Source organism: Bacillus sp. MUM 13, assembly GCF_001866725.1.
Lineage (GTDB): Bacteria > Bacillota > Bacilli > Bacillales > DSM-1321 > Peribacillus.
In genome coordinates, this window is the sequence record NZ_MLYQ01000038.1 from 57,672 (window position 1) to 115,342 (window position 57,671).

The 57,671-nt window shown below is 41.1% G+C and carries 57 protein-coding genes (1 of these 57 only partly in view); 20 read left to right on the forward strand and 37 right to left on the reverse strand.

Annotation, left to right across the window (positions count from 1 at the left end; all coding sequences use genetic code 11):
- Positions 1-300: 300 nt before the first annotated feature.
- Together BIV59_RS11335 and BIV59_RS11340 are read right to left on the reverse strand one after the other, a co-directional pair.
- Positions 301-648, reverse strand: a complete 348-nt coding sequence (locus BIV59_RS11335; protein WP_071351677.1) for a VOC family protein — start codon at positions 646-648, stop codon at positions 301-303.
- A 245-nt stretch (positions 649-893) separates the two neighbouring features.
- Positions 894-1,601 carry a DNA alkylation repair protein gene (locus tag BIV59_RS11340; RefSeq protein WP_071351595.1) on the reverse strand — a complete coding sequence of 236 codons (708 nt, stop codon included), beginning with the start codon at positions 1,599-1,601 and terminating at the stop codon, positions 894-896.
- Positions 1,602-1,949: 348 nt separating this feature from the next.
- On the opposite strand from BIV59_RS11340, the gene BIV59_RS11345 reads away from it, so the two are divergent.
- Complete coding sequence (locus BIV59_RS11345) at positions 1,950-2,150, forward strand: cold-shock protein (RefSeq protein ID WP_026694422.1); 201 nt, start codon at positions 1,950-1,952, stop codon at positions 2,148-2,150.
- A gap of 224 nt (positions 2,151-2,374) precedes the next feature.
- Here the strand turns inward: BIV59_RS11345 and BIV59_RS11350 are convergent, their stop codons facing one another.
- Both BIV59_RS11350 and BIV59_RS11355 read right to left on the reverse strand, forming a co-directional pair.
- Positions 2,375-3,907, reverse strand: a complete 1,533-nt coding sequence (locus tag BIV59_RS11350; RefSeq protein WP_071351596.1) for an MDR family MFS transporter — start codon at positions 3,905-3,907, stop codon at positions 2,375-2,377.
- Between the two features lie 381 nt (positions 3,908-4,288).
- Positions 4,289-4,855 carry a DUF4256 domain-containing protein gene (locus BIV59_RS11355; RefSeq protein WP_071351597.1) on the reverse strand — a complete coding sequence of 189 codons (567 nt, stop codon included), beginning with the start codon at positions 4,853-4,855 and terminating at the stop codon, positions 4,289-4,291.
- 542 nt (positions 4,856-5,397) lie between these two features.
- Between BIV59_RS11355 and BIV59_RS11360 the strand changes: the two genes are divergently transcribed.
- The gene (locus BIV59_RS11360) at positions 5,398-6,006 is read left to right on the forward strand and encodes a hypothetical protein (RefSeq protein ID WP_071351598.1); all 609 of its coding nucleotides are present in this window, start codon (positions 5,398-5,400) and stop codon (positions 6,004-6,006) included.
- A 496-nt stretch (positions 6,007-6,502) separates the two neighbouring features.
- Here the strand turns inward: BIV59_RS11360 and BIV59_RS11370 are convergent, their stop codons facing one another.
- From BIV59_RS11370 to nagA, 15 genes are all read right to left on the reverse strand, one after another.
- Positions 6,503-7,969, reverse strand: coding sequence for a protein adenylyltransferase SelO (locus BIV59_RS11370; protein WP_071351600.1), 1,467 nt, complete (start codon positions 7,967-7,969; stop codon positions 6,503-6,505).
- Positions 7,970-8,264: 295 nt separating this feature from the next.
- Positions 8,265-8,792, reverse strand: coding sequence for a YehS family protein (locus BIV59_RS11375; RefSeq protein WP_071351601.1), 528 nt, complete (start codon positions 8,790-8,792; stop codon positions 8,265-8,267).
- Positions 8,793-9,129: 337 nt separating this feature from the next.
- The gene (locus BIV59_RS23645; protein ID WP_071351602.1) at positions 9,130-9,402 is read right to left on the reverse strand and encodes a hypothetical protein; all 273 of its coding nucleotides are present in this window, start codon (positions 9,400-9,402) and stop codon (positions 9,130-9,132) included.
- 16 nt (positions 9,403-9,418) lie between these two features.
- Positions 9,419-10,240, reverse strand: coding sequence for a Cof-type HAD-IIB family hydrolase (locus BIV59_RS11385; RefSeq protein WP_071351603.1), 822 nt, complete (start codon positions 10,238-10,240; stop codon positions 9,419-9,421).
- 325 nt (positions 10,241-10,565) lie between these two features.
- On the reverse strand, positions 10,566-11,531 hold the full coding sequence (locus BIV59_RS11390) for a tRNA dihydrouridine synthase (RefSeq protein WP_071351678.1): 966 nt from the start codon (positions 11,529-11,531) through the stop codon (positions 10,566-10,568).
- A gap of 706 nt (positions 11,532-12,237) precedes the next feature.
- Complete coding sequence (locus BIV59_RS11395; RefSeq protein ID WP_071351604.1) at positions 12,238-12,726, reverse strand: GyrI-like domain-containing protein; 489 nt, start codon at positions 12,724-12,726, stop codon at positions 12,238-12,240.
- 357 nt (positions 12,727-13,083) lie between these two features.
- Positions 13,084-14,466, reverse strand: coding sequence for a 23S rRNA (uracil(1939)-C(5))-methyltransferase RlmD (gene rlmD, locus BIV59_RS11400; RefSeq protein WP_071351605.1), 1,383 nt, complete (start codon positions 14,464-14,466; stop codon positions 13,084-13,086).
- A complete protein-coding gene (locus BIV59_RS11405) occupies positions 14,463-15,347 on the reverse strand; it encodes a DNA-3-methyladenine glycosylase family protein (RefSeq protein WP_071351606.1) in 885 nt (294 codons plus the stop codon). The genes rlmD and BIV59_RS11405 overlap by 4 nt, the downstream gene beginning before the upstream one ends.
- A 138-nt stretch (positions 15,348-15,485) precedes the next feature.
- A complete protein-coding gene (gene pdaA, locus BIV59_RS11410; protein ID WP_071351607.1) occupies positions 15,486-16,274 on the reverse strand; it encodes a delta-lactam-biosynthetic de-N-acetylase in 789 nt (262 codons plus the stop codon).
- 106 nt (positions 16,275-16,380) lie between these two features.
- The gene (locus BIV59_RS11415; RefSeq protein WP_071351608.1) at positions 16,381-16,581 is read right to left on the reverse strand and encodes a hypothetical protein; all 201 of its coding nucleotides are present in this window, start codon (positions 16,579-16,581) and stop codon (positions 16,381-16,383) included.
- 282 nt (positions 16,582-16,863) lie between these two features.
- Positions 16,864-18,429 (reverse strand): fumarate hydratase, encoded by a 1,566-nt coding sequence (locus BIV59_RS11420; protein WP_071351609.1) that lies wholly within the window; start codon positions 18,427-18,429, stop codon positions 16,864-16,866.
- A gap of 559 nt (positions 18,430-18,988) precedes the next feature.
- Positions 18,989-19,186 carry a hypothetical protein gene (locus BIV59_RS11425; RefSeq protein WP_139194357.1) on the reverse strand — a complete coding sequence of 66 codons (198 nt, stop codon included), beginning with the start codon at positions 19,184-19,186 and terminating at the stop codon, positions 18,989-18,991.
- 118 nt (positions 19,187-19,304) lie between these two features.
- Complete coding sequence (locus BIV59_RS11430) at positions 19,305-20,027, reverse strand: GntR family transcriptional regulator (protein ID WP_071351611.1); 723 nt, start codon at positions 20,025-20,027, stop codon at positions 19,305-19,307.
- A gap of 24 nt (positions 20,028-20,051) precedes the next feature.
- The gene (nagB, locus tag BIV59_RS11435; protein WP_071351612.1) at positions 20,052-20,792 is read right to left on the reverse strand and encodes a glucosamine-6-phosphate deaminase; all 741 of its coding nucleotides are present in this window, start codon (positions 20,790-20,792) and stop codon (positions 20,052-20,054) included.
- On the reverse strand, positions 20,773-21,987 hold the full coding sequence (gene nagA / locus BIV59_RS11440; protein WP_071351613.1) for an N-acetylglucosamine-6-phosphate deacetylase: 1,215 nt from the start codon (positions 21,985-21,987) through the stop codon (positions 20,773-20,775). Before nagA ends, nagB begins: the two co-directional genes overlap by 20 nt.
- A gap of 310 nt (positions 21,988-22,297) precedes the next feature.
- On the opposite strand from nagA, the gene nagE reads away from it, so the two are divergent.
- Positions 22,298-24,190: an N-acetylglucosamine-specific PTS transporter subunit IIBC gene (gene nagE / locus BIV59_RS11445; RefSeq protein ID WP_071351614.1), complete on the forward strand. Its 1,893-nt coding sequence runs from the start codon at positions 22,298-22,300 to the stop codon at positions 24,188-24,190.
- 456 nt (positions 24,191-24,646) lie between these two features.
- On the opposite strand, the gene BIV59_RS11450 is transcribed toward nagE, so the two are convergent.
- Positions 24,647-24,832, reverse strand: a complete 186-nt coding sequence (locus BIV59_RS11450; RefSeq protein WP_071351615.1) for an SE1561 family protein — start codon at positions 24,830-24,832, stop codon at positions 24,647-24,649.
- A 203-nt stretch (positions 24,833-25,035) separates the two neighbouring features.
- Between BIV59_RS11450 and yfkAB the strand changes: the two genes are divergently transcribed.
- Positions 25,036-26,163: a radical SAM/CxCxxxxC motif protein YfkAB gene (yfkAB, locus tag BIV59_RS11455; RefSeq protein WP_071351616.1), complete on the forward strand. Its 1,128-nt coding sequence runs from the start codon at positions 25,036-25,038 to the stop codon at positions 26,161-26,163.
- Positions 26,164-26,224: 61 nt separating this feature from the next.
- Here the strand turns inward: yfkAB and BIV59_RS11460 are convergent, their stop codons facing one another.
- On the reverse strand, positions 26,225-27,040 hold the full coding sequence (locus BIV59_RS11460) for a YfkD famly protein (protein WP_071351617.1): 816 nt from the start codon (positions 27,038-27,040) through the stop codon (positions 26,225-26,227).
- A gap of 522 nt (positions 27,041-27,562) precedes the next feature.
- A complete protein-coding gene (gene cax / locus BIV59_RS11465) occupies positions 27,563-28,627 on the reverse strand; it encodes a calcium/proton exchanger (protein ID WP_071351618.1) in 1,065 nt (354 codons plus the stop codon).
- Positions 28,628-28,892: 265 nt separating this feature from the next.
- Here cax and BIV59_RS11470 point away from each other — a divergent pair, with 265 nt between their 5' ends.
- Together BIV59_RS11470 and BIV59_RS11475 are read left to right on the forward strand one after the other, a co-directional pair.
- Complete coding sequence (locus tag BIV59_RS11470) at positions 28,893-30,080, forward strand: MFS transporter (protein WP_071351619.1); 1,188 nt, start codon at positions 28,893-28,895, stop codon at positions 30,078-30,080.
- 318 nt (positions 30,081-30,398) lie between these two features.
- Positions 30,399-32,339 carry a heavy metal translocating P-type ATPase gene (locus BIV59_RS11475; RefSeq protein WP_071351620.1) on the forward strand — a complete coding sequence of 647 codons (1,941 nt, stop codon included), beginning with the start codon at positions 30,399-30,401 and terminating at the stop codon, positions 32,337-32,339.
- 227 nt (positions 32,340-32,566) lie between these two features.
- Here the strand turns inward: BIV59_RS11475 and BIV59_RS11480 are convergent, their stop codons facing one another.
- Positions 32,567-33,406, reverse strand: coding sequence for a YihY/virulence factor BrkB family protein (locus tag BIV59_RS11480; protein ID WP_240501890.1), 840 nt, complete (start codon positions 33,404-33,406; stop codon positions 32,567-32,569).
- A gap of 41 nt (positions 33,407-33,447) precedes the next feature.
- On the reverse strand, positions 33,448-33,852 hold the full coding sequence (locus BIV59_RS11485) for a hypothetical protein (RefSeq protein WP_071351621.1): 405 nt from the start codon (positions 33,850-33,852) through the stop codon (positions 33,448-33,450).
- 297 nt (positions 33,853-34,149) lie between these two features.
- On the opposite strand from BIV59_RS11485, the gene BIV59_RS11490 reads away from it, so the two are divergent.
- The 4 genes from BIV59_RS11490 to BIV59_RS11505 all read left to right on the forward strand — a co-directional run bounded on the left by BIV59_RS11490 (position 34,150) and on the right by BIV59_RS11505 (position 36,737).
- A complete protein-coding gene (locus BIV59_RS11490; protein WP_071351680.1) occupies positions 34,150-34,374 on the forward strand; it encodes a DUF1128 domain-containing protein in 225 nt (74 codons plus the stop codon).
- A 182-nt stretch (positions 34,375-34,556) separates the two neighbouring features.
- Entirely contained in the window at positions 34,557-35,822 is a 1,266-nt protein-coding gene (locus tag BIV59_RS11495; protein WP_071351622.1) for a molybdopterin molybdotransferase MoeA, read from the forward strand.
- Positions 35,816-36,346 carry a molybdopterin-guanine dinucleotide biosynthesis protein B gene (mobB, locus tag BIV59_RS11500; RefSeq protein WP_071351623.1) on the forward strand — a complete coding sequence of 177 codons (531 nt, stop codon included), beginning with the start codon at positions 35,816-35,818 and terminating at the stop codon, positions 36,344-36,346. The genes BIV59_RS11495 and mobB overlap by 7 nt, the downstream gene beginning before the upstream one ends.
- A gap of 148 nt (positions 36,347-36,494) precedes the next feature.
- Positions 36,495-36,737 carry a DUF2164 domain-containing protein gene (locus tag BIV59_RS11505; RefSeq protein WP_071351624.1) on the forward strand — a complete coding sequence of 81 codons (243 nt, stop codon included), beginning with the start codon at positions 36,495-36,497 and terminating at the stop codon, positions 36,735-36,737.
- A gap of 98 nt (positions 36,738-36,835) precedes the next feature.
- Here the strand turns inward: BIV59_RS11505 and map are convergent, their stop codons facing one another.
- From map to BIV59_RS11545, 8 genes are all read right to left on the reverse strand, one after another.
- Positions 36,836-37,585, reverse strand: a complete 750-nt coding sequence (gene map / locus BIV59_RS11510; RefSeq protein WP_071351625.1) for a type I methionyl aminopeptidase — start codon at positions 37,583-37,585, stop codon at positions 36,836-36,838.
- Between the two features lie 165 nt (positions 37,586-37,750).
- Positions 37,751-38,266 carry a type 1 glutamine amidotransferase domain-containing protein gene (locus tag BIV59_RS11515; protein ID WP_071351626.1) on the reverse strand — a complete coding sequence of 172 codons (516 nt, stop codon included), beginning with the start codon at positions 38,264-38,266 and terminating at the stop codon, positions 37,751-37,753.
- A gap of 126 nt (positions 38,267-38,392) precedes the next feature.
- On the reverse strand, positions 38,393-39,394 hold the full coding sequence (locus BIV59_RS11520; RefSeq protein WP_071351627.1) for a class I SAM-dependent methyltransferase: 1,002 nt from the start codon (positions 39,392-39,394) through the stop codon (positions 38,393-38,395).
- Positions 39,391-40,734 (reverse strand): FAD-dependent monooxygenase, encoded by a 1,344-nt coding sequence (locus tag BIV59_RS11525; protein ID WP_071351628.1) that lies wholly within the window; start codon positions 40,732-40,734, stop codon positions 39,391-39,393. Before BIV59_RS11525 ends, BIV59_RS11520 begins: the two co-directional genes overlap by 4 nt.
- A gap of 518 nt (positions 40,735-41,252) precedes the next feature.
- On the reverse strand, positions 41,253-41,555 hold the full coding sequence (locus BIV59_RS11530) for a late competence development ComFB family protein (protein WP_071351629.1): 303 nt from the start codon (positions 41,553-41,555) through the stop codon (positions 41,253-41,255).
- 96 nt (positions 41,556-41,651) lie between these two features.
- Complete coding sequence (motB, locus tag BIV59_RS11535; protein WP_071351630.1) at positions 41,652-42,431, reverse strand: flagellar motor protein MotB; 780 nt, start codon at positions 42,429-42,431, stop codon at positions 41,652-41,654.
- The gene (gene motA, locus BIV59_RS11540) at positions 42,424-43,215 is read right to left on the reverse strand and encodes a flagellar motor stator protein MotA (protein WP_071351631.1); all 792 of its coding nucleotides are present in this window, start codon (positions 43,213-43,215) and stop codon (positions 42,424-42,426) included. Before motA ends, motB begins: the two co-directional genes overlap by 8 nt.
- A gap of 187 nt (positions 43,216-43,402) precedes the next feature.
- Positions 43,403-43,777 (reverse strand): DnaJ family domain-containing protein, encoded by a 375-nt coding sequence (locus tag BIV59_RS11545; protein ID WP_071351632.1) that lies wholly within the window; start codon positions 43,775-43,777, stop codon positions 43,403-43,405.
- Between the two features lie 270 nt (positions 43,778-44,047).
- Between BIV59_RS11545 and BIV59_RS11550 the strand changes: the two genes are divergently transcribed.
- On the forward strand, positions 44,048-44,503 hold the full coding sequence (locus BIV59_RS11550; RefSeq protein ID WP_071351633.1) for a C40 family peptidase: 456 nt from the start codon (positions 44,048-44,050) through the stop codon (positions 44,501-44,503).
- Positions 44,504-44,787: 284 nt separating this feature from the next.
- Complete coding sequence (locus tag BIV59_RS11555) at positions 44,788-44,970, forward strand: hypothetical protein (RefSeq protein WP_071351634.1); 183 nt, start codon at positions 44,788-44,790, stop codon at positions 44,968-44,970.
- Positions 44,971-45,038: 68 nt separating this feature from the next.
- On the opposite strand, the gene BIV59_RS11560 is transcribed toward BIV59_RS11555, so the two are convergent.
- The 4 genes from BIV59_RS11560 to BIV59_RS11575 all read right to left on the reverse strand — a co-directional run bounded on the left by BIV59_RS11560 (position 45,039) and on the right by BIV59_RS11575 (position 48,990).
- Positions 45,039-45,524 carry a GNAT family N-acetyltransferase gene (locus BIV59_RS11560; RefSeq protein ID WP_170846138.1) on the reverse strand — a complete coding sequence of 162 codons (486 nt, stop codon included), beginning with the start codon at positions 45,522-45,524 and terminating at the stop codon, positions 45,039-45,041.
- A gap of 143 nt (positions 45,525-45,667) precedes the next feature.
- A complete protein-coding gene (locus BIV59_RS11565; protein ID WP_071351635.1) occupies positions 45,668-47,338 on the reverse strand; it encodes a M20/M25/M40 family metallo-hydrolase in 1,671 nt (556 codons plus the stop codon).
- 168 nt (positions 47,339-47,506) lie between these two features.
- Positions 47,507-48,604 (reverse strand): AbrB family transcriptional regulator, encoded by a 1,098-nt coding sequence (locus BIV59_RS11570; protein WP_071351636.1) that lies wholly within the window; start codon positions 48,602-48,604, stop codon positions 47,507-47,509.
- A gap of 95 nt (positions 48,605-48,699) precedes the next feature.
- The gene (locus tag BIV59_RS11575; protein ID WP_071351637.1) at positions 48,700-48,990 is read right to left on the reverse strand and encodes a DUF4190 domain-containing protein; all 291 of its coding nucleotides are present in this window, start codon (positions 48,988-48,990) and stop codon (positions 48,700-48,702) included.
- A gap of 217 nt (positions 48,991-49,207) precedes the next feature.
- On the opposite strand from BIV59_RS11575, the gene BIV59_RS11580 reads away from it, so the two are divergent.
- The 7 genes from BIV59_RS11580 to BIV59_RS11605 all read left to right on the forward strand — a co-directional run bounded on the left by BIV59_RS11580 (position 49,208) and on the right by BIV59_RS11605 (position 55,649).
- On the forward strand, positions 49,208-50,479 hold the full coding sequence (locus BIV59_RS11580) for an MDR family MFS transporter (protein ID WP_071351682.1): 1,272 nt from the start codon (positions 49,208-49,210) through the stop codon (positions 50,477-50,479).
- 209 nt (positions 50,480-50,688) lie between these two features.
- On the forward strand, positions 50,689-51,693 hold the full coding sequence (mreBH, locus tag BIV59_RS11585; RefSeq protein WP_071351638.1) for a rod-share determining protein MreBH: 1,005 nt from the start codon (positions 50,689-50,691) through the stop codon (positions 51,691-51,693).
- A gap of 444 nt (positions 51,694-52,137) precedes the next feature.
- Positions 52,138-52,782 carry an alpha/beta hydrolase gene (locus tag BIV59_RS11590; protein WP_071351639.1) on the forward strand — a complete coding sequence of 215 codons (645 nt, stop codon included), beginning with the start codon at positions 52,138-52,140 and terminating at the stop codon, positions 52,780-52,782.
- Positions 52,783-53,439: 657 nt separating this feature from the next.
- Positions 53,440-53,604: a hypothetical protein gene (locus BIV59_RS23650; RefSeq protein ID WP_170846139.1), complete on the forward strand. Its 165-nt coding sequence runs from the start codon at positions 53,440-53,442 to the stop codon at positions 53,602-53,604.
- A gap of 131 nt (positions 53,605-53,735) precedes the next feature.
- Positions 53,736-54,290: a thioredoxin family protein gene (locus BIV59_RS11595; RefSeq protein WP_071351640.1), complete on the forward strand. Its 555-nt coding sequence runs from the start codon at positions 53,736-53,738 to the stop codon at positions 54,288-54,290.
- 25 nt (positions 54,291-54,315) lie between these two features.
- Positions 54,316-54,588: an acylphosphatase gene (locus BIV59_RS11600; RefSeq protein ID WP_071351641.1), complete on the forward strand. Its 273-nt coding sequence runs from the start codon at positions 54,316-54,318 to the stop codon at positions 54,586-54,588.
- Between the two features lie 200 nt (positions 54,589-54,788).
- On the forward strand, positions 54,789-55,649 hold the full coding sequence (locus tag BIV59_RS11605) for a YihY/virulence factor BrkB family protein (RefSeq protein WP_071351642.1): 861 nt from the start codon (positions 54,789-54,791) through the stop codon (positions 55,647-55,649).
- 476 nt (positions 55,650-56,125) lie between these two features.
- On the opposite strand, the gene BIV59_RS11615 is transcribed toward BIV59_RS11605, so the two are convergent.
- Positions 56,126-57,319 carry a DHH family phosphoesterase gene (locus tag BIV59_RS11615; RefSeq protein ID WP_071351644.1) on the reverse strand — a complete coding sequence of 398 codons (1,194 nt, stop codon included), beginning with the start codon at positions 57,317-57,319 and terminating at the stop codon, positions 56,126-56,128.
- A gap of 264 nt (positions 57,320-57,583) precedes the next feature.
- Between BIV59_RS11615 and BIV59_RS11620 the strand changes: the two genes are divergently transcribed.
- Positions 57,584-57,671 carry the 5' end (the start) of a cysteine hydrolase family protein gene (locus BIV59_RS11620; protein WP_071351645.1) on the forward strand. Its footprint extends 458 nt past the window's final position, so the window shows 88 of its 546 coding nt (coding positions 1-88); the start codon lies at positions 57,584-57,586; its stop codon lies off the right edge, out of view.

Sequence of the window (57,671 nt, forward strand, 5' to 3'; positions counted from 1 at the left end):
CCGTTTGGTGTGTATAACTCATATCTCTGCTTTTCTTCCTGAGTTATAATATTTTGTTTATTTTGTTGAGTTTTTAAAGATTGTGAAATAAACCAAGAACCCAAAAGAATGCATTCCTAAAAAAATGATTAAATAAGACATTAGATTTCTGCCCATATTTCATTTCCCTTCTGTTAATTCCCTAAATATGTATATTCTAGAACATCAATTAAAATCCCTTCATCACCTGCCTGTTACTCAAACAAGAAAAAGCGATTCTTCTTAATGAAGAATCGCCCGTTTCATAAAATATGACGTTTATTATTTCTCCCATAGCTCTATCAGTCTGCCCTCGGGATCTTCAATCCAGATAAACTTTCCATACTCACTGCTCTCCCTTTCTTTTACAAGAGGTACCCCAATCTCTTCAAGATGCTTAATAGTCTCATCAATGTTATAAACTTGGAAATTCAGCATTACTTGCTGTTCTGCAGGAAAGTAACTGTCATCTTCAGCAAAGAAAGAAAAGATCGTTTCATTCTCTGAGTGGGGTTTAATAATGGCCCCATTCCAATTTTCTATTTTGATTTTGAAAACTTCACTGTACCATTTTTTTGTAGCATCCAAATTTTTAGTTCTCCAAAATACTCCCCCAAAACCTTTAATAATCATAAATATCTCCCCTCGAATACATTACTTTTGACAATAGAAATTCAAGAAAAAAAACGTAAATCCCTGCTCAATCAGCCTGTACCTATTGATGAATAACCGCTCTTCTCTCTAAAAACAAAATCGAAGGAAATATTTTCGTTTAGTCAGCGAGGCATTCAAAAGAAACAGGGGGTTTCATTGCCGAAAGATGCGTCTTCAATCTATGTGATGTAATTTCAAGCTTAACCTTATGCGAGTTACTTTTAACATCTTACATATTTGCGTTTGAACCCAATCCTCCCTCTATCAATTTCTTTTTGAATACTTTCGCAGGCGTTCAGGAAACTGCTTTTTTTATTGTCACGCTGAATTTCAACTGTACCTACTGCCTTTGCAGTCTCAACTGCCTTTTCATGCAGGGGCAAATAGGAAGTCCCAGTGGTGTATAAAAAGTTATTCATAGCAGATTTCGCTCGTTCTTGGGAATCATGAATAGATTTTTTTACAAGATCAAGCATATTCAAAATCTTACTTTCAGAAAACTCATTGTCTAAGCGATTCCCTAATAGCCAGCAGTAGCAGCTCCAGCCTGCTGACATTCTCAGCTCTTCACCACTGGCAATCCATTTATCGGCAACGTCTTGCGCCATACTTGACTCTGATAAAGTTACTGACACCACATAATCGGACAGCATATAAAAATACGCACCATCCATCCAGCGATTAAAATCTGCCTCTGTCATTGCTTTCGGATCTGCAATAATGCCTGCAAAGTACATGGCATCGTAGTTGCCTGTGGAGTAGAGCTCTTCAGCCAGACCCTGATTAATTTTTATTTTTTTGGCAATTGGCTTCATAGCCCCTGTCGGCACGCCAAACAGCGGCTCATGGGCACCATTGGATATATATATTTTCTTGGTGCGTTCCTTACCCAAGCCTTCAAGCTCCTGCATAACTGTTTCGAAATCCATAGTAATGTACCTCCTTTAGTAATAAAAACTCATATGTGCAATCAGTTTGTATTTTTTTCTTTTATCTTCTTAATTTTACCATTAATCCACAAATGGCTTCAGCAGCCGATAGGAGAGGAACTATTAAATATTACGTTCATAGTTCCCCCCCCACAAACTAAATCACGGAGGAAGCAGATATGTTCTGCCCCCATTAATTTGCAATATCTTCAGCATCCTGTTATGATAAGAAAGAATTATTTTTGTTCGGTGTAATGGGATAGTACAGATATGGACTTTTCTTCTTGAGAATCACTTTGGGCAAGGATAGTAATACATTGTGTTTTAACGCACTAGGAGGCAACAAAAATGGAACAAGGTACAGTAAAATGGTTTAACGCAGAAAAAGGATTCGGATTCATCGAACGCGAAGGTGGAGACGACGTATTCGTACATTTCTCTGCTATCCAATCTGAAGGATTCAAATCTTTAGACGAAGGCCAAAAAGTTACTTTTGACGTTGAGCAAGGTCAACGCGGACCCCAAGCTACAAACGTTCAAAAAGCTTAATTTTATATGAATGACGCAAACAAGCTCTTTTTAAGAGCTTGTTTTTTTATTCTTTTATAGCATAAAAAAACCCTGCTCATTATTAGAGCAGGGAGATGAAACAGGTAATGTAAAAAAAATTTAAGACTTCAAAGGTTTGTTTACATTATAACATACTGTATGGATAATATGCGGATGTATACAGATTAATCCCCTCCCCGATTATGAAACAAGAAAAAATTTCCTTAAATCTCTTCATCAGATTTGGGTGATAATACTTCTTTCTTCAAAAACCATGTCAAAACAAACGCAATGATCGCGATGATAAATGAGTACATGTAAATATGCTGAAATGCTTCTATGAATAATGTTTTAACTTGTGTTAATAGCCCTGCCGGCAACCCGTGAGGAACACCTGCTGCAGCTAAATTTTTCATATTTGCAGTCATACTTTCAGGAAGTTTATCACCTAAGCTGTTCAATTTAGAGGTAAGGGTGGAGGATAACAAATTCCCAAAGAGACTGACTCCGACTGTTGCCCCAATAGTTTGAAATAACGGAACAGTCGCAAGGGCAATTCCTTTATTTTCTTTTTCAACAGACTCCTGAACAATGAGATTATCTCCTCCAAACAAAACTCCTAACCCAAGACCTGTAATGAAAAAGAAAATAATTATTTGAGTAATGGTTGTATGAATACTCATATGAGAAAACAGGTAAAATCCGATAATCGGCATGATAAATGCAATTCCAAATAGTTCACGGTAGCGCACTTTTGTGAGCAGAAAACCGCTTACCATAGCTGACCCAACTGCTCCAACCATCATTGGCAATGTCAAATAGCCAGCTTCTGTCGGAGTCAGTCCCAGCACGTTTTGTGCAAAATAAGGGAATGAGGAAAAAGATCCCATCAAGCCGATGCCTACAGTAAAGACAATTAATGACAACACAAGAATATTGCGGTTTTTAAATAAATGCAATGGTACAATTGGTTCTTTTACCTTGGTCTCAACCCAAATAAAAATTCCAATTAAAACAGCTCCCAGGCAAAGCAGGCCAATAATAAGCGATGAGTCCCACGTGTAGCCATTGTTTTCTACAAGAACAGGCGTGATCAGCAAGGATACTATTGAAGCAACCAATAACAGCGCCCCTCCCCAATCAATAACCACTTGTTTCTTAATAGCTGTTTCACGCAATCCGCTTGCCAAAAAAAGTGCTGCTATGATCCCAACAGGAATATTAACAAAGAAAATCCAATGCCAGCTCACCTGATCGACAAAATACCCGCCCATCAATGGTCCTAATAACATCGGAATAAACATAATCGGGCCCATGAATCCTTGTACTTTTGCCCGCTGCTCAACGGGAAAGAGATCACTTGAAATGGTCATAGCAAGCGGCATTAAGCCTCCCGCACCCAACCCTTGAATCCCGCGTCCAATAAGGAGAAGAGTCATAGAATGTGATAGCCCGCAGACAATCGATCCGCCCATGAAAAATGCCATACTTGTTAAATATATTTTTTTGCGTCCCATTAAATCTGCTAATTTCCCCAATATTGGCATGAATGCGGACATTGTTAACATATACACGCCCCCGACCCATCCATACACAGCTAAACCGCCTAAGTCACGGATGATTGTCGGCATTGCTGTATTAACCACTGTTTCATCCAGCTCAGAAAAAATCAGTCCAATTATCAAACCCATCATCACCAGAATTTTATTGCTCTTATCAGCTAAAACTGGTTCCTTATATTTTGTAATGCTTTCCATTGATATCTAACCCTTTCAACATTTGATACGCAGATTATATAAAATATTTATGAACTGAATATAAACATTTGAAATGAAATTTAAAAAAATTATCTATACATAATAAAATTGCAAGCATTGCTTTTTGTAAAAAGCATTACCGGACTTTCATGGCGGACTCTGCTCCAAACGCAATACTTCAAGGTGCTTTGCCTAGCGTATCCGCAGTAAAAAAAGTACAGAATTGACTGCGCTGTTCAATTATATTCTAACTGCCTGCTGCGAAAAAAGAGCTACTGATGCATCCAATTTTTCATCTTACAACACATAGTTGAAGAAGAAAAATTAGAATTTCCCAGGTAATCCATTCCTCAAATACAAATTGAGATGTTTGTTCAAAGTTCAGACCCTGAGCATGCCACGGAAACTCCTTGCAGCATAGTAAGATTCCGCTCCATTGTGGTACACAAATACAGTGTCATAGCGGCAATCACAAAATATGGCACCGCCAAGCTTTCTAATATAGCCAGGTGTTTGCACCCAGCTCGAAGTTTTCAGATCGAAATTTTCAAGTTTCTGCAGTTCCCGATATTGTTCTTCCGTTAAAAGTTCTATTCCCATAGCAGCAGCCATATCAATAGCGTTATTTTCTGGTTTGTTCTTTTTTCTTGACTCTAACGCTTCCCGGTCGTAGCAAACACTTCTGCGGCCTTTAGGGCTTTCCGCTGAGCAATCAACAAAAATGTATTCATCCGTCCTATTATCATGTCCAACGACATCCGGTTCACCTCCAGTTCCCTCCATTTCATTGAGCGACCATAGTTTTTCATTATTAGCTTCAATCTTAGCTTGTACTTTATCCCATTCAAGACCTCTATGCCTGTGCATGTTTTTCTCAAAGCGGGCTTTCAAAGTGTTGAGCAGCTCTTCACGCTGTTCTAGTGATAACTTCCTATTTCTCTTTGTCATATTAGTTTCCCCCTTGGTTTCTTCATAATTGAATATCGGCTAAAATTGCTCCTTCATACAATAACTTTAACAAAAATAGGCGTTATCCTTCTTGGATAAGCGTATACTTTAATGAAACAATGACGATTCTAAAAAGGGACGATTATTCTGCACCTTTAATTGCAGCTGAATAATCGTCCCTTTTCAATTGAGGAATAATTCTTTATTAATTTTCTTCGTTTCAGATCCTTACCAACTTTTACTGCTTCTGCTCTCGTTTTAAAGTTCGCCGTCATTTTATAATAAGAGCCTGAAACTTGTCCATAGTAATCCTCCTTAACGGCGGACCCTTCTCTTTCCACATATGCCTTACTACTAATATAGGTTTTGTTTTTGTATGTCAGCGTTGTAAATGTAAGCTAAATAAAGGATGAAGATATGTTTATGAGTCTTTGGTGTTTTTTTAATCCAAAAATCACAGAAGTTTTCAGCAACCCCAATGCCTATTCAACACCAAAGACATATGTTAAAATAAGGAAAATACTATTTAAAGGAGCTCGTCAATGAAGGTCCTGGTAAGTATATTTCTTTTGTCTTTTAGCCTAGTCTCAATTACAGGATGTCAAAAAAATTCACCTGATCAAATTACTGTTAAACTAAAAAGCAAAAAAGAACAAGAATATCTTGCAAACTATTCTTATAGTCAATACAAAAAAGCGTATGATGAAGTTCTGTCTGAAGCTCAAAATTTCAAGGTGCATGATGACTCACAGAAAAAGTGGATCATTCGCACATTAGTACAAGAAAAATTATATAACAAAACAGACTTGTCCAAAAAACAGGTCGTCCAATTATCAAAGCAAGAAGAACATACATATAAGATATGGAAAGCAATCGCATTAGATAAATATCATGTGCATATAGAGAATGAAAAACTAGATAGATATATTAATAAATTCGAAAAATATTCACCACCATCGAAAGCAGCCTTCGCTGACAGCTTAGGAATAACCCAAAAGGAATTAGACCATAAATATGATAGAGACATGTTTGAACAAGGCTACATTTGGTCACTATTACGCACTAAATTAGAAAAGAAATATCGGACGGCTGACGAAGGAAAGCTGAAAAAAGTATACGAGAAAGAAGTTGCTGATGCTATTGGAGGGTAATTTATTACAACCCTACCAACCTTCCCCTCCTTCGCACTAAACACAGAAATCCGGTCCATTAATCCTTTGCTGTTAACCGTCTTATAGGGCACCGCCCATCTACCGCAAATTGGTATTCCCACGGCGTTCTTTCGGGAACCCGCACAAACTTCCTGGCCTTGGAAGCGCCCTTGATTACGACTACTTTGGCGGCCCACCCATTCCTTTTGAGATGATTACATTGGAGCCGATTGACCCAAGGGAGTAGGTTACCCAGTGCTCCCTGGAATACCAGTCTCCTGGATAGTTCCTTAATCCGCTCCAATATCTTTCAATTCTGCTAGAATTATTATATGTTTTAGCTTTAATAACCCGCAATATTCAGGTTACTAAAGCTAAAAATCCTCAGGATCATGGATCAACAAATTTAAGGCCTCACCTTGTATAAGGAGAGGCCTCAAGCCTGAACAAAAATATTAATCTAATTTATTTATAGCGATGTAATACGGTTATCTCATCATGTCCCGCAATAGGTTTGATAAGCACAGTTTGTTGTTTCAGGCAGCTTCGTGTATTCTTCCATTTCAGGTGAATAGTCGTATGGGTTTGAAAGTGCCTTAAGCAGCTTTTCCATCACCCCGTAGTCTCCTTGATTTGCAGCTTCCAGTGCCTCTTCTACCCTGTGGTTACGGGGGATGATGGCTGGATTACTGCTCTTCATCAGCTCTTTCGATGAGTCCGCCAATTCTTCCTGCCTTCCAAGTCTCTCCTTCCAGGCTGCATGCCAATGAGCAAATTCCTCTGCACCAAACAGATCCGTGTCCTTATCCAATGTTAATGCGCGGAAGGTATTGGTATAATCCGCTTTATATTTATGCATCATGCTGAGAAGATCTTCGATAAGTGCTTGATCTTCTTTCTCTTCATTAAACAAACCAAGTTTTGCCCTCATTCCAGCCAGCCAATTTTGGTGATATAGCTTAGGAAATTCCGAGATTGCATCCTGGGCCAGCTTGACAGCCTCTTTTGGATCATCATGCAGCAGAGTAAGCAGGGATTCAGCGAATCGCGCAAGGTTCCAGCCGCCTATATTCGGCTGATTTGCATAGGCATAGCGTCCCTGAATATCAATGGAACTGAAAACTGTTGCCGGATCATAAACATCCATAAATGCGCAAGGGCCATAATCAATGGTTTCCCCGCTTATCGCCATGTTGTCGGTATTCATTACACCGTGGATAAAACCAGCCAGCTGCCATTTTGCAATCAGGGCAGCCTGGCGTTTGATTACTTCCTGAAGCAGGGAAAGATATCGATTTTCATCATTTTCCACCTCTGGGAAATGGCGCTTCAAAGCATAATCTGCCAATGCTTGAAGTTCTCCAGCTGTTACCGCTTTTGCACCTGCAGCATATTGAAAAGTTCCCACACGAAGATGGCTGGCAGCCACGCGCGTCATAACTGCACCCGGCAGCACTGTTTCGCGGATTATGGTCTCTCCAGTTTTCACCACTGCCAAACTGCGGGTAGTAGGAATACCGAGTGCATGCATGGCTTCACTGATGATATATTCACGCAGCATCGGCCCGAGTGCTGCTCTCCCGTCTCCTCCGCGGGAATAAGGGGTCCTGCCTGAACCCTTAAGCTGAATATCAGCACGCTCATCTCCAGGAGTGATCTGCTCTCCCAGCAGCAAAGCCCGTCCATCACCTAACATATTCAATTGCCCGAACTGATGCCCGGCGTAAGCTTGGGCAAGTGCCATACCTCCTTCAGGTATGCGGTTGCCTGCCAGCACTTCTACACCATCTTGACTTTGAAGCTCCAAAGCGTTAAGTCCCAATGATACAGCCAGCGGTTTATTAAGAATAACCAGCTCAGGCGAGCGTACCGGATTTAATTGGATATTTGTAAAAAACGATTCAGGAAGGCGTGCATAACTATTGTCAAAATTCCAGCCTGTTTCACTTATTTCTTTTGTCATCATCTCTCCCCTTTCTTTGTTTTACAGTAAACCATCGGCATTGTTCTCACTTATTTTCTCTTCCAGAACCAGGAATCCTGATAAATATCACATACATCATATTATACCCGCACCCTGCATAATTGACGCGTTTAAGGTTTATTATGTACAAACCATTCTACAGGCTAGTGTTTTATTTATACCAGCTAATGTAAAGGCAGCCGCCCTATGGGCTGACTGCCTTCATTCATACCTATGTAGCAAAACAGTATTTATTTAATAAATGTTTCCCGCAAAATTTAAAACTGGCATTCCGTTATGCTCTGTAACTTAAAGCTAATCCCTTCAGGAAATTCCTGGCGTACCGATCACCGCAAGCTTTATAATTCTTATGTCCTTCTTTTCTTAATAAAGCGCCTAACTCCCCCTTAGATATAACGACTCCTGCATCATCTAATATTTCAATCATATCTTCGCTTGTTAATGATAGAGCTATTTTTAATTTCTTCAGTAAGACATTATTGACGCTGCCATTATTTTTGATAGTGATTGCCGGTCTTTCAGGTTCTCCAGGTTTTGTTTCCTGTTTTCCCCGTTTGAATACAATAAGTCCATTTAAAAATGATTCTAGCGTGTAATTATCGACTTTTATATTCTCTTCTTCTTCCGGATCATCATTGCCCGCTTCATCATAATAACTATCCTTGGTTTTAATAAGCATTTTCAAGACTTCTTCTTTAGATGCTTCGATGCCTCCGAGATTAAAAATCTTTACCATATCTGTATTTTTAATATCCAGTGCATATCTCAATCTAATTAATATATCATTATTATCCATAACCATCTTTAGTTCCCCCTGCTTGGAAAGTAAAAGCATTATTGCTTATACTTTATTGTAATAAATAACATTAAGTATAACCCTTAATATTGTATCTCCAGTATCCTTCATCAATACCCATTACCTGCCGGCCATTGAATAACTAGCTTAACACGTCAGAGACATGTTTTACAGATTTACCTGTACGATTATGTATTAAAGCAGTGAAAAGCTATAGAACTATAACAGAGCTGACGGTAAAAAAGGCAACTCCGCTGATAAGACGGAAGCTGCCTTACTACAATATTAAATCTGCTTTTTGCGGATGGATCTTTTCTTAAAAATTGTTGTTTTTGGATGAGTCCTATGAGGCAATCACATTGTTAAATCGGGTTGATTGGAGCGTAATATAAGAAACTCCTGCGGGATTAGCGGGAAGATGAGACTCCCGCAGGCGAAGCAGAGGAGCCTCACCGCCCGCCCCGCGGAAAGCGAGCATCCGGGAGCGGAAATCAACCACTTGTTTCATAGCAACAAAGCTTATAAAAACAGCCTTGCGGATAGATTTTTGCTTGTGGCTCCCTGCTTCTGCTCCATCATTATAAGAAAGTGATGTGAAAGTATTCACAATTACCAAAGCAAAAAGACCCAGTTTATTGTACAGATACTGTTTTTAGAATAAACTCTTCAACTACTTTAGCAACGCCGTCATTCATATTAGAATCTGTGATAAAATCTGCTTTTGCTTTTATTTCATCAGTTGCATTTCCCATGGCAACTCCAAGGCCTGCAAATTCAATCATGGATAAGTCATTATTGCTGTCGCCGACCGCTATCACTTCATCACGGCTGATGCCAAGCTTGCCGATAAGAGAGTTCAGGCTGGTCCCTTTTGTTACATCTGCTTCAGTGAACTCGAGGAAGAAAGGTTTTGACCGCATTACACTTAAGCTTCCTGCAAATTCTTTCTGGAGCTTTTCTTCCACTTTTTTAAGAAAGTCAGGTTCTTCAAGCATTAATGCTTTCACAACCGGCTCTGTTACAGCCTCTTTAAAGCTATCTACAACGTGTATTGGCAGGTTAGTCAGCTGGCCTTCAACATCTGTGTACTGATTTGCATCTTCAGTCACAATCGTATCTCCGACATACGTATGGATCAAGACGTTTTCTCTGCGGCTGATGTCATATAATTGATGGATTGTTTCAGTCGGCAATGTAGAGCTGAACAATTCCTCGCCTGTTTGGCAATTGATTATTTTCGCTCCATTAAAAGAAAGAATAAAGCTGCCGTACTCTTTTAATTTCAGTTCCTCAGCAATCGGGAGCATCGCACTAGTCGGCCGCCCTGAAGCCAGTACCACCTTAGCCCCCATTTCCTGGGCATCCATCAAGGCCTGCTTGGTCCTTGGAGAAATCGTCAAATCATTACGCAGCAATGTATCATCTAAATCGAGGACAATCATTTTGTATGTCATGTTAGTTAATTCCTTTCGTCTATAACATTCTCTATCTATTTTACTATATTTAAACGAAATTCGCCCTGGAAGAGCTTATTCTTGAAAAAATTAACTATTACACTGCTGCAAAGAAACACAAGAGTAGACTGGCATAAGTCGTGCTCCCTCCGGCAACAATTCGGGGCAATCTACTAAATATCATGAAAAAAGAGTACTGTACTGACAAAAAACAAAGCAAAAAAATTGGCGGTGCGGATCCGGTTCTATACCGCCTTCACACCAGCCAATTAACTGCTAAGGAAACATTCAAACTCCCGGAATCAAGTCCTGCTATCCTGTACCCTTAGAGATTTTCTGATACAAATTTATCGAGCAATGTGCGGACTTCATCTGTTGAATTTGTGTTCATTAATTGATTTCTTAATTCACCTGCGCCGGGAAAGGCGCGGACATATATCTTGAAAAAGCGGTGAAGAGCCTTGAACGAACGCAGCTCTAGTTTTGAATATTTATCATGAAGATCCACATGCAGCCTTAAGAGATCAAGCAATTCCTTACTGCTATGCTCTTTTGGCTCCTTTTCAAAGGCAAATGGATTATTGAAAATGCCGCGCCCAATCATAACCCCGTCAATACCGTATTGATTGGCGAGCTGTAAGCCAGTTTGACGGTCAGGGATATCTCCGTTTATTGTCAGCAGTGTGTCTGGTGCCACCTGGTCACGAAGTTTTTTGATTTCCGGGATCAGTTCCCAGTGAGCATCCACTTTGCTCATTTCCTGCCTTGTACGCAGATGAATGGAAAGATTAACAATGTCTTGTTTCAGAATGTGGGTCAGCCACCCTTTCCATTCATCAACATCCGTGAAACCAAGCCTTGTCTTTACACTTACAGGCAAGCCTCCTGCTTTAGCTGCTTGTATTAATTCTGCTGCAACCTCTGGACGGAGGATAAGGCCGCTTCCCTTCCCATTTTGTGTCACATTAGGTACAGGACAGCCCATATTGATATCCACTCCCCGGTAGCCCATTTCCGCCATACCAATACTCATTTTCCGGAAGTTTTCAGGCTTATCCCCCCATATATGGGCTACCATTGGCTGTTCATCCTCTGTAAAAGTCAAACGTCCGCGCACACTCTGTTTCCCCTCAGGGTGACAATAACTCTCAGAGTTCGTAAACTCGGTAAAAAATACATCAGGTCTGGCTGCTTCACTCACTACATGACGAAAAACAACATCCGTCACATCCTCCATTGGAGCCAGTATAAAAAATGGACGCGGTAAATCACGCCAAAAATTATTATTCATCTTCAAATTTCAATCCTCTCATAATGGGTTACCGAAAATCGCAGCCCAAAATTAAAAAGCAGCATGTCCCTGCTTCATCTACACTTATACCATGCTTAGGCACTTTTTATCAAACTGGCTTAACTATATTTTAACATCACATACTTCATACAAACAAAACGATTTTCTCTAAAATACTGCCTATTAGCGAGTTAGTTTTCTGAAAGGCAACGAAGAAAAAATCGAAAGACTACTTAATTGGCAAGGTTTTAACAGGAAAAAGACCCCGAAATCGCAAAATTTTTTCTTGCGAAATAAGGGTCAGACAATGACAAATATTTATTTCATTGGAAGTAATTTTTTAGTTATATAACTTCATGTACCCCGCAATAATCCCTTGGAATTGAAGCGCCGTACTCCAGCACCTGATTATCCTTTAAGTTCTGCCAAAGCACTCGGTGAAAATAAAATACCTTCTGATAAAAGGGATGCGATTGCTTCATATTATTTATCAATCTTTGAAGATTTCTTTCTCGTATATTTCTCCAATAGAGTCACTTTCTAAACGATATTCGATAGTATTTAATTGAACTGTATTAGCAGGTTTATAATCGGTGCTTCAGAAGGACACGTTTCCAGCATATTACATTTCTTCTCTCTCGACTTCATTCACTATCTTGCTCCTTATTTTCAATAAGGATCGCACCGTTTGTTGAATGAGAAACATTTATTTTTTTTCAATGGGTATATAGATATCAAAATGCGGATCATTAGGATCACGATCAACTGGATAATATTCATGTTTAATTGGCATGTAAGGATCAAAGTATTCTACACCAGCTTCTCGCAAGGGAGTATAGTCACTAGCAAACAACCATTGTTGTAAATCCGTGTATGTCTTTTGTATATCTTTTCCTTTCTTATGTGTGGTTTTCACATATGTCCATTCAGGAACCCTTATTTCAATCATTCCATCAGGGATCTCCTGCTCCTCACTTACTTCATACACGGCATAATGTACGAATCCATTTTCCACTACATGATAAGATAGGCCTAATTGAAAACTCGAATTTACCTTATACTCTAATTCATTTGCTCGATCTTCACATTGTTGAATTACTTTTTTTAAATTAGGTACGATTTCTGAAAATGTACCCTCCCATTTCAATCCTACTGCCCGATAGGCTGGTAACGTTAAAATTTCACAGTTAAACATATTTCCTCCCTATACTTTAAAGTGTCATAAAATCCCTATACTGTCTTCGCTAACAAGGGGTTAAAAACCTTCCTCCATTAAACTGTCCCTTTAACTTGAAGTGAAAAAATTTAATTTTTCTCTTTTTTTGTTCCTACTATGTACTGCCACAATAATCCCTTCCGATTTCACCCCACTCCCCCCGCATTCCTTCGTCCGCTGTAAAAGTAAAATCTTCCGAAACCTTGAAAAAAGGTTATCCGAAGCCTAAAAAAACAAAAAGGCTTATCCCGTAAGGAATAGCCCTGTATTTTCCATGCTTTTTTGCGAATTCTTTTTTCCCACTCGAAGGAAAAATCGGGTTAGTGAGTTTATTGCTTAGTTACAATTCAATTCCAATTCCGTTACAACTTCCACATGAGCTGTCTGCGGGAACATATCGACAGGCTGCATGTATTTTACTTTGTAGCTCTTGCTCAGGATCTGCAGGTCCTTCGCAAGTGTGGATGGATTGCAGGATACGTATATGACTTTCTTTGGCTGTACTTTCAGGATCGTTTGCAGCAGATTGTCGTCTAAGCCGCTTCTTGGAGGGTCGGCAACAAGCACATCTGGCTTCCAGCCTTCTTTGGCCCAGCGCGGAAGGATGTTTTCTGCTTTTCCTGTTTCATATTTTACGTTATTCACTTTATGGCGCTTTGCGTTTTGCCTTGCATCTTCAACCGATTCTCTGATTGTGTCCATACCCCGGACTTCTTTGGCATCGCCAGCAAGCCATAGGCCGATCGTGCCGACTCCGCAGTAAGCATCCACAACTTTTTCAGTGCCTGTCAAAGCTGCTGCCTTTTTGACTTCATCATATAATTTAACAGTCTGGATCGGATTCAGCTGGAAGAATGTCCGTGCTGACAGTTCATACGATAGGTCTCCAAGTGTTTCGGTAATCACCTGTTCCCCGTCCAGCAGGATCGTTTTGTCTCCAAAAATCAAAGATGTATTTTTATTGTTCACATTTTGAATGATGGACTTTACTTCAGGAAGCTGACTTTTAATCAATTCAATCAGTTTCTCCTTTTGCGGCAGCTCTTCCGTGTTCGTGACGAGCACAACCTGGACTTCGCCGGTTTCAAATCCTACACGGGTAATGATTGTCCGGATCGCGCCTTTTTTCTTTCTTTCGTTATAAATGGAAATGCCAAGATTCGTAAGGATTTTCTTAATCATCCTTGTTGCTTTATTGCTTTTAGGATGCTGTACAATGCAATTAGGGATATCAATCAAATCATGTGAATTCAATCCATATAGCCCTGCAATCACTTTCCCGTTTTTAAGGCCGACCTGAAATTGGCTTTTATTACGGTAAAACCACGGATCCTCCATTCCAATCGTTTCTTTAATATTCAATGAATCCAGCGGCACTTTACCGTAACGCTCCATGGACTGGATTACGATATCACGCTTTTCTGTGAGCTGCCTGCTGTAGCTCATATGCTGAAGCTGGCATCCGCCGCACTCTTCATACACTGGACAAGGAGGGTTGATGCGGTCCGGGGAAGGTTTGCGTATTGTTTTAATCTTCGCTTCTGAGAATTTCGACTGTACCTTAACAGCTTCAGCCACAATTTCTTCTCCTGGAAGAGCTCCTGGCACAAAGACGACTTTCCGTTTAAAATAGCCGACTCCTTCACCATTAATGCCTAGTCTTTTTATTGTTAAGGGGAAAGTCTGGTTAACTTCCAATTGGTTATCTTCTGTTTTCATTTCTTCTCACTCCGTTTTTCAATGCTTCTCCATAAATAAAGGGATGCATAGCTTAAAAATGGCGCCCAGCTCTTGCTGTAGCTTTCCATTTCATCCTGATTTGGTTTAGCATCCAATCCATATAATTGCTTAAGTGCATTTTGGATGCCGATATCTGCTTTCGGGAAAAGATTAGGACGCCCTGCACCGAATAAAAGAAAGTTTTCGGCTGTCCACTTTCCAATCCCCCGTATCTTTATTAATGTATTGATGATTTCTTCATCTGGCTTTTGAGCCAGTTCTTCAAGGTTCAAGCTTCCGTCTGCAATCAGCCCAGAAAGCCCAATCACATATTCTGCTTTTCGGGTGCTGAATTGAAGCTCTCTCAGCTGCTCGACTGTCAGTGTAGCAGCTGTTTCGGGAGCAGGATAAAACCATACACCATCCTTTTGAAAGCCGAATGCATGCACAAATCTCTCCGTCAGGGTATGCGCAAAGGCGAGGTTCAATTGCTGATGGATGATACATTTTACTAAACAGCTGTAATAATCAAAATCCAGAACGATGGCCGTTCCGCGATGTTCAGCGAATATTTCTTTTAAATCCGAGCCCTCAAAATGCGAAGCTATTGTATGCAAAGGCTGATGCCAATGAAAAATTTTCTTTATGCGCTGAAGGGCCAGGTCTTTAAATTCTGTTGTCTCACCTTGAATTTCAAACAGCGGATCTTCTGTACTCCCCATGCTTTTTACTGTGAACACTAGAGGATTTCCTTCTATAGTAAGTGGGACCTTAACAGTTTTGTTTTCCTCGTCCACTGCATGCAGCGGATCAAGCAGCAGTCGTTCAAGAACCAGTTCAAAGTTATAAGGGGCCTGCACCGATAATTTTTCAGTCCACACAGTCATCTTCCTTTAGCAGTTTTCCACGTATTATAGCATGTTTCCGGCAATAATACTTGTCTCTAATCAATAATAAGCTCAATAGGAAAAACGGCATCAAAGGGAAAGAGACAGCTCTTGCACTTTAATGCCGCTTCATCAATAAAGCATTTTATCCGGCAATTGATCTTTTATCATTAAATCATCAAGGCTTTTAAATACATAGCCCTGTTTTTTCAAATCCGTGATGATCGAGTCCAGAGCGTCCGCGTTATCCTTTGAAACAGTGTGAAGCAGCAGGATCGCTCCAGGATGAATTTGCTTCATTACAGCATCATGTGCATATTGCGCACCCTTTTGCTCATCGGTAATCCAGTCCTTATAAGCAAGAGACCAGAAAATATGATAATACCCCTCTTTTCTGGCAACATCCATTGTCCGCTCACTGAACACCCCCCGCGGAGGCCTTAAGTAGTTCATCGTTTTTTGTCCCGTGATTTTCTGTGTTTCATCTTTTACCTTTTGCAGCTCGGATTTAATGACATCATCTGCGGTTCTGGACATATCAGGATGGCTCCATGAGTGATTTCCGACAATATGCCCTTCCGATGCCATCCTTCTCACAAGGTCTGGAGCTGATTTTAAGTAGTGTCCTGTTACAAAAAATGCAGCAGGCACATGCTGCTTTTTCATAACATCCAGAATTTTTCCGGTATAGCCGTTTTCATAGCCATTATCAAATGTTAAGTAAATGTCTTTTTTAGCGGAATCCCCTTTATAGACTGCACCATATTTTTTTATCATGTTATCATACATGGCCCCTGCTTCAGCCGGCTGTCCATTCTTCCCTTTATTAAAACCCCAGTTATAAGATGTATTAGACGGCCCCGCATTTGCGTGCAAAGGCAGCAGTGTTAACAGCATAATCAGGAGAATATACTTCTTCATCTTATTTCCTCCATCCATTTCTTTTTTTTATTGTTTGGAGTTGGAGGGAAAATATACGGCATAGAAAAGGGCCCTATTTTAATAAATAAGGCCCCCGTTTTATTTCTTAGGCAAATAGTGTTTTAAATGCCTGATAAATTAAAACAAGAGAGAAAACAACAACAGTAATCATGCCAATGCCTGCTGCAACAGGGGCAATGGAAGCAGCGAAGGAAGCAAGCGCACCTGCTTTCACCAGTCCGGGAAGAATAACCAGAGCAAAGCCGCTCAAAATGGCAAGAAAGTATAAGAAGTAGTTGTTATTCATGTAATAATCACTCTCCTTTCTCTATACTTTATGTACAAGCTCTGTTTTTGTCCGGGCAAAAGCTGTTTTTTTAAAAAAAACTGCATATCTATGGCTTTGATTTCCCTATAATTGGAAAATTGTGCCGATTTAAGCTTCATTCAAGCCAATTTCTCTGTGATTCGAGCGAAATCCGCTTTCATTAGGGCGAAATTACGTCTGATTCGAGCCAATTGTGTTTTAAATTCTCCATAAAAAAACGCCAGCTTCTGATAAGGAAGCTGACATTTCACTGACGGTCCTTTATTTAAACACAGGTTCTTTAAACTGTGACAGCTTCTCAAGCGAGGATTGCTGTACGTCTTTATGCAGGCTGTTTCCATGAGAATCCATGGTCACGACTGCAGTGAAGCCCTCTGCCTTTAAGTGCCACATAGCTTCCGGGATACCGAACTGTGTCAAGTCGACACCTTCAACAGACTTGATGCAGTCAGCATAATATTGTGCTGCACCTCCGATGGCATTCAGGTATACGCCTCCATGCTCCTGCAGGGCAGCAAGCGTTTTGGGTCCCATTCCGCCTTTTCCGATTACAGCACGTATGCCGAACCTTTTCATGATGTCTCCCTGGTAGGGCTCTTCACGTATGCTTGTTGTAGGGCCGGCAGCCTTTACATGCCATTTGCCTTCCTGATCCTTTAGCATGACCGGACCACAGTGGTAGATGATCTGGCCATTCAAATCTACAGGTGAATCATGTTCGGACAGATATTTATGGATGGCATCGCGTCCTGTGTACATCATTCCATTTATATGGACTACATCGCCCACTTTTAATTCACGGATCTGTTCCTCTGTGATTGGAGCAGTCAATACTACTTCACGGCTGGCTGGAGCAGCATCTTCTGCTGCCGCCGCTGATTCAACGTCAGCTGTTTCTCTTTCGGCACCAAAATCAATTTTTTCGCCTTCCTGATAGAGCCATTCATTGATTTCGCCGGTTTCCGGATGGATGGCCACACCAAGCCTGCGGAAAGCCCAGCAATTGTATGCAACAGATACAAAGAAGCTTGCGGGTATACGGTGCATGACGCCGATTTTGCAGCCTAAAAGAGTCGTTTCCCCTCCAAACCCCATAGTCCCGATTCCAAGCTCGTTGGCGTTTTTAATAATATATTCTTCAAGCTTTCTTAGATCTTCATGCGGGTTAATATCATCATTGCTCCTGAAAAGCTGCTGCTTGGCCAAATCATAGCCGGATGAACGGTCGCCGCCGATGCCCACTCCGATAAATCCCGCACTGCAGCCTTGTCCCTGGGCCTGATATACAGAATGAAGAATGCATTTACGGATCCCGTCTAGATCACGTCCTGCTTTCCCTAGTCCTTCCAGCTCGCATGGCAGGCTATACTGGATGTTTTTATTTTCACAGCCGCCGCCCTTTAAAATCAGGCGGACATCTATATAATCCTTTTCCCATTGGTCGAATTTCATAACTGGCAATCCTTCGCCAAGATTGTCTCCGCTGTTGTCCCCTGTCAATGAATCAACTGCATTTGGACGAAGCTTGCCCGCTTTTGTAGCCAATACCATTGCATTTTTGATTGCACTTTTAATTTCAAGCTGGTTTACCCCAACCGGCGTTTTGATTTTAAAAGTCGGCAGACCTGTATCCTGGCAAATCGGCGATACATTGTCATCTGCCATTGTTATATTTTCAGTGATGGTTGATAAACTCATGGCAGAACGGGTTCCCGCATTTTCAAGCTGCTTCGCCTTTTTAATGGCTCTGCGCACATCTTTCGGAAGGTTTGTAGACGTTTCCACAATTAAGCTGTACATGCTTTCTTGAAATTTCTCGATATTCATACTGCATTTCCCCCTCTTTGTCATTCCCCTGTGCTGAATGCTTTGAACACAAACTTAAGAAAATTTAGTCATTTCCCCGTTTCATTATACATCTAACGTTTTATTTCGAAAAGATGATGTTTGAGACTGTCTGCTGTTTTCGCCGTGCTGCTTAGAATCATAAAAAAGGCACTTTTCTTAAAGATTGTTGTTTTTTTAATTTGTTAGTGAGGCGTTCCCTTTACAAAGTCAGGTTGATTGGAGCGTAAGGTGCGAGACTCCTGCTTAGATTAACGGGAAGGTGAGACCGCAGGCACAGCCGGGGAGGCTCACCGCCTGCGTGGAAAGCGAGCATCCTGGAGCGGAAATCAACCCCTTTTTTCATACAACAAAGTTTACGAAAACAGCCTAAAAAAAGATGAGAATCAGCCCATCTTCAGTCAAATTTCCAGCATCGGAATTCTGTTTTTATAGCGGTCAATCAGCTTGCTGTTATGCTCCTTTGCACCGTCCACATTGCCGCTTCTAAATATAGGTGGTGTAAAACCTTTTGAAATCATTATTATTTTTACGGCTTCTGTTATGATTCCATTAAGTATAGCCATGCCAATGATAGTTGATCCAGAGCCAAAATATCCAGTGCTTCTTCCTTCATAAGCGTGTCTCCAGCTTCAATGTGGTTGTCGATTGTATAATCACCTGCTTGATAAAGGTATTTCCTGCTGCTATGCCGGGAAGATTGAGAATTGGCATAGCGGGGAGAAGTGATTACATTCACAAAGGCTCCCCTTTCCCTTGCTGTATCCGCCACATCAATCTTTTTCCACGGTATCTATCAGTTGTTTAATTTTCTTAAAATATGGCTTGGACATGTTAAGAGCCAGCCGCCTTTTTGTTCAGCGTTTCATAGAAATCATGAATTTATAACGATCTGCACGATAAGAAGATTTAACAAACTCAACCGGTGTGCCGTCTTTCAAAAACGTATTCCTCTCTATTCGCATAACAGGCGCACCTGTTTGGATTTGGAGGAATTTCGCTTCCATTCTGCTTGCAATTGAAGACTCAATGACCTGTGAAGCATGTTCTATATGAAAGCCAAGCTGTTCCTCTATATAGGCATATAAAGAGCGGTTCACGATATCTTCTGTAAGGCCTTTAATAAGATTTGCAGAAATGTAGTTGGTCTCCAGGGCCATAGGCACATCATCAGCCAGACGGATTCTTTTTATTTCGTAAACAGGGCCATATTCACCTATGGATAAAGTGTGGGCAATCTGGCTTGAGGCAGGAATGATTTCAAAGTTCACTAATTGGCTTCCAGGCGCAAGGCCCCTTGCCTTCATATCCTCTGTAAAACTGGTCAGGCCCTGAAGCGGCTGTTCTATTTTCCGCTGAGATACAAATGTACCCTTTCCCTGCATCCGATGCAGGTATCCGGCGTTAACAAGCTGTGTAAATGCCTGCCTGACAGTCATCCTGCTTATTTGATATTTTTCGGCATACTCTCTTTCGGCAGGAAGCGAATCTCCCGGTTTTAACTCGCCGTTTTCAATTAGATTCTTTATATGCTCCTCCAGCTGATAATAGATAGGAATAGGAGAATTTTTATTTATCATTCGCCATTCAACCGAACCTTTCCTTTAAATACCATATTTGATGTTTGCACTTGCTGCTTCATCTGCAATGATTGTAACACACGGGTGGTTTCTGAGAACCGAGGCAGGGAAGCTCTCACTCACTTCTTCTCCATTCAAAAGCTGAGACAGGGCCTCCCTCTTATTTTCTCCAGAGACGATAAGGAGAATCTCCCTGCTGTTCATAATTGTTTGAATACCCATTGTAATCGCCTGTGTCGGAACCTCTTGCCCGCTTTCAAAAAACCTGCTGTTTGCCTCTATAGTAGAAGGTGCAAGGTCAACAATATGGGTTTTGGAATCAAATGAAGTGCCAGGTTCGTTAAAACCGATATGGCCATTACCCCCAATTCCTAAAAGCTGAAGATCCACGCCTCCATGGTCGCTCAGTAACTTTTCATACTTTTCACATTCTGTATGAAGTGTCTCTTTATTTCCGCTTGGGACATGTGTTTCCGTTTTAATAATATCAATATGGTTAAAAAGGTTATCATCCATAAAGGAACGATAGCTTTGCGGATTTTCCTGAGGCAAGCCGACATACTCGTCCAAATTAAAGGTTGTGGCATGCTTGTAGGAGGTGCCGTTTTTTTCATGGTCTTCAATCAGGTTCCTGTATGTTCCAACAGGTGTACCCCCAGTTGCAAGGCCAAGTGTTATTTTAGGATTTTCCCGCACTTTTTTAATAATATATCCGGCAGCTTTTTGGCTCATTTCTTCATAATCTTTAACTATGATTGTTTTCATTCTGGATTCCTCCTCTGATATAAGCAATTCCCCCTCGGCATAATGTAAGAAATACCTCGTGATTTTCATCAAGAATGACTATATCTGCATCCTTTCCTGCTTCAATGCTTCCTTTCCGGTCATATATATTTAATTGCCTGGCAGGATTTGAAGAAGCCATATCAATGGCGTCCCTAAGCGTACAGCCTGTAAAGGACATCATGTTGGTTACTGCTTTTCCTAATTTCAGAATGCTGCCTGCAAGCGTTCCGTCCGCTAAAACCGCCTTGCCATTTTCTACTGTGACGTCCTGGCCGCCCAAGTCATATTGTCCATTTTTCAGGCACTTTGCCCTCATGGCATCCGTTATTAAAATCAGGCCATCCTTGCTTTTCTGCTTAAGAGCAAGCTCGGCCATTTCTGGACGTACATGAATTCCATCTGCGATAAGTTCAGCTTTTAATTCATTTCTCAGGAAAGCCGCTCCAACAACTCCCGGCTCGCGATGGTGAAGCCCTCTCATCTGGTTGTATAAATGCGTAACATGATTGGCCCCTGCATCAATCGCATCCATAACTTCCTCATAAGTAGCATCAGAGTGCCCTATGGAGGCAATCATTCCGTTTTCCTTTAAATAGCGGATCATCTCGAGTCCGCCCGGCTGTTCAGGTGCCAGGGTGACCAGCTTGATTGTGCCGCCCGAAAGGCTCTCCCAGCTTTTAAACAGCTTTAAATCAGGATCCTTTATATGATGGACAGGCTGGGCCCCTGCCTTATTTGCATTAACAAATGGCCCTTCCAGATGAATTCCGAGCACTTCAGCTTTGCCTGGAGATTGCCGGTTTGAAATATACTCTCCCGCGTTTTGCAGTGCTTTCTCAATTTCCACAACTGCTTGTGTCATCGTAGTAGCCAGAAAGCTTGTTGTACCTTCTTTTGGCAATGCCTTGGACATCGTCTCCAGCGCTTCTACAGTTGAATCCATCACATCAGCACCATTTACACCATGTATATGGACATCAATAAATCCAGGAACTGCGGTATAGCTTGCGGGGATCTCCATAGTCTTGAAACCTTCTTCATCGGCCAGGTCTTCAAGAGGTCCAAGCTCAATAATTTTTTGGTTTTTTATTTTAATGAATCCATGTTTGATAATTTTGCTGGCTGTATAGATTTCAATGTCTTTAAGTAAAATAGGATTGTCTATGGAATTCATCTTCATAACTTCCTTTCCGTTTCACATCTTTACTTTATCATCAACTATTTATAGTCGTCTATACCAATTTTATTTGAAATTATTTTTTTATCAGCTCAGCACATCTTGTCTGCTGATTCCCCTGCAGATTCTCCCCTATCCAATTCCACTGCAGTTTAGAATCAGTAGTGAAGTTTTACAAATTTTCATGAATAATTTCCTTTTTTCATTAGCTAAAATTGGTATAGACATATACATATTTTGCGAGATAGGATGTTTCCGTTAATCGCTTTCATCACTGTTAATGAATGAAGAATAGGAGTGAAGACATATGTTAGGATTTTTGCAACGAATCGGAAAAGCACTAATGCTTCCTATCGCTGTATTGCCCGCTGCCGGACTTTTGCTGCGTTTTGGACAGCCCGATTTATTAGATATTCCCTTTATACTTAATGCGGGAAACGCCGTTTTTGCAAATTTACCCTTAATTTTTGCAATTGGGGTGGCCATGGGATTTGCTAAGGACAGCAATGGAGCTGCAGCCCTTTCAGGAGCCATTGGTTATTTAGTATTGACAGAAGGCGCGAAATCGCTGGACAAGGGCATTAATATGGGAGTTCTCGGCGGTATCATCACTGGGATCATCGCTGGTCTTTTATATAATCGGTTTCATGATATTAAGCTGCCGGAATGGCTCGGCTTTTTTAGCGGAAGACGTTTTGTTCCGATCATAACATCACTTGCGATGGTTATTTTAGCAGGAATCGCAGGATATGCCTGGCCGCCGGTACAGGACGCCATCAACGCAGTCGGAAATTGGCTGATTGATTTAGGAGCCGTCGGATCAGGGCTATTTGGATTATTAAATCGCCTGCTGATTCCATTAGGCTTGCACCATGTTTTAAATAGCCTATTTTGGTTCCAGTTTGGTGAATATCATGGCAAAGCCGGGGATATCGCCAGATTCTTTGCCGGCGACCCGACTGCAGGGTCTTACATGACTGGCTTCTTCCCGGTCATGATGTTCGGTCTTCCTGCTGCGGCGTTTGCCATTATTGCAGCAGCCAAGCCAGAAAAAAGAAAGCAAGTTTCAGGGATGTTCATAGGACTCGCCCTTACATCCTTCCTTACAGGAATAACAGAACCTATCGAGTTTTCATTTATGTTTATAGCACCCCTTCTATATGGAGTGCACGCTGTATTAACAGGGCTTTCTATGTGGATAACTTCACTGCTCGGAATTAAAGATGGATTCACTTTTTCAGCGGGTGCCATTGATTATGTGCTGAACTTTAATATTGCACAAAAACCATTATTGATCCTGCTGGTCGGAGTAATTTATGCAATCGTTTACTTCCTTGTTTTTTATTTCTTAATCAAAGCCTTCAATCTTAAAACGCCCGGACGCGAAGATGACATTATACTGGGGCAAGAGCACGAAACCTCTGCACCTGTCACATTGAGCGGCGATAAGTTTGAAAGGATGGCCTATCATTTTATTAATGATATTGGCGGAAAAGAAAATATCTCAAATATTGATAACTGCGCAACACGCCTTCGCCTGAATGTGAAAGACATGGAAAAGGTAGATGATTCCTCCTTAAAAGCTCATGGAGCCAGAGGCGTTATGAAGTTAAATAAAAAAAATCTGCAAATAATCGTCGGTACAGAAGTGGAATTCGTTGCTGATGCCATGAAGAGATTGGATATGAGTGCTGTAAGTATGGACAGCAGCGACTGCCAGGATGTGCCGGTAACAGCCGGCATGCTCCCATTGAATAATGAAAATTTTGTAATGCCGATCGAGGGGGAAATCATTCCGATAGAGGAAATTCCCGATCCGGTATTTTCACAAAAAATGATGGGTGATGGTTTTGGCATATTGCCTGTGAATGGTTCAGTAGTTTCGCCTGTGGACGGTGAAATTATCAACATCTTTCCGACCAGGCATGCAATTGGCATTCGATCCAAAGAAGGGTACGAGATCCTGATCCATGTTGGCCTCGATACAGTCAACCTTCAAGGCGAGGGATTTACTGTTCATGTTAATGAAGGAGAAGGAGTGGCAAAAGGCCAGGAAATCCTGACATTCAATCTTGATTTTATAAAAAATAATGCACCTTCTACTATAACACCTGTTATCTTTACGAATCTGACAAAGCTTCATGTAAAGAAGCAAGGAAAAGCTGAACAAGGTGAAAGCGGCATTATTTCCATTCAGTAATAGTATCAGGACTTCCCGTCTAGTACAGGGAGTCCTGTTTTTCTGTTAAGACACTGATTGAAAAGGAAGATATTCGTTAAAGAAGAGACGACGCCGGGATTGTCTGGGGCGGAAATCAGCAGTTAAGCCCAGTCTTCCAGGATACGGGCTATACTCGTTTCACTAATATTGTATGATGACTGACATGCAGCATAAGGAAAAAAGAAGGCTCTTTCTTAAAGATTGTTGTTTTTTAATGTGTTCTATAAGGCGATCCCAAAGGCGATCCCATTGTTAAGTCAGGCTGATTTGAGCGTAATTGCGAGACTCCTGCTTAGATGAGCGTAACAGCGAGACCCCGCAGAAATCAGCACCCATGTTTCATAACAGTAAAGTTTACGAAAACAGCAAGAAAAACCCTGCGCACTTCACAAGGGTTTCGCATGTTCAGAGCATGGATATCATAAAATGAAGAGCCTACTCTTCACGTGTTTTGAATTGTTCAATTTTTGTTTCAAGCTCATCAATGATAACAATCAACCGATCGATGTCATCCAGCTCCGTGCTTTCAGGGTCAATGTTTTCCAGTACCTCCATAAACATATTCAGGCGCTCCTTCAGGTACTTTAACTGTCCGTCTTTGCTTTGTATTGGTTTTCCCATATTGCAGTCTCCTTCTGTCTATAGTTTCTCTGTATCCTGCTTATCGTGTTTCCCCCATTGATGGAAGTTTCACTTTATCCTACCTAAATCCGGCAAAAAGTGCAATCCATATTAGAAAGCTTAAAGGTCTCACCTTAATTCATTGACATTCCTCCCCGCCTTTACCATAATAATTGAGTGCTAAAAAGTAAGGAGATAAAAAAATGAAACTTTCAGAAAGAAACCTTTTAAACCCTATCACACCTGAACATGACCCATGGGAAGCATATATGGATATTGAAGAGTATGGCAAGCTGGCTCTGACGAATGTCGAATTCACTACAACCACACTTTGCAATATGCGCTGTGAACATTGTGCTGTCGGTTATACCCTGCAGCCTAAAGATCCAGTGGCTCTTCCTCTTGAACTCCTTTTATCGCGTCTTGAAGAAATTCCGGCGTTAAGGTCCTTAAGCATTACGGGCGGAGAGCCTATGTTATCATTGAAAAGTGTAAAGAATTATGTGCTGCCCCTGCTTAAATACGCGCGAAGCAGAGGGGTCCGGACCCAGATTAATTCAAATCTGACTCTTGATCTTGAGCGTTATTTGGAAATTGCCCCATATCTCGATGTTCTTCATATTTCACACAACTGGGGAACGCTGGATGACTTTATTGATGGCGGCTTCGCCATGATGGATCGAAAGCCGACACGCGAGCAAAGAGCTAAGCTTTTTTATAGAATGATTGAAAATTCACGTGCCCTGGCTCAGGCAGGAGTTCTTGTTTCAGCAGAAACCATGCTGAACAAGCGAACATTGCCGCACCTTGAGCACATACATAAACAAATCACCGAGGAAATGGGATGCAAGCGCCATGAGGTTCATCCTATGTATCCTAGCGATTTTGCATCAGCACTTGAAACCCTGCCTTTGGAAAAGACCAGGGAAGCTATTCATCATTTACTTGATATCAGAAATGAAGATGTATGGATGCTCTTTGGAACTCTGCCGTTTTATCCGTGCAGCAGCACACCTGAAGATCTCGAACTGCTTAAGAGGCTATATAGTTCGAAAAAAGTGACTGTCCGAAATGATCCGGATGGCCGCTCACGCCTGAACGTAAATATATTTACAGGAGAAGTCATTGTAACAGATTTCGGTGACGCTCCTTCACTTGGCAATATAATAACAAGCCCTCTGTCTCAGTCTTATGAAACATGGATGAACTCGAAGCTTGCCGCTCAGCTTAATTGCCACTGTTCTTCAGTAAGATGCCTTGGCCCGAACGTCCTTGTCAAAAATGCTTACTATGCAAATACTGATTTTCGAAACATGAAGACAAATATTTAAAAACAAACCGTGATCTTTAATCAAATAATCGCCCGTCCCCTCACGGGGCGGGCGATTTAGTTTATTTTGGCTGTACAGCCGCTGTGAAGCTAAAGGACAGATGATCATGTACAGGAATCCAGGCGCCAATTCCCTGAGAGGTAATATTTTTTATCATTAACTGCTTTTTGCTTCCTTTCAGCACCAGGTACACTTCCCCATACGTGACTTTTCCCTTTTCGTTCACGGCCGATGCGTAGGCATTCAAATAACCAAGCCTGCTTGGCGGAATATTATACACCTGATCCTTTTTCGTTCCGGCACCAATGATGGTTTCAAAGGATAGCGGCAAACCGGTTTTCTCGATGGCCTTCAAAAGCATCATTTTTTGCACATCTTCCGCGGAAGGAATTTTAGCTGTAAGTCCTCCGCGTACTGTTTTTTGTGTTTCTTGAACGTAGTGAATTTTGTAAATGTCAGTATTTCCGCGATTATCAAAGTAATTGGTATTTATTTTTTGATAATCCCAATTAGGTGAGGATTCCGCTGACTCATAATTCAGCGCCCAATGCCCCAAATAAATCGTCGCCCGGTAGCCAAATGCGAGCGGTGCCTTGGCAATCGCTGACTCATTCAGCATGTGAATCAGCTCAGGGTTTTCAATTTTAACTTTTGCTGCCGACGTCAATTGCTTGGCCAGTGAACTTGGCTGCAAATAGGGAAGATCCTGAGCCGGGTTTGGATAGGTATTTTCCTTAGCAATGTTCAATACAGACTGCGGCACCTTAGTTTGCTGCAGCACTGTATAATCTTCAGCATGTTTATTTTCTGCAGAAATGGCAGCAGGGCACAACGAGATAAGTAAACTAAGTAATAGTACATTTATTATTCTTTTCATGGTGTTTACGCTCCTTTTGAGGAAGGTTATCATATTGTTACTTATCGTTCTCGTTGCGATGGTTTTCTATGCACAGATGCTGGCGGTCAAAAATATTTTCATTGTAACGAAATTGTAAAGTTCAGAATATTTACTTTTTTTAACTTGCGTTGTATACTATAACTATCTTAACAGCAAGGAGGCGAAATCGTTCAAACACACCTTAGCTAAAGGGAGGAATGTTTATCGCGAGAACACGATAACAGGCTAACAGGAATAAAAACGAATTCGCTGATTTTTTTATACCATAAGCAAAAGGATGTGAGCATTCTAGAATTATTGAATCGCTTTTCCGGCAAAAAAGAATGATGATAATTTTGGATGACTGTATGTACTTAACGTTAGATAATGGAACGTAAAAATGACTCTGCAATGTATTCGGCAGAGTCATTTTTTTATTGCTGGGAAATTCCGCTTGCACATCTGTATCCGAGTGCGGATTGAGTGCTATTGGCGTATCAGCAGGCAAGTATAGCAGCGCCTTTACAGCAGATAAAACCCTATGCCCATGATGATATATGCCGCAATAAGGGTAAGCCCCTCAAACCAGTTTGTTTCCCCGTCATTGGATATCATGATCAATAGAAAAACAGCGGTGATCATCGCGATCAGTTCAGGCATCGAAAATACCAATGGCATGGTATCCGGGAAAAGCAGTGATACAAGCACAAGGACCGGCGCTACGAACATCGCCACCTGCAGGGTAGAGCCGACAGCAATTTCAACTGTTACATCCATTTTATTCTTCAGAGCCATTAATACGGCCGAAGTATGTTCCGCTGCATTTCCCACGATTGCCACAATAATGACCCCGATAAATAATTCTGTCCACCCAAATGCTTCACCGACTGTATGAAAGGTATGGACAAGATTTTCTGAAACATACGCTACTGCAACGGTTGACGCAGCCAGTACAGCCATTGCAGTCTTTTTGCTCCACTCCGGTTCTTCTGCCTCTTCGGCCGCCTTTCCCTCTTCTTTGTTCGGCAAGTATACACCGCGATGCGTGACAAGCTTAAAGAATAGTGCAGCCAAATACAGAAGAATTAAAATGATCGAGATCCCGATGCTTAATGTCATCGTTTCTGTTTCCTTCATCCTCATGGAAAACACTTCTGGAATCACAAATGCCACAACTACGGCGAAAATCAGTAATCCCGCATTATGCCTCGCATCAAAAATATTGAATTTCTGCCTTTTGAACTTTGTTCCTCCGAGAAAGAAAGATAAGCCTGCAACAAGGAGCAAATTCCCAAGAACGGAACCCGTTAAAGAAGCAAGCACTACTCCAATAAGGCCCGCTTTTAATGAAAAAATGGAAATGATCAGCTCAACCGCATTTCCAAAGGTGGCATTTAACAGCCCGCCTATTCTCGGTCCCATTACAATGGCAAGACTTTCTGTTGCCCTCCCCATAAAACTGGCCAGAGAGATGATTGTTAAGCAATAGATGATAAACATAATTACACTCGGCCAGTCCAGCAGAGAGCCCGCAACAGAAAGCGGAAGACCTGCTGCAAGCAAAATCATAAAGAATCTATTCCCCATTTTATATCCTCACTTCTTTAATGCTGTATTTTTTATTTTTTGTACCTTTTTCCCTTATATGTATCGTATTTGGCTTTATTATTCACATGCCCCTATCTTCATCCTCCTCTTTTTTATTCTGAATTCTTTGTCTCAAAGTGAAAGTTTCATCTGCAGGGGTTGACATCCCATTGAAGCGGATAAATTTCTATACCCTAATATCTCTTGCCTAATCACCTATTATCCATGTAACATCATGAGTGTAAATTATATTAGGAGAAATGCTATGAACCAGAAATTATTAATTGCCGTTTTGGTAAGTATCGTTGGAATTTCAGGATTTTCACAGGGTATGCTGCTTCCGATTATTGCAGTCATATTTGAGCATGATGGTGTCAGCTCTTCCATGAACGGACTAAATGCAACTGCCTTATATGCAGGCATTTTGCTGGTTTCTCCTTTAATGGAGAACCCCCTCCGCAAATTAGGTTATAAACCCCTGATTCTCGCCGGCGGGCTGACAGTCATCATTTCTCTGGCACTCTTTCCGGTCTGGAAGTCTTTTTGGTTTTGGTTCTTTTTAAGGGTATGCATTGGCATTGGTGACCATATGCTTCATTTTGCCACACAAACATGGATCACTGGAGTTTCGCCTGAGAATAAGCGCGGCAGGAATATATCCATTTACGGGTTATTTTTCAGCATTGGTTTTACAGTCGGCCCGCTTATGACAAAGCTTCTGGAAATTAATGAAGCATTGCCATTCATCGTCTCATCCGCTTTAAGCCTTTTAACTTGGTTTACTGTCTTTTTACTGAAAAATGAGCGGCCAGAACATGATCATGAAATTGAAACTGCTTCCTTTCTAAGTACGATGAAACGATTTTCAAAGGTCAGCAAATATGCCTGGGTCGCGTTTTTGCCTCCTTTTGGATATGGTTTTCTTGAAGCGTCGCTTAATGGGAATTTCCCTGTTTACGCACTTAGGGAAGGAATTGATCTCAGCAAGGTTTCCATTATAGTTCCCGCATTTGCTGCAGGCAGCCTGATTTCCCAGCTTCCGCTTGGAATGATGAGCGACCGCTATGGAAGAAGAAAAATCTTACTTTTCGTTCTTCTTGCCGGCTTCTTCATTTTTACAGCAGCTGGATTTTTGAGCTCCTCCTCCCTAGGGCTGTTTTTATGCTTCTTGCTGTCAGGCATGATGGTAGGATCAACCTTTTCTCTTGGCATTAGTTATATGGCAGATTTGCTGCCCAAAAATTTGCTGCCTACAGGAAATCTTTTATGCGGAATTTTCTTCAGCTTTGGAAGCATTTCCGGTCCATTTATCGGAGGAATCGTCATACAATTCTTTAAAGGAAGCTTTTTCTTTGTGATTAGTTTTATGCTTCTTATGATTTTTTTCGCCGTTGTATCTTTCAAAAAAACCTCCGGGGCGCATAACCATTCCGAGTCATCACTAATTCAATAAGTAAATTGCTGAATTTCCTGTTATCTGCGGTCAAATACCTTTAATTTCTAACATGAAATATGATATTATAAAAGCAGGAAAAAGAATATTATCCATTCATTTATGTTTTATGCTGTCATCGCTCTTCGATGGCAGCTTTCGTCATTTTATAGGGGCATTGATGCTGAGTATCTTTCTCAATTAAATAAAAATATCGGTATACAAACTTCTTTGCACTTCCTATTCTATAGGCGCCGCAGCATACCGCTAAAAGTATAATGGTGTAAATATCAATCATGACTTTATAATAAAATGTTTGACAATATTTGGAGGGATACTATGTCTGCAGAAACAAATGTATTAAAGCAAGATAAGCCAATTGTTAAAAACAGCTCCCTATTGGAAAAAGCAAAACCCCATATCGAACTCATTTGCGCTTTATTCAGCGGTGTACTGATTTTGGCCGGCTGGCTGCTTGCCAAGACTGATTTAAACACCGCCTCAATTGTCACTTACCTTTTTGCTTTTATTATCGGCGGATATGCTAAAGCAAAGGAAGGCATTCAGGAAACCATTGAAAATAGGGAATTAAATGTAGAAATGCTGATGATTCTTGCAGCCATTGGTTCTAGCATCATCGGCTATTGGACAGAAGGCGCTATTTTAATCTTCATATTTGCAGTAAGCGGTGCCCTTGAAACTTATACGATGAATAAAAGCCACAAGGAAATTTCCTCCTTAATGAATCTTCAGCCTGAAGAAGCACTTCGGATTTCAATAAGCGGAATTGAAGAAAGAGTTCCTGTGGCAAAGCTAAATGTTGGCGACCGCATTATCGTGAAGCCAGGGGAAAGAGTTCCCTCCGATGCAGTCATTACAGAAGGGCAGACAAATATTGATGAAGCTGCCATTACAGGTGAATCCATTCCTTTAATGAAAACTATTAATGATGAAATATTTGCGGGGACTGTAAACCTTCGCGGCACGATTACTGCTGAAATTACCAAACCAAGCAGTGAAACGCTTTTCCAAAAGATTATTTTACTCGTCCAAACTGCTCAAAGCGAAAAATCGCCCTCTCAGCTGTTTATAGAGAAGTTTGAAGGTACTTATGTGAAGGTTGTGCTGCTGGCAGTATTCGCAATGATGTTTTTACCCCATTTCCTTTTACATTGGAGCTGGAATGAAACACTGTACAGGGCCATGATCCTGCTAGTGGTTGCATCTCCCTGCGCCCTGGTCGCTTCCATTATGCCCGCTACCCTTTCAGCTATTTCAAATGGTGCGCGGCACGGTATTTTATTTAAGGGCGGCATTCATCTTGAAAACTTAGGCAACCTGAAGGCAATTGCCCTGGATAAAACAGGAACGCTTACAAAAGGGAAGCCTGTGGTAACTGATGTAATAATCAGAGAAAATCTTAATGAGGAAGACTTTTTATATTCTGTTGCATCTATTGAAAATTACTCCAATCATCCATTGGCATCAGCCATCGTTAAATACGCCAAAGAAGCGGTCACGAAAAAATTGGCAAAACCGCACGCCATGGAGGATATCTCAGGGAACGGTGTGCAGGGTTATATGGATGGATCACTTTGGAAAATCGGAAGGGCAGACTTTGTCGGAAAGAAAGAAGCGGAAGCCTTTCACGATTCTATTTCCCTTACTCTTGCACAGCAGGGAAAAACAATTGTTTTTGCAAAGGATGAGCTTGGCATCGCCGGCATTGTCACCCTGAAGGATATTGTCCGGGACGAAACAGCCGCTGCCATGGAAGAATTAAAAAAAGAAAATATCTACACGGTCATGCTTACAGGGGACGGCGAAAAAACAGCAAAAGCGATTGCTGATGAAAGTCATATTATTGAGTATGTATCAGAATGCCTGCCGGAAACAAAAGTAGATGAAATTAAAAAGCTTAAGGAACGGTTTGGAACAGTGGCAATGGTTGGAGATGGCATCAACGACGCCCCCGCATTAGCTACAGCTTCTGTCGGCATTGCAATGGGAGAAGGCACCGATGTAGCCCTTGAAACGGCAGATGTGGTACTGATGAAGAACGACCTGCCCCGCTTAGCAGAAGCGGTGAGGCTTTCCAAGAAAATGAATAAAATCATCAAACAGAATGTTATTTTTTCAATCAGTGTCATCATGCTGCTCATTTTATCCAATTTCCTTCAGTTTCTGGATCTCCCTTATGGAGTCATCGGGCATGAAGGCAGTACGATACTTGTTATTTTGAACAGTCTCCGATTATTGAAATTAGGAAAAATAAAGTAAAACTGTTGCATAAAAAGAACCAGTGAAAATTCACTGGTTCTTTTTATCATTTAGTGATATCCGTTTCTGCCATTCGCAGAACCGGAAGTTTTATGCTTAGGGCTTTTTTTGCCTTTTTGTTTTGTACTGCCATCTTTTTTAGCCATTAAAGCAAGCCTCCTTTGATGTTTCCATCAGCTATAGTATTTGATAAAACGAGTATGAAAAATCAAGGAACAGCTGGAATACTACTCACAATTTGGTTTCTTCCGGACGCTCTCCATGGCGTTTATTTCACCGCCAATGATCAAAATCAGCCCTGTCAGGTAGAACCAGGTCATCAGCACAATGATTCCGCCAAGTCCCCCGTAAGTTGTTGTGTAATGCCCAAGCCTTCTGACATAGAAAGAAAAAGCGAGCGAAACAATGCTCCAGCCTGCAGTGGCAAAAATGGCCCCAGGAAGAACGCTGACACATTTAAGCCTCTTGTTTGGAGCAATCAGGTATAGTATCAGGAAAACAAGAAATAAAACGGCTGAGCTGATGAGCCATCTTAATGAATGCCAAAATGCAAAAAACTGCCCTGAAAACCCAAGCTTGGAAAATAAAAAATATCCTAGCTCCCTTCCGAATACAGGAAGCAAAAGAGCAGCCACAAATACAATGACCATGGCAATTGTCAATAGTATCGACATGGCCCTTGCTGTAATAAAAGGCCTGGTCTCTTTCACATCATATGCCCGGTTAAATGCCTGTACAATGGCACTGAGGCCATTAGATGCCGACCAAATCGTTGCTATAATACCAAATGACAGGAGTTTGCCATTTCCCTTCATGACCTCCCTAAGATTATCCTCTATCAAAGACATGGATTGAGAAGGTGCATAGCCTCGAATCAAATTCAGGATATCATCCTGAGATATTGGCAAATATGGCAGCAGAGCCATTAAAAAAATCAGTAGGGGAAACAGAGAAAGCAAAAAGAAATATGCCAGCTGCGCTGCCAATCCAGATACATCATCCCCGATTAACCGCCTTATTAATTCCTTATAATAAGGAATTTTCAACCATTCCTTCATACCTGCCATAAAGTGTCCTTTTCCCTCACCTTCTGCATCCTGCAAGCAGCCTACATACTGCGTGATGCATTCTGACGGCCTCCGTAAGAAGTTGGCGTATGCTCACTTTGATCCGATGAAAAAGCTTCCTTCGTTTCTTTCACAACATGTGCAACCTGAGGCGGGATGGCTTTCATTTCCTCTACACGTTCTGAAATGTAAGCTGCATCATCCGCAATTTTCTCAATGGCAGCACGCATATTCCCTGTTGCCTCTTTTATCTGATTCAATGTTTGATTGGGATTTTTCAAATATCCCTTCATGCTCCTCATGCACTGCCTGCTTCCCTGAAGTACAGATTGCCTTGTATTTTGATTCAATAAACTGATGGCCGCTCCTGCCATGGCTCCATAAAACATCCCCTGAAAAAACCAGCTCTTCCCTGTACTTTGGTAATTTCCAGCGTAATTTCCCATCTTCCATCCTCCTCTTATGGTGCATGCTGCTTTTGTACAGCATCCTTTTCTCTTCAAATATTCTTTCATATAGTCAACTCATTATTATTCATAAGCAAACAAGCTAGGCCCATTAAAAATGGCCTAATGGTATTAGTGTTTCCTTAAAAACAGAAAATAGCATGTTCAGGGAGCCAATTTTTTGCCGCAGGCTCGACTGTATTCCTTTCTCTTGCCAGCTGAGAGTTTTCATTGACTTATCAGGACAATCATGAAAAAATTAGAATACTTGTAAGAGTGCATGAAAGGGTGAAATCCATGGATTTATCAAAAAACACAGCCGGCAATGTAGAATTTATGATTGAAGCAATCAAAGAAAAGCTGAAGGTCATGAATATCGGTGCCATCAAACCGTCCCATTTTAACGGTGATATGTATGAAGAACTGCATGAAATTTACGCAATGGTTATGAAAAAAAGCACCTTCAGCCCAAATGAAATGGAAGCCATTGCTGAAGAACTTGGAAAATTGCGTAATCCATAATTTTTCTAAAACACTCTAATTAAAGAGTGTTTTTTTGGTAAGACTGCGTTTTTCTATAGGCTGATTCGTTTTGGGCACCTCAAGTGCCTGAACGTGTCATGGGAGTAATGATTTTGATATAGTGTATATTATAACCTGCATAATCAGGACATATCATTCACAAAAACAGGAGCTGAAAAAGTTTGGCAGAACGAAGGAAACCAATCAGTATAGCCGAGGCAGTCAAGTTAGTCATGGAAAGAAAAATAGCGGGTGAAAAGGAATATGTTTCACTGGCCGAATCAGAAGGAAGGTTTTTAGCAGAGGATATTACAGCGACCCATGATGTTCCGCATTTTGACCGTTCTCCTTATGACGGGTTTGCTTTGCGTTCGGAAGACACCTCTTCCGGCTCTCTGAATCACCCTCTTACATTTGAAGTGATTGAAGAGCTGGGGGCAGGCATGGTTCCAAGCATGCCTGTAAGCGCAAACCAGGCCGTACGTATTATGACCGGAACACAAATGCCTGAACAATGCGATGCAGTGATCATGCTGGAGCTTACCTCAGAATCCGAATTAGACGGCAAAAAGTTCATTACATTTAAGCGTTCCATTAAAAAGGGCGAAAATGTTTCTTTTAAAGGGGAAGATGCAAAAGTCGGGGATATGCTCGTCAAAAAAGGAACAAAAATTAATCCAGGCATCAAAGCTGTTCTTGCTACCTTTGGCTATGACTCTGTTCCTGTCGCAAAAAAACCGGTCATCGGGCTATTTGCGACAGGATCCGAATTGCTGGATGTAAACGAGGCTCTTGAGCCAGGGAAAATCAGGAACAGCAATTCACATATGATTTCCTCGCAAATAACAAGGGCCGGCGGTGAATTTATATACTTCGGTAAACTAGCTGATGAGCTGGATGTAAGCTACCAGGCAATCAAAGAGGCCCTTAGCAAAGTGGATCTCCTTATTACTACCGGCGGAGTCTCAGTTGGCGATTATGACCTGCTGCCTGATATATATCAGATGCTTGGTGCACAGGTGCTATTCAATAAAGTAGGAATGCGTCCGGGAAGCGTTACAACAGTAGCTTCTTTTGAAAATAAAATCCTGTTTGGCTTGTCCGGAAACCCTTCCGCCTGCTATGTGGGTTTTGAGTTATTTGCAAGGCCGATTATCCGTACCATGCTGTTTTGCGAAAAACCGCATTTGCGAAAAGAGCGGGCCCTGCTTGGAAGCGACTTTACAAAAGCCAATCCTTTTACACGTCTTGTACGTACCCGCTATTACTTTGAAAATGGAAGGCTCATTGCCGCTCCAAGCGGAAAGGACAAGTCCAGTATAGTCATGAGTCTTGCAGGAGCTAATTCTCTGGCCGTTTTGCCGGGCGGAACCCGTGGTTTCACTAAAGGAGATGAAGTGGAGATTCTACTGCTTGAGGATCAGGAAGGAAGCAGCTGGCCTTGGTAAAACCAATGATTTTCCAATTCGCCGGATTCCAGAACTCCGGCAAAACCACTATCATTTCAGCATTGATTAAAGAACTGCGTGCCAATCAGTTCGAAGCCGCTGTTTTAAAGCATCATGGACATGGCGGAAAACCCGATTACCCTTCGCAGAAAGACTCTCATAAGCATTTTCATTCGGGTGCCGTCGCTTCACTGGTTGAAGGTGAAGGAACTATTGAGCTTCTTGCAAATATCAACAAAGACAATACATTGAACAAATTAATTGAAGTCCTCAGCTTTTTCCATCCTCACGTCATCATCGTTGAAGGATATAAAAATGAGGAATTTCCAAAAGCAGTCTTGATACGGGTTGAAGAAGATCTGCGCCTGCTTAAAGAATTACGCTCAATAGAAGCCATTCTGGCGTGGCCGCAGATGCTTCATGCGGCAGAAGAGTTTTCAGGCGGCACCATACCTGTGTTCCCGATAAGCGGATCTCTTTTTACTGAATGGTTTCTTGACAGTTATTTAAACACGTCTTTATAAAACTATATGATTATAAACATCCATGCTGATTTCCGCTCAAGCAAGCCATGCCGCTCGCCTGCAAAGCTATTTCACTCCAATCAGCATAGTTAAACAATCATAATTGGACGATAAACAAAGCCTGATTAATGAAAGTGGAGGGAATCATATGTTTATTCAATTTCCTTTAGAAAAAAAGAAAGCCATGATCCGCAGCATCCAGGAATACGTTTATCAGGAACAAGGAGAGGAAATCGGGGAATTCGCTGCTGAAAACCATCTCCAGTTCATACTCCGCGAGATAGCTCCTTTTATTTATAACGAAGGAATAAAGGATGCAAAGCGCATTATTGAAGACCGGATGAATAGCTTGGAAGAAGAACTCTTTTCCCTCGAAAGGCCAGTAAAGTAAGCCGGCACACTTTATACATTTAAGATAACAAAGCCGGCATTCAATGAATGCCGGCTTTGTTTATACTGGTCAAGGCTGAACAGGCAGCCTTCTCTTTTTTAGTCCTGATCAGTTAAGATCAGGGGGCCATTTTTTGTAATGGCAATTGTATGCTCGTATTGGGCAGAATTTTTATTATCTGCAGTGGAAGCAGTCCATCCATTAGCATGTCTGACCGCTTTATAGGTACCAGCATTTATCATGGGCTCAATGGTGAACACCATTCCTTCTTTCAGCCTGGCTCCTTTATTCGGAAGTCCGTAGTGCGGCACCTCTGGGCTTTCATGTATGGAAGCACCGATTCCGTGGCCAATAAAATCACGGACCACAGAAAAGCCCTCTCCTTCTGCATAGGTTTGGATGGCATGGCCGATATCTCCGATTCTGTTGCCGGCTACAGACTGTTCTATCCCTTTATAAAGTGCTTCCTTGGTCACATGCAAAAGCCGTTCGGTTTCTTTGGTGACTTTACCCACACTGTAAGTCCAGGCTGAATCTGATAAAGCCCCGTTATAATTTACAACCATATCAATAGTGACAATATCCCCGCTTTTTAGAGCCGATTTCCTTGGGAAGCCGTGGCATATTTCTTCGTTTATGCTGGCGCATGTTGCATATTCATAGCCTTTATAGCCTTTTTGTTCTGGCTTGGCACCATGTTTTTTTAAATAATCCTCAACAAACTCTTCAATTTCCCAAGTGGTTGCTCCCGGTACAATTAGTTTGGACAATGCTTTATGGCAGGATGCCAATAACTTGCCTGACTCATGCATAGCCTGGATTTCCCGTTCAGATTTTAATACAATCAATCATGACACTTCCTTTTTCTTTAGAGCTATTTATATTCTATATCAAAAAAACCTGGATATGAATTAATTAGGCAATTTAACCTGATAATTCCTCCTGCCCACTGGCACTGCCGGTTGGTTACACGACAAAAAATCCCGGCAGGCTGCCGGGATTTTACATATGACTTATTTAAGTAAATTCAGGGATTCACGGACAAAAGCAGGGATATCGTCAGGCGTACGGCTTGTAACAAGCTGGTTGCCGCAGACTACCACTTCTTCGTCTTTGAAGTTTACGCCGGCATTTTCCATATCCACCTTGATGGATTTATACCCTGTAGCGGTTCTGCCGTCAAGAGTTTTAGCTGTAATCAGCAATTGCGGTCCATGGCAGATGGCGAATACAGGTTTTTTATCATCCATGAAGGATTTGGCGAATGTTACGAATCTATCATCCCCGCGCAGCGCATCAGGAGAACTTCCGCCTGGGATAAAAAGTGCATCGAAATCTGAAGGATTAACTGAATCGATGCTTTCATCAATCGTAATTTTTGCTTCCCCGTTCTTGCCTGTCACTGTTTTTCCCTTTTCCATTTCGATGGTGACAACAGTATGTCCAGCTTCCTTAAAGGCTTTGGCTGGTTCCGTATATTCGGAATCCTCAACCATATCTGTCACAACGCAAGCAATCTTTTTACTCATATTCATCCATCTCCTCATCTAATTGAATTAATTGAATTAATGAACTCACTGTATTATTTCCCGTTATGACATTTCATAAACCCTTCAGTACTTTTGAAATAAATGTTTAAATATTCCGAAAAAATATTACTTTTCACCTTTCCTATTCTCCAGCGTAACCAGATACCATCCCCCTTCTCTAATGATAGGTTTGAAGGTCTCTATTCTCAACCCTGCACACTCGGCCATTTTCTTCATATCTCTCATAGATGGAACAGGATACAAATTTTCAAAAGCAGAAAAAAAGCTGTTGAACGCACTGGAGAATTGGGCTCCTTTTTCATCCTTTCCAATTGGGGTCATGATGGCAATTTGTCCCTTTTCTGTTACCCACCTTGACACCTTCTTCAGTACACCTGCACGTTCAGCTGGATCAATATAATGAAGCAGATTATTCATCATGATGAAATCCACATGGCCAGCTGGTTCAAATTCCTTAAAATCAGCCTGTTCAATCTGTATATTGGCCAGGTTTTCACATCTCTTTTGTGCTGAAGCCGCAACCTCCTGGTTCAATTCAATGCCGGTCAACTTAATATCGGAAAAATTTTTTGCCAGTCTTGATAAATAGCCTGCGTGGCCGCAGCCGATATCAAGGACAGAGTGATAATGGTTCTTCTTGATTAATTTGAGGAATTTTGGAAAGGCAAGCTGCTCAAGCAGGGAAGAAGTTTGCGCAACAGTTTGTCCATGTGTTTTATGGTCAAAGATATTTTTTTCGTTGCTTTTGATGAGATTCGGGTAAGTCAGCAGGATCGGGATATGCAGCTCCATCATTTCTTTCAAAATAATTCCAGTCGAGCGCGGGTTGTCTTTTCTGTCCGGAATCATGAACCTTTTGGCGGTTTTAATCGCTCCATCCCTGCCTTCCTTCAGATTTTTCACAGCTATCCCAACTTCCACCCACTGCTGAAGAAGCTCTTTTTGATAGGAGTTTTCCATGGCAATTTTGTTCACTGACACAGGAAAACGGAACTTGTGGAAAAGATCCAGTTCATATCCGACATACACATGCCAGCTATACAGAAAGGGTTCATTTTTTTTCATCCAATTCCTTGCTTTGAGCAGCCTCATGTATTCTTTAATCATAGCGAACCTCCCTCCCGAATCCTTTCTTTCCAGGGATAATCATCATGGGCATTGAAAAAGGAGGAATTTTTCCGGATGTCATCCATTTCCTTTTTCCGCAGCGGCGCTCCCCCGAGCTGAATGATTCTGTCATAAAGATTTTCATTCCAGATACCAAGACCTGATATATTCAGCATTTGTTTATAATGAAGAAAGCCATCCTTTTCCATCCTCTTAAGGGTCTTTCTTCTTAACCAAAAGACTGTTCTAAGGGGGAAGGAATAGGCAAGAGCCGATAGATTGCTAAGCTCAAGAATTTTCTTTACTCTCTTTTGGCGGACAAAAGGATACCACTCGAGGTTTTCATTATCTAAATCATTGGCGGCATACATATCGCATAATAGTTCACCAAGTGTGTCAGCATCCTGCATGGCCATGTTCATTCCTTCACCTGCCATCGGATGCACAGTATGTGCCGCATCGCCTATCAGCGCAAAGTTGTTTTTTATATACGCTGGAACATGATAGGATACTGGAATCATTAACTGAACTTTCTTCCAGTCCTTTAGATGCTGCACATATCCATCAAGTTCAGGGCAAAGGCCGATATATGCCTCATGAAGAGCTTCAATTCCCTTCTCCTTCAAAGCCTTGAATGAACCTGCAGGAATCAGGAAAACGGTTCTAACCTCGTTATCCGGCAAAGGAAACAGCCCCAGGAATTCTTTGCGTGTAGATATGATTTTCCCGTTCACCATCGTTTCCGGCCTCGGAAATGTTACAGTGAGAAAATGATGGTTATAGCCATTCTGCTCAATTTTCATATCCATTTCATCCCGTGTTACCGACTTTCTGCCTTCTGCACCTATATAAAAGTCTGCATCGATCAGCAGCTCTTTTTTATCTTCCTGCAAAATCACCCTCGCTTTTTCGTCTATATAGCCTTTACAGGATGCAGGTGAAAAGTATTCAAAACGAGGAGAGGAGAACGCTTTCTTTTTTAATATTTCCTTAAGTTTTTCGTGATGAATCATCACAGAATAGTTATATGGCTCAGGGATCACCCGATAATCCATCATTGATTCACTGACCTTCTCATAGCTTCCATCACGATCCTTTTTAAGTTCTTTAAGCTCTATGACAGGAAGCTTCTGGCCGGAATCAAGAACTTCCTGCAGCACACCGATTCCATCTAGGATCTGCAGAGTCTTAGGCTGCAGCAATTCTCCTTTATATAAATGATCTGCCCTCTCAAGACGTTCTGTTATGGCCACATCAATGTTGCACGAGGCAAGCTTGATGGCAAGCGTCAGACCGCCAACACCGCCGCCGATAATTAAAACATTTTTCCTCAGATCCATTGCCTTGCCTCCCTGCCCGGAAAGTCTTATTGATTCCTTAAAATGAAAGATATGGTATCTATATCCACATACTAAGTTAATAAAACTTTGTTATGTGCTATGATGTTCCAGCTAAAGCCGAAGCAAATATTAAGACGTGTAAAACATTAGCTGAATAAAAAATTTTTCAGCTCTATCCTAAATCATTTTCTTCTAGCTTTTTAAGTCTATAAAAATTGCCTTCTAATTCCTCCCAAATATTCCTCATAGTAATCATCCTTTTTATTTAGTATTAGTAAACTTAATTGTGTCTCCGTTACACTAAATTCAATGCAAAAATATACATACTGGCTGGACAGCACAAGAGCTTTGCTATATCTCTGAGTTAATTTATTCTCAGTAAGTGTTTGAAATGGAAGGTGAAGGATACCGAGATACCAAGTTCGGGTACCCGTACCGGAAATAAGCAGGCAAGGTTAAACCAAATTAGAAAAGCCCCTGATGCTTCAAGGGCTTCTTTTTTTCCATATAGTAAAATGCTACGTCACGTTTAGCTTTTTTTCCTCAGCATGCTGCGGATACTTTCCAACCACATGAATAGCTTTGATAATCCGCTTATTAATCCATTTCCGGTTATCCAAAGAATTCAACTGCTCCATTACCCTTTTTCTTCCTTCTTCTGTTGTAACATAGTGATTGGGAAGGTTATTTAAACTTAAAGCAATGATGTCTGTTTTGCATTTCGAACATTTGCAAAAGGTCTGGTACTCTGTTCCTGTCATCAAAAATTGCACCAGAGCCACAACGATTTCTTCCATTACATTAATATATTCCCTTTCCATGATGAGTCCTCTCTGCTTCTGCAAACTCTTTTTGCTTTACAAAATGGATTGGCAGTCCCGAGTTTATTTTTTTCCTTATAACCATCACACTAAGAATTACTTATTGCCTGCAGCATTAGTCCGCGGCATAATCAGAATTTCTACACGGCGGTTTTTGGCACGCCCTTCCTTCGTTTCATTGGAAGCAACCGGCTTAAATTCCCCGTATCCCTTGGCACTGAACATCGCAGGATCGAGCTTTTTATTATTTAAAAGGAGCTTCATAAAATTCACGGCTCTCATGACACTCAGATCCCAGTTGGAATTGAATTGATACGTTTGGATCGGTACATTGTCCGTATGGCCGCTGATGACGATATTCCTAGGAGGATTCATCACAAGCAGATCAGATATTTCTCGGGATATTTTCCCGTCATGCTTCCGTACCTCAGCACTTCCTGAATCAAATAATACATTATCGCGGATGGTGACAAGCAGGCCTTCATCCGTTAATGAGGTCCGCAATTTGCTGCTCAGTTTATTTTTTTGAATATATTCATTTAGCTTTTGCTGGATTTGTGAAAGCTCTTTTTGATCCTGTTTGCCAAGGCCGCCGTTTTCAGCGGCTTTCATATTAGTAGATGAAGAGTTTTTCTCAGAGACTGATGCAACTTCTTCCGCTACAGGACTGGAGTAATCCATGACACCAGATCCGCTGGTGAAAATTTCATTGAAGACATTTGACAGCTGATGAAACTTGGTTGCATCTACTGAACTCGAAGCAAATAAAACGATAAATAAAGCAAGCAGCAGTGTTAAGATATCTGCATAAGGGACAAGCCATGACTCATCCATATGTTCATCATGATGCTTCTTCTTTTTCCGTTTCTTAGGCATCCTGCTTCACTTCGCCTTCCAGCCATTTTCTCCGGTCTTCGGCAGGCAGGTACGAGGTAAGCTTCTGTTCAATGGTCCTTGGTGCTTCTCCTTCAATGATAGAAAGAATTCCTTCAATCATCATTTCCTTCAGCTGAACCTCCTGCTTCGACTTCCTTTTAAGCTTATTGGCAAATGGATGCCATAATACGTAGCCTGTATAAATACCGAGCATGGTAGCAACGAATGCTGCTGAAATGGCATGACCGAGTTCATCTGTATTATCCATATGGCTTAAAGCCGCAATCAGCCCGAGTACAGCGCCAAGTACGCCCAAAGTTGGTGCATATGTGCCCGCCTGGCTGAAAATAGCTGCACCTGCAAGATGTCTTTCTTCCATAGCATCAATTTCTTCTGATAAAATATCCCGGATGTAATCTGCACTTTGTCCTTCAACAGCAAGGTTTAGACCATTTTTCAAAAACTGGTTCTCTACCTGCTCAGCAATTCCTTCAAGCGCAAGCAATCCTTCTTTTCTTGCCACGACTGCCCATTCTGAAAAAGTGCGGATTAATTCTTCAGGTTTAGTCAGTTTTTGCTCAGTAAAAAGAATTTTGAAAAGCTTTGGAAGCCTTTTTAATTCAGATAAAGGAAATGCGGTGGCAACAGCTGCAATTGTCCCAGCAATGATGATTAAAAAAGCTGCCGGATTGATCAGCGCTGATAAACTTACACCCTTCAGCACCATGCCGACACCAATTGCAATGATCCCCAGCAAAAGCCCTATAATTGACGATTTATCCATATTACTCACCCATTCATTATTAATCTTCTCAACTCTTATTGTTATATCGGTAATGACAGAGAAATCATGAGTGATTTTATCATTTTTACGAGAATTAACATGAATTTTGTCCAACAATTATGTCCCGGGAAACATATTCCATGAAAATAGACAAAGAGAGCAAAAAAAACAGCCCTATCATGGGCTCTCAATCTCTCAAACGGCTGGCAATCTTATTTTCATATTTTTTGAAAAAGGAACTGTTTGTAATCTTTCTTTTCTCCATCACTTTATTAAAATGAAGCAGTTTTTGATTGAGCTTTTCCTGCAATTTTCCCCTTTCCTCCGGAACCTGGCAGCAGGCGATTAATTCCTCAATTGTCAGCATCTCTTTTCGATATTTCTCCTCAGATTCCATCATTTTCGCATTTTTCATCATACTGTATGCCATTCTAAGCTCTGGCGGAATTGCTGAAAGATCTTCAAGTACGAGAGGCTTCCCTTTACCAGGCAAGTGATCGAATTCACCTTCTGCCATTGCTTTTTTGATTCTTTCTTCAGAGACCATTCCAGCAAAGTCCATCTTTATCTCTCCTTCATCTCAGGAATTGAGTGGGGTGGTGTTTCGAAATGTATCCTCAATGCCTCTGGCAAGTAACAAGTTATTAGAGATAAGCTCTATGAGCAGATTGAGTTTTCAGATAAATATGTCGAATCCATTACATCTATGAATATTTTGTCATATTTTTGTAATAAAACTTAATAGGCCTGTAACCCTACTAATTACCTATATTTGCTATATTAAATTTATCAAAGGAAAGAGCAAGTCTTTCTAAGCATTCGGGGGAACCACATGAAGAAGGTATTATTCGCCGCTGTGATTATACTAAGTTTGTTTTTAGAGTTGCTTGCTCCTTCCAGCAGGGCAGAAGCAGCCTTTTCATCTGAAAAAGTAGTTCAGGAAGGAAAAAAATACATAGGGGTTCATTATCGGTATGGAGGAACGACTCCAAGCGGTTTTGACTGCTCAGGCTTCGTTGGCTACACCTATAGAAAAGCTACCGGCAAGATATTGCCGAGAACTGCCTCGGGAATTTTTTCTACAGGTCAATATGTAAGCAGAAGCAGCCTAAAAAAAGGCGATATTGTCTTCTTTTCAACCATAAAATCCAAAAGAGGCGCTTCCCATACAGGAATCTATATTGGCGGCAGCAAGTTTATCCATGCCTCCACATCAAAGGGTGTAAGCATTGATTCTCTTAAAACATCCTACTGGAGAGCCAAATTTATAGGTGCCAGACGATTATAATTCAAAATCATACAGCCAACTCCAAAGTTGGCTGTTTTTTATTTTATACCACCGTTTTTAGTTTCAAAACCTTTTTTTCAGTAGATTCAGATAATAAGAAAGATTATTTAGTATATGAAGGTGTAACTTTCCAGCTTGGTTTTATACTTTGGGTATGTTTAATAGCTAATAGCCCTTTTGAAGGCTGACTCCTTTAGTGGTAATTTGTAAAGGTTTATCCAAGTAATCATTACCACAATTAGGTAAATATTGTTAAAATAGAATTGAGAAAAGGGGGAGTTAAATTGAACAAAATGTTTATGGGTCTTATCTTTGTCTTGATAGGCATTACTTTCTTGATGTTATCGTTAACAGTATCTATGCCAACCTTATTATGGGCAGTTTCACTCGGAACAAGCATAATTTTGAACATTGCAGGAACTGCAATATTAATGGAGTATATTAAAACAATAAAAAAGAGCTTTTAATAATTAAAGTGACCCCATTAAAAGGTCACTTTTTTTCTAAAATATCAGCACTATTGATTAACATTAGCTTATACTTTCAAAACCATTCTCACTGTTTTTAGGATGTGTCCATCAAAGTCATCATCAAATTCGGAAACAATTTTGAACCCTTTTGCCTTGTAAAATCTTGTTCCAATGTTATTGTCTTTTTCTACATCGATATAAATCTCTTTAACACCATCTAATTGTTTAATCCCTTCATTAAGTAAAGCAGTGCCAATACCTTTGCCTTGATATTCCGGGTTTAAGTATATAGCTGCGAGTTCCGTTTTGCCTTCTTCTTTTATAGCAGAAAAGTTTGCATAGCCAACAATTTCCCCATTCACTTCTGCAACCCAAAAAAATGAATGTTCTAATCGTTTCTGCATCATCTTGTCATTATAAGCTGTTTTCAGGAAACTTTCTTGAATCTCAAGAGGAATGATTCCTCGATATGTGCTATTCCAGCTTGTTTTAGCAACATGCTGTACTTGGCTAATATCCTCCGTCTGCATCTCCCGGATTATATATTCCACTCATAACCAGTCCTTTCTGTAGATGTTTTGCTGATTTTGCTGACCTCTTTCCAAATTAAAACTGAGCATTGTTAAACACGCACTCCATATAACTCACTGTTAATAGATGTTTCAAGAGTATTGCCACTTAAACCAGGTGGAGGTCAAAAATCAGCTGAAAGCACCTCTTTTAAGAATTCCTTCATTATTGCTGGTATAACTTCAGTTGAAAAAGGTATTTCAAGGCGCTCAGTCCGTTTGTGTGCATCCTTACCATATGGCCCGATATTAATTGAAGGAATATCCAGATTTTTTATTTTTGAAAGCGGTACATGATACCGTCTGCCGTAGAGCGGCATTTCTTGTTCCAAAACAGGAATGACTTTATCAGCATCCATCAAACGGCAATAGCTGACATCCGATAACCCTGTGAAATAATTCTTTATCTTCAAGCTTACGCCGAATTCTTCTTCCGCTTGCATGACTGTTTTTTCCGCGAGCTCAAGCAGCCTGCCTTCCTTGGCTGTTTGTCCATTTAAAGTAACATGCGGATAATATGGGGGTGCAAACAGGATCAAGTAAAACGGTGCAAGATCAGTAAAATATCCGCTGATGGTTTTGGCCAGTTCAATCGTCAGCTGCCTATAATCAAAGTCCGGATTCGTTGCCTGATTCAAGCAATGCTGCATTTCCTCCCTGAAAGATTCTCCGTACCTTTCCAATCCTAATGAAAATAAAGCGGAATATGTATACACAGCAGGTTTAAGCATATGAAGCTCTGTTTCATTTTTCTCCACATTTTCACTTTGAAAAGCAGCTTGCAGTTTTCCGTATATATCTTCAGAGCTTTTTTTCGCTGTTACTACCAATTTATCCATCACTTCCTGGGGACTTTGTGAAAGGGTCAGGATATTGTAAAGCACATAAGCATGGGCCGGTGTCTGCACGTTATAATGATCCTTCAAATCAGCAAGCTTCAATGCTGTCGGCAAAGGATTTTTTTCTCCGCTGACTTCCTCTCTGAAATGCCGGGAAAGCTCCATATTCATGGTAAAAGCGCTTGCCATCCATGATGCATTAATTCCTTCCAGGGGCTCTCCTACATGTGTCTCTTTACCAGTACAGAAAATGAGCGGAAGCAGTTTGCCGGCAGATCCAAGATAAATATATTTGGATTCATCACCAGGAAAGCTCGAAAAAGACGGCTCCGAGCAAAAGCAAAGTTCATAGTGCAGCCCGTATTTCTCCTTCAAAGCTGCTAGGAGCTTTACCCCTGCAAACATTCCTTCAGAATTTCTTTCCTCATCTGGTGCAGCTAAAAGAAGGAGATTTCCTTCGAAGTCCTTGCTTTGGCTCCATTCAGAAATCAGAGCAATCTGCAAGGCAAGCCCCGCCTTCATATCCATGATGCCCCTGGCAAACAGCCAATCCCCAGAGCTTAGGTCTTTATCAGCATCCAATGGCAATGCTTCTGATTTCAGCATTTCTGTATACCTGTCCGGATCGAATGCATATGGTTTTAAATAGCCATAATCCTCGATACCTACTACATCATAGTGGCTGAGGAGAATGATTGTTTTCTGATGTCCGCTCTTTTGCTTTCCTTTTAATAGAGCTGCGACAGTCTTTCTGTTTAAGGAATCATTTTCAATGCTTTCTTCAAAAATCATGGATGGATTTTCCTTGAAATAAGGTATTTCCTTTAAAATGGCCAATATTTCAGAGGACATATCATTTTCTTCCTCCGTACCGGAAATGCTCGGAATGGCAACAAGCCGTTTAATAAGCCTTAAAATATCTTCACGGTTGTTCCAATGTTTAAATTCCTGTTTCATGTCCTCTCTCCCCAATCCCTGAAAATTAAGAAAATTCAATGCCAGACAGGACCAGCTGCGTCCTCGCCGGCTTATAAAACGAATAGGCCGTAAAAATCTGAAAACCATTTTTCTTTCTGCAGCTCTCCGTCTTTTGCAAAGTGAACACGCTATATCTGCAAAACATGACTACTTGAGTTGCTCTCTCTTCCTTCGGCCTGCAATAAACTTCATTACAGGAGAAAGCAGAAATAAAATAAATAAAATCCGGAATAGATGAAAGCTGGTCACAATTGAAACATTAGAGTGAACAGAAAGAGCAGTCACAGACATTTCTGCCACTCCTCCCGGTGCCAGGCTTAAAAAAAGCTCGCTGACTGGCAGTGACAGATAACTTTTCAGACCGCTTGAGACCAAATAGCAAAATCCAATCAGTAAAACATTAATGACAAAAATCATCCCGAACATTTTCCGGAATAGCCTTGGATTATTTATCTTTAGAGTATAACCGAGATGAGCACCGATCAGCAGCTGTGAAAGGTTCAGCCAAAACACCGGTATTTGCGGAGCTTCAAAGCCTGATAAATTGAAGGCGGCGGCTGTCAGCAGCGGTCCAAGCATAAAAGGAAGCGGAAAGTTTATTTTTTTGCCGAAAAAAATGATAGATGAAAAAACAGCAGCCATGAGGATTGCATGCATCCAGCTATAATGAAAAACGAATGTGCTTCTGTGGACAATTGCAGAAGCTGCGCCTGTAGAAGGCTGTGCAGACATTACATGCACAACCAGCCAGGGCACAATAGAAATCACAAGTATAATCCTAAGCGTTTGCATGAATGCGACTATACTTTCATCCGCATCCTCAATTTCCTCGCTCAACACTACCATCTGGGAAAGCCCGCCAGGAAAACTTCCTAATAAGGAAGTATTTAATGTAAGCTTCATTCTTTTCATTAAAAAAATAGCGGTCAGAACCGTAAATAAAATAATGATAACTGTTGTAAAGAACATGACAGGCAGATATTTCGCCATCTGGGCAACAGCATCACTGGTAAATGAACTTCCCAGCTGAAGGCCAAGCATAATCAGGCCTGCATTTCGCAGCTTGCTGTTCCACTGCATGTATTTGCCGAACTTCATCTTCGCAGCCATAACGAAAAACAGCGGCCCAAGCATCCATGGCAAATATAAACCAGAATAATAAAACAAAAAACCGCCAGCACCGGCAATGCCTAAAACAGCCAGCACCAAAGGCCCAAAACCCCCGCTCACAAATCCCTTAACCACTTCAACCAACCTTCTTCATATAAATAGTAAAATACCATACTTTCATCCTAACATATCCCACTTGGGAAATAACGGGAAATGGGGTCTGACCCCCATTAAAAAGTGGAGACGTCAGTGGAGGTATCAGATCCGAATGCTGCGATCGCAATGATAATGAGGACAATGCTCAGGATGCCCAGTATGATTCCGATGATGCTGCAGACACGTCCTGCGATTGCCATTCCCCGGCCGCCTTCTCCGGTATTTTTTATTTCTTTTAAACTCGGAAATGAAATGATAAGCCCAATAATGCCCAGCAGTATCCCTAAAAATGGGATGATGAGCGAAAGAATTCCAAGTACCAAAGACGCGATAGCCTTTGAATTAGTTTTTTTGATTTCTGACATATAGCCATCTCCTTCTATGCAGTAAAATATGTAAAAAATTACCTCTTTATCATATCATAATATTTAAAATATTCTTGAGCAGTGTCAAATTATGCTTTTTCCATCTTGAGTCAAACATATTGAATTGGAAGTAATTTGAGAATTATCTTGTATTTCCACTCTGCCAGACGTTATCATGAAATGGGTTATTACTAGAAAGCGAGAAAAATATATGGCTATGAGATTAAAAGATTGGGATAAAAATTTAAAAATCCGCTTAAGCGGAGAATTTCTGGTAAATGTTACGTTTTGGATGTTCTTTCCCTTCCTGGCGATTTATTTTACAGATTCTTTCGGAAAAACAGCTGCAGGCCTTCTGCTGATTTTTTCACAATTCTTTTCTGTAGCGGCGAATTTGCTTGGAGGATATTACGCGGATAAATTCGGCAGAAAGAAAATGATGGTCTATTCCGCTGTGGGACAAGGAGCCGCATTTCTGGTTTTTGCATTTGCCAGCTCACCATGGCTCGAATCTCCTGTGCTGGGCTTTATCAGCTTCACGGTTGTCAGCATTTTCGGCTCTTTTTACTGGCCGGCAAGCCAAGCGATGGTGGCAGACGTTGTACACGAAAAAGACCGCAGCAGCGTGTTTGCTATCTTTTATACATCCATTAATATTGCCGTGGTCATAGGCCCTATTTTAGGAGGCATTTTTTATGCTGACCATCGCTTTGAGCTGCTTTTTTGTGCAGGAATACTAAATATTGCCCTAGGGCTTGTTTTAAAAAGATGGATTGAAGAAACCGCTCCCCCATTCAAAAGGGAAAATAGCTCTGCTGAAGGTAAAACAAGCTGGATATGGATAATTGGCAATCAATTTAAGGACTATAACGTGATTGTCCGGGATAAAACATTCCTGCTATTTATTATTGCGGGCATACTTGTTGGCCAGACGTTCATGCAGCTCGATCTTTTGTTCCCTGTTTATGTTAAAGAAACTGTCGCCACACAGCCTTTATTCTCACTTGGCAATTATACCTTTACCATTAAAGGAGAGCAGGCATTTGGACTGTTGATTGCAGAAAACGGCTTTTTGGTTGCTCTTTTAACCATTGTCATAACAAAATGGATGTCAGCATATAGGGAAAGAAATGTCTTTATGACCTCATCGATTGTATATGCAGCATCCATACTGATGTTCGGAAGGACCGACTGGATTTGGGGGCTCATATTTGCCATGATGATCTTTACGTTCGGCGAGTTAATGACAGCAGGTATACAGCAGAGCTTCATTTCAGAATTGGCTCCGGAAAGCATGCGCGGACAATATTTCGCAGCAGCCAGTCTTCGCTTCACCATTGGCAGGATGCTCGCCCCCCTCTCCATCCCAATGACAGACTGGTTTGGCTATAACTGGACATACCTGATTCTGTGTCTGCTTGCCATCATCAGCGCCCTTGTTTATTTTGTGATGTTTAAACGATTCGAAAAGGAAAAAGCCGTCCAATAAGCCTAGCAGATATTCCCTAAAAGCTGATGCATATGCATCAGCTTTATAGTTAATTTCCTCCAGTGCAGGCTAAACTAGGTTCTGCCGCCCCCTTTTTACCTCTTTCTTAATATTGAGGTAAAAATTACCGTTTAGTCATACCCCCATAAATCGACACTTTTATGTAGAATGCTTATATGGGGGTCAAACTCTTACTAAGGGGTGACTAGATGTTATCAAACACTGAAATTGGAATTGATTTAGGTACCGCCAATACATTGGTTTACAGCAAAAATAAAGGGATTGTGTTAAATGAACCTTCTGTTGTTGCGATAGATTTAGATACAAAAACCGTATTGGCTGTCGGTACAGACGCGAAAAATATGATCGGCAAAACTCCCGGAAATATCGTTGCGATCCGTCCACTAAAGGATGGAGTGATTGCTGATTTCGATATTACAACGCAAATGCTTAAACAAATTATGAAAAAAGCGGGCAAGAAGCTCGGTTTGACATTAAGAAAACCGAATGTAGTGGTATGCACTCCATCAGGCTCCACATCTGTAGAGAGAAAAGCAATTCAGGATGCTGTGAGAAGCTGCGGGGCAAAGCAGGTTCATTTAATTGAAGAACCTGTAGCAGCGGCAATCGGTGCAGATCTTCCTGTAGAAGAGCCAATAGCGAATGTTGTTGTCGATATCGGCGGAGGAACAACCGAAGTTGCCATCATCTCGTTTGGCGGTGTAGTTTCCTGCCATTCTATCAGAATCGGCGGAGACCAGCTGGATGAAGACATTGTTCAATATGTCAGAAAGAAATACAACCTGCTGATTGGCGAAAGAACAGCTGAAAGAATTAAAATAGAAATCGGCCATGCGCTTGTCAAACACGAAGGAGTTTCAATGGAAGTAAGAGGCCGTGATCTTGTGACAGGCCTTCCTCAGACCGTTACCCTTCACTCTGAAGAAATTCAGGAAGCCATTAAAGAATCCCTGCTTCATATCTTAGAAGCTATACGGGCCACTCTTGAAGATTGCCCGCCTGAACTAAGCGGAGACATCGTTGACCAGGGAGTTGTACTTACCGGCGGAGGTGCCCTATTAAACAGCATCCAGGAATGGCTCAGCACCGAAATAGTAGTTCCGGTTCACCTGGCAGCCAACCCTCTTGAATCTGTTGCGATTGGAACTGGACGGTCTCTTTCTGTCATTCACAAATTACAAAAAGCAAAATAAAAGATTAGTATTTTCAAAGGGACTATCTGCAGACCATGCCATAGTCCCTTTGTTTTTTTATAGGGTCCTGATTCCCATGCAGGAGGTACCGTCTGCTTTCCTTCCTGCCCGCTTAACCGCACTCCGTTTTTCAATTAGTTCAACTCATCCATTCAAACATATCTATAGTTGCTATCAATAGACTCTTTTTATAAGGCTCGTTCTGTGAAGCGATCATGTTGTTAAACCAGGTTAAGGTGCGAGACTCCTGTGGGATTAGCGGAAAGCGAGCATCCTGAAGCGGAAATCAACCCCTTGTTTAGGTAGCAACAAAGTTTACGAAAACAGCCTTTTATAAAAATTGTTCCTTTTTATGTATTTTGACAAAGCCAATGAAAAATACACCTTCCCGTTTTTCTTGTAATTTATGGTAATATTTAATAAAGAATAGAGGGAGGAAATAGTATGTTACATGTAAAAACAAATACAATTCAAGGATACAAAGGGATGAACATTCCTTTTACTATGCTAAGTAAAAGTGAAGATTCTGAGAAACTGGCGATTTTGCTGCCAGGAGCAGGATATACGGTTCAGGCTCCTATCCTCCATTACTCAACAGGTGTATTCATCAATAAATCTTTTGATGTTTTACAAGTTAAGTATCAATACAACAATGAGTTTTATGCTGACTTTAGTATGGATGAATTAAGCGAAGCAATAAAAATGGATGTACATACTGTTTTGGATTCTGTCCGGGCGGAGAAAACTTATGAAAATGTTTATCTTATCGGCAAATCAATTGGAACCATTGCAATGAGTTCTGTGTTAGAAAGAGAAGAATTTAAGAAGGCTAAAGCTATCTGGCTGACACCTTTGATACAAAGGGAAGATGTTTTAGGTTCGATGGCAGGAAGTGTAAATAAAGGTCTGTTTATCATAGGTGATAAAGATCCTTACTACAGTGAGGAAAGATTTTTAAAGGGGGCAGAAAATCCAAATATCACTCCTAGATTAATCGCTAATGTAAATCATAGTTTGGAATATGATGAAGATATCGTTGAATCTATCGATGTCTTAAAAAGCATAATAAAAGACATTGAAAATTTTTAGGCTCTTTTCTTAAAGATTGTTGTTACTTAATAAGTTTTCGAGGCAAATCTATTGTTAAAGCAGGTTGATTGGAGCTGCATGTGCGAAGACTCCAGCGGGATTAGCGTGACAGATGAGACCCCGCAGACGAAGCCTGGGAGGCTCAGCGCACGCCCCGCGGAAAGCAGAGCATCCTGTAGCGGAAATCAACCCCCTGTTCCATAGCATCAAAGTTTACGAAAACAGCCAATTTTTAAGATGATATTCACTCAATTAATGGACAAACAAAAGACCGTATCCATTAATAATTAAAAACCCTGAATACAGACAGACTACTTTGGGATGCAATGACTGTTTTTTATCCTTTCCGCCAAATCAGCCATAGTGATATACTATGTAATCATAACTTTACAATCTTCAAAAATAAGATTGATAAGCACTATATACATATCACACCTGTACTTCATGCCTATTGATATGAATAAAAACCGGGTTGGTTTAATGGCCATTTTCCTGTTAACAATCATTTGCATTCTTTTATTTATATAGTATAAATTGTTTAGGGGTGCAAAGCGAATCTGGCAGAGTTTTTGTAATTGCAAATATAATTTCCGCCGGATAATTAACCGTCCTTTGCTCTTTCATTAAATTACACAGATCTGCAAAGGAGGGCTTGCCATGATCCGTATTGAACTGCTTTGCCGCGAAATTAAACGATTAACAGATGATTATTATAAATGTGAAAATACCGTCATTAAAGAACAAATCTATCAGGATGTAAAGCTCTTAAGCGAAGGTTTGTTTCTTAGTGAGCTGCCGGATTATATGCAGGATGAAAGTTAGAACAGTTTCGAAACATATTCATTCCTCCTGATTATACTGCAGCCTATTCTTCAAACATATCTCTTCCATTTGCTGTGTTAAAAAGCTTATGATATGAAAAAGGTTTTGAAAAATTCAGGAGGAGTGATAATATGAGCAACTTAAACACTTGGTTTGAAAAAGCTATGAACCGGGACACATATGTAGAAAGCATGGAAAAGCACAAAGAAAGCTTAGAAAGAGTCTATATGGGCTTTCAGCTTTCAGATGAAGATAAGCAAAATCTTGCACCTTTGAAGGAGAAAAAACTGCGTGCCATCAGCCTCACTGCAGATTGGTGCGGAGATGCCATGGTAAACCTGCCGATTTTCATGAGGATAGCAGAGGCGGCAGGCATTGATGACCGATACCTTATCAGGGATGAAAATCTGGAGCTGATGGATCAGTATTTAACAAACGGGACAGCACGGTCTATTCCTATTATCATCTTAATTGATCAAGATGGAAACGAAACAGCAAAATGGGGCCCGCGCGCTCCTGAAGTCCAGGAATTTGTAAACAATCTGCGTGCCAATGTGCCCCCAAAAGAAGATCCGGCACATGAAGCAGGCTTCCAGCTGTTCATCGAAGGTTTAACAAGCAGGTTTACTGCAGATGCTGATTTATGGAACAGCATCAAACAGGATTTGCTGAAAACCATCATTTAACTCTGTTCTTTGGGAGCTGACAAATATGAAACAGTATCATATCATAGTTGGAGGACACGTCCAGGGTGTAGGTTTTCGCTATTTTACCCATGCAGCTGCACTTGAACTTGGCATAAAAGGCTGGGTAAGAAATACTGAAGATGGATCTGTTGAAATTGTGGCAGAAGGAAAAGAAAACAGCCTAGAAGCTTTCCTGGCTAAAGTCCAAGCCGGCCCTCGTTTTTCAAGCGTTTCTGAAGTCAATTGGAACGAAAAACAGGCAGACGTATCATATAGTTCTTTTACTATTAAAAACTAGTCTCTGCTAAAGCTCATTGCATATTGCGCTAATGGCGAAGGGTCTGATCCATCGGGGTCAGGCCCTTTCTCTGTTTAGAGCCAAATCTGCTTTTTTCATCAATTCCTGTTGTTTCGAAAAGCAAACTAGAGGGTTACACAGCAATAACTTAGGGAAAAGGAATGTAAACTAAGCTGAAAAACCGGGAGATGATACGAAAAATGAAAAAACTTATATCCTTTGGCAAAAGCCTTTCCAAGGAGGTAAAAGAAGACAGAGCTACAGGATTGGCAGCTGAACAGGCTTATTACTATATGCTTGCACTTTTTCCGATGCTGATTCTTTTGCTTTCCATTCTGCCGTACTTATCCATACAGCCTCAAAAGGCACTCGACTTCATAAATGACTTCATCCCCTCTGCAACGACCAATGTGCTTCAGGATAATATTTTAAAAATCATCAGCGAGCGCAATGGAGGATTGCTGACTTTTGGTATCCTCGGAACAATCTGGTCTGCTTCCAATGGAATGAATGCATTTATGCATTCCATGAATATCGCTTTTGATGTCACAGAAACAAGAAACTTCATTAAAGCGAGGCTTATCTCCATATTGCTGACATTCGGGCTGATTATTGCCTTTATCGTAGCGTTAGTGCTTCCCGTATTCGGAAATGTCATTCTGGATCTTATTAAGCAAGTTGTGCCTATTCCTGATGGGTTGGCCATTCTGATTTTAGTGCTGCGCTGGGTCATTTCTGTAGCAATCATTGCAGGAGTTCTTGCATTTTTATACCGTTTTGCACCCAATAAGCACTACCCGTTCAAACAGGTAATCCCTGGTGCCATTACAGCAACACTTGTATGGCTGATTATTTCTCTCGGCTTCTCTTTTTATGTTTCTAACTTTGGAAACTATGCTTCTACTTACGGAAGCCTCGGAGGAGTGATTGTACTGATGCTTTGGCTGTATTTTACCGGCCTTGCACTGGTAATTGGAGGAGAAATCAACGCCCTATTCCACAAAAACTCCCCTGCTGCTGCCAAAGCAAGCAAGGAAACAACACCTGTATACCGCGGGTAAACAAAAAAGCGGAAGCGCCTTGTCCAGCTCGCGAAGCAAATAGGGGTTTGTCCACATAAGGCGGGTCTTTGCCTTATGTGAACAAACCATCTTTTGCACAGCGGGCTAGGCGCTGAAGCTGGACTAACAAAAAAGCGGAAGCGCCTTGTTGGAGGATCAAAGACTAAAGGCGCCGCGTCCTGCGGCAACGTCTTTGTGACCCCCATCCTGGGGGCCTAAGCAAATAGGGGTTTGTCCACATAAGGCGGGTCTTTGCCTTATGTGAACAAACCATCTTTTGCACAGCGGGCTAGGCGCTGAAGCTGGACTAACAAAAAAGCGGAAGCGCCTTGTTGGAGGATCAAAGACTAAAGGCGCGCGTCCTGCGGCAACGTCTCTTAGGTCCCATCCAGGGGACCTAAGAGGGGCAGAATTAAGAAATCTAAAAAGGCAAGAAACCCTTAACATGCAGGGATTCTTGCCTTTTATGTATGATATCAGAGATTTTTGCCTGTATTCATTTGATAATTTTTCATAAGATAATCCAGGTACTTATCATCCCGTGTTAGCGAAGCATAATATTTTCTTTTGATATGTTTTTCGATCTCGGAAAACCCCGAAAAGAGTTGTTTGTTGTGCTGGTGGTTGATCTCGAGAGACCAGCCCTTGCCCTCGGTGAAAAATACAAACAGGCGCTCATCATTTTTGCCCATATATAAGCTGCCTCTTTCAGATTCTTTTAGATTATACTGGTTTTTAAAAGCATCGCGTTTGAGAGGCTCAGAAAAGAAGGTTCCTTCTACATACTTCTTGTAAGCCTCTTCTGTCAGATTACAGCCGGAAGCTTTTCTATGTCCGCCTCCATCATACTTGGCCGCAACTTCGGATACATCCACTTCATCATGAATGGTGCGCAGGCTGATCCTTTTAGATCCCACCATTATGATCGCGATATAATCCAAATGGGGAAATTCCTTTGATAACTCGTTTCCCAGCTCTGAATGATAGGATTCTGCATGAACGATACCAGCATACTTCCCGCCTATGCTTGCCTGGTATACCTCCCGCTTTTTCCTGTTAATATAGCGCTGCACCCTTCTTTCTTCAACGTCCAATAGCTTGCATTCCATTTCATCAAAGACAAATTCACTCTCACTGGTAAGCTTTTTTAGAATTTTTTCTTCAAATTCTTCAATCGTGATCATGAATAGCAGATCATTAAGCTGCTTGGCGGCAATATTTTCATTCATTTCCCATTCCCATGTATCATACTGCCTGACCTGCTCCACAAATTCATCAAGGATTTGTGAACGCTCAAGCAGGTTATCCTTCAGGAATTTTTCATATAAAAGCGAAGTGGCAGAGGTTTGTTTTCCGTCTTCCTGCACAACCGTAACAGCTGCCCATGAATGTTCATTAAGATGCTGGGCTGATTGGTGGTGATCAATCAGCTCGGCATGTCCGCCAGATTCCACAAATTCTGTAATTCTTTTTTCGTTATCCGCATGTACCGATAAATCGGTAATCAGCAGGCGCACATCTTTATTCCCTTCTTGAATAAATTTTTCTACTTGATAATTTAAAGCGGATATGGAATTGTAAATGACCTGAACACTATCACCAAACGCCAATTTAGCTAAAATTCCGCAGCCCACTCCATCAAGATCATTATGCGTTAACACCCGATACATATTGCAGCCTCCTAAAGCACAGATATATTCATTCTTTCCTTTTAAGCACCTTTTTATTTTTCCGCCTTCTATTATACAAATAAAAAGGACAATAAAAAACTAAACAAATACTCGAGAACATTGAACAGCCATTTAAAAAATTCAGGGGGCGTCCATTGCCTTCATTTTCTATACAAGCACTAAATAACATATCCAAGAAAAGAAGGTAATACTTTCAGATAGAAAGAATATATTAAAATGATTTTTTTTTGAGGAGGAGTATCAATGAATACAGCACTTTTATTAATCGATATACAAAATGATTATTTCCCAAATGGAAAGTTTGAGTTGCATGAGCCTATTCAAGCTGCAT

Excerpts from the sequence above, each read along its gene's own strand:
- pdaA (WP_071351607.1), bottom strand. The coding sequence starts at position 16,274 with ATGAAGAAGTATATTCTCCTGATTATGCTGTTAACACTGCTGCCTTTG.
- BIV59_RS11385 (WP_071351603.1), bottom strand. The coding sequence starts at position 10,240 with ATGACATACAAAATGATTGTCCTCGATTTAGATGATACATTGCTGCGT.
- BIV59_RS11605 (WP_071351642.1), top strand. The coding sequence starts at position 54,789 with ATGAAAAAACTTATATCCTTTGGCAAAAGCCTTTCCAAGGAGGTAAAA.
- BIV59_RS11345 (WP_026694422.1), top strand. The coding sequence starts at position 1,950 with ATGGAACAAGGTACAGTAAAATGGTTTAACGCAGAAAAAGGATTCGGA.
- BIV59_RS11485 (WP_071351621.1), bottom strand. The coding sequence starts at position 33,852 with ATGGGAAATTACGCTGGAAATTACCAAAGTACAGGGAAGAGCTGGTTT.
- BIV59_RS11590 (WP_071351639.1), top strand. The coding sequence starts at position 52,138 with ATGTTACATGTAAAAACAAATACAATTCAAGGATACAAAGGGATGAAC.
- BIV59_RS11545 (WP_071351632.1), bottom strand. The coding sequence starts at position 43,777 with ATGGACTTTGCTGGAATGGTCTCTGAAGAAAGAATCAAAAAAGCAATG.
- BIV59_RS11565 (WP_071351635.1), bottom strand. The coding sequence starts at position 47,338 with ATGAAACAGGAATTTAAACATTGGAACAACCGTGAAGATATTTTAAGG.
- BIV59_RS11520 (WP_071351627.1), bottom strand. The coding sequence starts at position 39,394 with ATGATTAAAGAATACATGAGGCTGCTCAAAGCAAGGAATTGGATGAAA.
- BIV59_RS11375 (WP_071351601.1), bottom strand. The coding sequence starts at position 8,792 with ATGGTTATGGATAATAATGATATATTAATTAGATTGAGATATGCACTG.
- motB (WP_071351630.1), bottom strand. The coding sequence starts at position 42,431 with ATGCCTAAGAAACGGAAAAAGAAGAAGCATCATGATGAACATATGGAT.
- BIV59_RS11575 (WP_071351637.1), bottom strand. The coding sequence starts at position 48,990 with ATGTCAGAAATCAAAAAAACTAATTCAAAGGCTATCGCGTCTTTGGTA.
- BIV59_RS11360 (WP_071351598.1), top strand. The coding sequence starts at position 5,398 with ATGAAGGTCCTGGTAAGTATATTTCTTTTGTCTTTTAGCCTAGTCTCA.
- BIV59_RS11340 (WP_071351595.1), bottom strand. The coding sequence starts at position 1,601 with ATGGATTTCGAAACAGTTATGCAGGAGCTTGAAGGCTTGGGTAAGGAA.
- yfkAB (WP_071351616.1), top strand. The coding sequence starts at position 25,036 with ATGAAACTTTCAGAAAGAAACCTTTTAAACCCTATCACACCTGAACAT.
- BIV59_RS11475 (WP_071351620.1), top strand. The coding sequence starts at position 30,399 with ATGTCTGCAGAAACAAATGTATTAAAGCAAGATAAGCCAATTGTTAAA.
- BIV59_RS11615 (WP_071351644.1), bottom strand. The coding sequence starts at position 57,319 with ATGTATCGGGTGTTAACGCATAATGATCTTGATGGAGTGGGCTGCGGA.
- BIV59_RS11460 (WP_071351617.1), bottom strand. The coding sequence starts at position 27,040 with ATGAAAAGAATAATAAATGTACTATTACTTAGTTTACTTATCTCGTTG.
- rlmD (WP_071351605.1), bottom strand. The coding sequence starts at position 14,466 with ATGAAAACAGAAGATAACCAATTGGAAGTTAACCAGACTTTCCCCTTA.
- BIV59_RS11390 (WP_071351678.1), bottom strand. The coding sequence starts at position 11,531 with ATGAATAATAATTTTTGGCGTGATTTACCGCGTCCATTTTTTATACTG.
- BIV59_RS11525 (WP_071351628.1), bottom strand. The coding sequence starts at position 40,734 with ATGGATCTGAGGAAAAATGTTTTAATTATCGGCGGCGGTGTTGGCGGT.
- BIV59_RS11550 (WP_071351633.1), top strand. The coding sequence starts at position 44,048 with ATGAAGAAGGTATTATTCGCCGCTGTGATTATACTAAGTTTGTTTTTA.
- nagA (WP_071351613.1), bottom strand. The coding sequence starts at position 21,987 with ATGAATTCCATAGACAATCCTATTTTACTTAAAGACATTGAAATCTAT.
- BIV59_RS11470 (WP_071351619.1), top strand. The coding sequence starts at position 28,893 with ATGAACCAGAAATTATTAATTGCCGTTTTGGTAAGTATCGTTGGAATT.
- BIV59_RS11515 (WP_071351626.1), bottom strand. The coding sequence starts at position 38,266 with ATGAGTAAAAAGATTGCTTGCGTTGTGACAGATATGGTTGAGGATTCC.
- BIV59_RS23650 (WP_170846139.1), top strand. The coding sequence starts at position 53,440 with ATGATCCGTATTGAACTGCTTTGCCGCGAAATTAAACGATTAACAGAT.
- BIV59_RS11600 (WP_071351641.1), top strand. The coding sequence starts at position 54,316 with ATGAAACAGTATCATATCATAGTTGGAGGACACGTCCAGGGTGTAGGT.
- cax (WP_071351618.1), bottom strand. The coding sequence starts at position 28,627 with ATGGGGAATAGATTCTTTATGATTTTGCTTGCAGCAGGTCTTCCGCTT.
- BIV59_RS11415 (WP_071351608.1), bottom strand. The coding sequence starts at position 16,581 with ATGAATAACAACTACTTCTTATACTTTCTTGCCATTTTGAGCGGCTTT.
- BIV59_RS11395 (WP_071351604.1), bottom strand. The coding sequence starts at position 12,726 with ATGTTTAACTGTGAAATTTTAACGTTACCAGCCTATCGGGCAGTAGGA.
- BIV59_RS11450 (WP_071351615.1), bottom strand. The coding sequence starts at position 24,832 with ATGGGAAAACCAATACAAAGCAAAGACGGACAGTTAAAGTACCTGAAG.
- BIV59_RS11490 (WP_071351680.1), top strand. The coding sequence starts at position 34,150 with ATGGATTTATCAAAAAACACAGCCGGCAATGTAGAATTTATGATTGAA.
- BIV59_RS11420 (WP_071351609.1), bottom strand. The coding sequence starts at position 18,429 with ATGAATATCGAGAAATTTCAAGAAAGCATGTACAGCTTAATTGTGGAA.
- BIV59_RS11595 (WP_071351640.1), top strand. The coding sequence starts at position 53,736 with ATGAGCAACTTAAACACTTGGTTTGAAAAAGCTATGAACCGGGACACA.
- BIV59_RS11355 (WP_071351597.1), bottom strand. The coding sequence starts at position 4,855 with ATGACAAAGAGAAATAGGAAGTTATCACTAGAACAGCGTGAAGAGCTG.
- BIV59_RS11430 (WP_071351611.1), bottom strand. The coding sequence starts at position 20,027 with ATGATAAATAAAAATTCTCCTATTCCTATCTATTATCAGCTGGAGGAG.
- nagB (WP_071351612.1), bottom strand. The coding sequence starts at position 20,792 with ATGAAAACAATCATAGTTAAAGATTATGAAGAAATGAGCCAAAAAGCT.
- BIV59_RS11480 (WP_240501890.1), bottom strand. The coding sequence starts at position 33,406 with ATGGCAGGTATGAAGGAATGGTTGAAAATTCCTTATTATAAGGAATTA.
- BIV59_RS11580 (WP_071351682.1), top strand. The coding sequence starts at position 49,208 with ATGAGATTAAAAGATTGGGATAAAAATTTAAAAATCCGCTTAAGCGGA.
- BIV59_RS11370 (WP_071351600.1), bottom strand. The coding sequence starts at position 7,969 with ATGACAAAAGAAATAAGTGAAACAGGCTGGAATTTTGACAATAGTTAT.
- BIV59_RS11505 (WP_071351624.1), top strand. The coding sequence starts at position 36,495 with ATGTTTATTCAATTTCCTTTAGAAAAAAAGAAAGCCATGATCCGCAGC.
- nagE (WP_071351614.1), top strand. The coding sequence starts at position 22,298 with ATGTTAGGATTTTTGCAACGAATCGGAAAAGCACTAATGCTTCCTATC.
- BIV59_RS11350 (WP_071351596.1), bottom strand. The coding sequence starts at position 3,907 with ATGGAAAGCATTACAAAATATAAGGAACCAGTTTTAGCTGATAAGAGC.
- mreBH (WP_071351638.1), top strand. The coding sequence starts at position 50,689 with ATGTTATCAAACACTGAAATTGGAATTGATTTAGGTACCGCCAATACA.
- BIV59_RS11530 (WP_071351629.1), bottom strand. The coding sequence starts at position 41,555 with ATGGAAAGGGAATATATTAATGTAATGGAAGAAATCGTTGTGGCTCTG.
- motA (WP_071351631.1), bottom strand. The coding sequence starts at position 43,215 with ATGGATAAATCGTCAATTATAGGGCTTTTGCTGGGGATCATTGCAATT.